This is a genomic window from Mesorhizobium sp. M0140, from assembly GCF_040322475.1.
GTDB lineage: Bacteria > Pseudomonadota > Alphaproteobacteria > Rhizobiales > Rhizobiaceae > Mesorhizobium.
In genome coordinates this window covers 1-43212 of the sequence record NZ_JAMYTM010000045.1, presented here as the reverse complement: position 1 = coordinate 43212, position 43212 = coordinate 1, and the positions used below count along the sequence as shown (strand labels likewise).

The following is a 43212-nucleotide window of genomic DNA, read 5'->3' as shown; positions in this document are numbered from 1 at the left end:
TGATGGTGTGATGACGGACGGTCGAACCGGGATCGGAAAACCCGCTCAGTGGGTGCCGCTCAAAAAGCGCGTTGACCTGTCTGGGTCCGATCCGCGGACTTCATCAAGCCAGCGGCATGAACAGGCCGCACTCAAAGGCCGAATACATGCCTGCACCCGACCAACCTGTCATCAATGTCAGAAAGCCCTTGCCACGCGGAGGCCGTCCATACATGCCACTGAACTGTCATCCAGCTGCGATTAGAGCCTCGACCGTTTCTGTTACGCCTCTTGGCGGGGTTGAGCAACGGCGGAGGCGCGGGGCCTTCCATTAGCACAGCGTCGGAGCCGGTTGCGGTGATGACCTCAGCATAGGCTTAGCCGTGTGAGGAATGGGGCCTTGCGGTGTTGTACAACACGACGAGAGAACGCCCACGGGACCGAGGAACGCGAGTTTCTTTATCCATGGCATCCCTGGGCGGGGCGTTGTGTTCACGTTCATGAGGTGATCGAGAAGGCTGACCGGGTGGTTTCCGCTGCAGTCTCACTGGCCACGCCTCCGATCGGTGGCTGGAGGTTCCGGTCTGGATGTTTGATCGCGCGGTCTGCGCCGCGTGGCGCATTGCCGCTGCCCCACATGTTGATCCCAGAACGCTTGGCGTCTTGGTGACACTGCTGCAGGACGCGACGGCCAATTCCCCCACCCCATCGCAATTGGAGGATTCGGGCGCAGCATCGGGTCCTCACGACGCGAATCGGGGAGAGGTCCATGCCGCGCCAGCCCACGACATATCAGTTCGATCTGTTCTCCAACCCGCACGAGGCGGAGACCGCGCAGATGCCACCATGGCAGGCGCTGCCGGAAGAGACGCGCCTGACGCTGACAAAGCTGATGGTGCGCCTGATCCTCGATCACGTCGACGGCGCGCGCGCCGTTCAACGGGAGGAAGCGCGCCATGATGCATGAGAAGATCCGGCCCCACCATCTGGACCGCAAGGCGATCCTGTATGTGCGGCAGTCCTCGGCCCATCAGGTTCTGCACAATCGAGAGAGCAGCGCCCTGGAGTATGCGATGCGCGATCGCCTGGTGGCGCTCGGCTGGTCTTGCATCGACCGTCGATGACGATCTCGGCCGCTCTGCTGCTGGCGGTGGCGCGCGAGCGGGCTTCGATCGGATGGTCGCCGCAGTCTGTCTCGGCAAGGTTGGGGCGGTTGCGGCGCGGGAGGTATCGCGCTTTGCCCGCAACAGCCGCGACTGGCAGCAGCTCATCGAGATGTGCCGCGTCGTCGATACCGTGCTGATCGACCAGGAGACGGTCTACGCACCGCGCCAGGGCAATGACCGGCTGCTGCTGGGATTGAAGGGCAGCAACGAGTATGAGCTCGATCTTCTGCGTCAGCGCTCCCTGTCGGCCCGCTATGAGAAGGCCCGGCGCGGTGAACTCGTCGTCGCTGCCCCGGTCGGCTTCGTGAAGGTCGGCGACCGGCTGGAGAAGGATCCCGATCGTCGCATGCAGGAGGCCATCACCCTTGTGTTTGACAAGGTGTCGGAACTCGGCAGTGCCCGCCAGGCCCTGCTCTGGTTCCTCGAACATGGGCTGGATTTGCCTGCCAAGCGCAACAATGGCGATGTGGTTTGGCGCAGGCCAAGCTATGCGACCATCCATCGAATGATCGAGAACCCGATCTACGGCGGCGCCTACGCCTATGGTAAGACTCGTGCTGCGTCGGGATATAATGCAACAGCCATTCGCTCGCGCAGCCGCCGTAAGGCGCGTGATGAATGGCTGGCGCTGATCCCGGGTGCACACGAAGGCTACGTCAGCTGGGAAAGGGCGGAAGCGATCCGTAAGATGGTCAGCGACAACGTGCCCACGGGCCGGCATCACGGGGCGCCCAAGCATGGCGACGCTCTGCTCGCCGGCCTTGTCCGCTGCGGCCGCAAGCTGACGGTCCGCTACACCGAACCAAGCACAACATTCCGCGCTATTCTTGCTGGCGTAGTCTGCTTGACAATGGCGAGCCGCGTTGCATCGCCTTCGGGCTACGCGTCGACGACGCCATCGAGGAAGCTCTTCTGCGGGTTGTCGAGCCGGGAGCGATAGCCGCGGCCGTCGAGGCCGAAGCGCAAGCGGCCAGTCGCCGCGATCAGGTCCGCGATGCTCTGATGCGCGATCTCGAGGCGGCACGCTACAACGCCGATCGGGCGTTCCGGCAATACGACGCCATCGATCCGCAGAACCGGCTGGTCGCGGCGGAAGTGGAGTTGCGATGGAACCGGACGCTTACGCGTGTCGGCGAGATCGAGAGCAGGATTGCCGCGCATGATGCCTCGACATCGGAGCCATCACTTCTGTCGCCAATACACGTCACCGCGCTCGCCGCCAATCTCAAGGCAGTGTGGGCGGCGCCGACGACGGATGCAAGGCTCAAGAAGCGCATCGTTCGCACCGTCATCCGGGAGGTGGTCGCCAATATCGATGACGAAGCGTCAGAGATAGTTCTCCTGATCCTTTGGGTTGGTGGCGTCCATACTGAACTGCGCCTGCCAAAGCGGCGCCGTGGACAGCGCAACAGCACGTCCGGCGACATCATCGCGGCCGTCCGCCAACTGGTGCTCATCGCCAATGATGATCTGATTGCCGGCATCCTCAACCGCAATGGACTGGTGACCGGCCACGGCAATCGATGGACCCGCGAACGGGTCACCGCGCACAGGTCGCATCATACGATCCCTGTCTTCCGGCCAGCGGCGGACGGCAAAGAGCCATGGCTTAACCTGAACAAGGCGGCGCGCCTTCTCGGCGTTGCACCGAAGACCCTCAGGCTCGCCGCCGAGGCGGGCGAGATCGAAGCGTTCATCCTCTGCCGGATGGTCCATGGATCTTCAGCCGATCAACGCTTGGCGAACCGGCGGCTCAACGCATCGTTCATCGCGCGCGGCAAACCCAAAATACCCCACGGGATCGCGTCCCGATCAGCAAAACCTGTTCACTTCAACGACATAGACAGATGGGTGTTATGAAACAGGATTTAAGTCCTCCCGCCATTCGGCAATGGCACTGCGGGCGTGGTCGAGGCCGAAGAACAGGCTCTCGTTCAACAGCTCGTCGCGCAGTCGGCCGTTGAAGCTCTCGATGAAGCCATTGTCCGGCATGATGTTCTTGGTGCCATCGTTTGTTCGGTACGTCAGATTCGTTAAGCTTGGCGCATCCGGGCCACAGGGCACCGGGAGCACGCAAGTGCGGGCAGGCCGTCGTATGCAGATGAACTGCGAGTTCGAGCACATTATCTGGTCGCCCCTACGACTCGCCCGGATGCGCTGCGAGCGCGGATCCGTATTTGTCGTGTTGCCCGCTCGCTCCCTGTTCGTGACCAACGATGGAGGGGAACCGTGCGTATTATCGGCATGGACATACAGCCGCCGAGGTCGTGTCGTTGCTTGATGGCAAGATCGTCAAGCTCGGCCGCGTTCAAATGCTGCGCATTAGGCTTGAGGAGTTCGCCAGGAGGGAACTCACCCACGATGATCATTTGGTGATCGAGGCGACCGGCAATGCCGCGGCCGTCGCTGAAGTGCTGTCGCCCTACGTCGATCGGATCGTGATCGCCAATCCCAAGCAGGTGCACATGATCGCCCACGCGAAGGTGAAGACTGACACGATCGACGCCACTGTCCTTGCGAAGCTCTACGCCTCGGGCTTTCTGCCGGAGGTCTGGGTTCCGGATCCGGGGACCCTTGCCCTCCGAAGACAGGTCACCAGGCGGACACAGCTGGTTCGCCAGCGTTCGCGGCTGAAGAACCTGATCCAGTCAATCCTCCACGCCCACCTGATCCCGCCGTGTCCGCATGGGAACCTCGTCGGGATCAGCGGGCGCAAATGGCTGACGAGACAAATATTGCCTGCGGATGAGCGCGCCGCCATCGAGCGCCACCTCGGCTTGATTAACCAGATCAACGAGGCGTTGACGGTGGTCGAGGCGGATATCGCCGTACATGCCCTCCAGGATCCGACAATCCGCCGCCTGATAACGTTGCCCGGCCTCGACGTCACCGTGGCTGCGAGCGTTGCCGCGGCAATCGGCGACTTACGGCGCTTCAGCGATCCACAGAAGCTCCTTGCCTATCTTGGCCTCAATCCGAGCGTGCGGCAGTCCGGTGAGGGGGCCAGCCTATCACGGGCGCATCACGAAGCAGGGCCGCGGGCATGCGCGGGGGATGCTGGTCGAGGCGGCATGGGCGGCTGTGCGCTCGCCCGGACCTCTGCGTGCCTTCTCCAAGCGGATCGCCTCGCGCCGCGGAAGCACATCGCGGCCATCGCCACTGCGCACAAGCTTGCAATGATCATCTGGCACATGTTGAGCAAGGATACCGACTACATCTGGGCCCGGCCGGACTTGCTCGCCCGCAAGTTCAGATCGGTCGAGCTGCGTGCCGGCCTTCCGACCAGCCACGCCAGACGCGGCACCGCCTTCGACTACAACATCCCGGCCAAGCGCGCCGAAGAACGATCTCGGGTCGAGAAGGCGGAAGCTGCCTATGCAGCAGCGACTTCCGGATGGCGAACGAGGCCGGAAAGGCAGAAGGCTGTGGAAAAAGCCGCCGAATGAGAAGAACGGGCTACTCTACAACATCCGTCTGCATCGGCTTGCCTGGCGCGATGTAGTGCCATTCGATCCCGTGATCTTCGACCATGCGAGGATGGCGTTCGAGGTGAACTCGGTGCCAGGGTCGGAGACGATCATGCGCGGCTTGCCGCGGTGAGCGATCAGTTCCGTCAGTTCACGGGCAACCCGACGGCCGGAGATTGAGGTGTCCGGGATCGCGGCCAAAGATTCGCGCGTCACGTCGTCGATGATGTTGAGCACGCGGAAGCGCCGGCCGCAGGCGAACTGGTCATGCACGAAATCCAGCGACCAGCGCGCATTCGGCTTTGCCTCGACCAGGATCGGCGCCCACGTGCCGACGGTATAACTTAGACCAACAACGTGCAACCACGTTAGGACACTTTGAAGCTCAAAGCGAATTCTTGCACGCGAAGCGAAGATTTGCAGTATTCCAGCGTTATTGCCGCAATATTGCAGTGATTCGGCGAGCTACGCGGTAGTACTGTAGCGATGCACCTGTCTTGTTCTTCTGCGTTTCAATAACTGAGCCAATATGGAGTTAAACGTTGAGCGACATCACTAATACGGGGGGCGCGGCGGGCAAGGTGGGGGGATTGCTCAGTGGCGAACTGTAAACGTAATAACGCTCTTCGCCGCGCTTCTGGGCGTTCACCCATGACTCAAAGGTGGTACGAGCTGCTTTCTAGATCATGGTAAATATGAGGCGGCCAGCGCCATCGGAATGTCGCGTCTGGAGGTCGAAAGAGAGCATGAAGTGTGGAAGCGAAAACAAGGAAGTTTTCTGAAGATGTCGACGAGCAGCAGCGTACTTGGCGTACTCCAACTGGATAGCGTCCCTCAGACACTACCCGGGTCGATGAGTAATCCGAATACCTTTCGGTTCCCCATAGTTTGCCGGCGTGTCAGAGGAGCGTCCGTTAAAACCGTTGTTTCTGGAACGAACGACGAAGAGATGCGGGCTGCTTTTGTCGCTGTAGCTAAAGATTTGGTACGCGAAGGTGCAACAGCCATCACGACCAACTGCGGTTTCACGATCAAGTATCAAGCTGAAATGGCAGAGGCACTACCTGTACCGGTGTCGCTCTCGTCGTTACTGCTTCTGCCCTATATACTTTCCACGATCAAAGGGCGGGTCGGTATCGTAACCTTTGACTCGCGGCCACTGACGCCAGATATCCTGAAGTGTTCCGGTATCGAAGATCAAGATAGGATTGCGATCCGAGGCATCGAAGACTCGCTCACCTGGAGCGCCATGTCAGAGCCCGAAAATAAAACTACCATCCAGCAGATGGCGCATGATGTTCTAACTGCCACAGCGTTGATGCGCTCTCAATATGATGACATTCAGGCTATCTTGTTCGAATGCGCTGGCTTTACATCAGTAACTTCGCACATCAGGGCTCAAACACGGCTTCCGATATTTGATGCAGTGACCAACGCGAAATTGCTGATGTCTGGACATAACCTCACATTGCCGTCGGGGTGAACGATGGGTCCTGGCACCTTGGCTGGACTATTTCAACTGCTACGTCGGCTAAGCTTGTGCATGTAATCTCAGATAGCTTGGCCATGAGACCTGATCAGGCTGCTGCATTTCCATGAGAAGCCAACTCATATGCCAATTCGCAACAACACTCGCTCGCCTTTCACTCGCCCGACCTCCAAAGGCCGCTTGCCTGTCGTCGATAATGTTTCGGTGGCAGCCATTCTAGTTTCGAGCCGACAGGTATTGTCGATCTGTGAGGTTTAGATGTGACGAAGACAACCGCATCCAACTCCCACTTCAAGCTGTGTGCGGCGGCTGCCGCCGAGGTCCTGTCGAACCCTTCTGTGCTGCATGCACATGCAACAACCAACTCCTGCGTGCACTGCGTAAATGACGCTGGACAACTTTTTTATATCTGAGGGCTGAAAAAATGAACAAAGCACACCTCACGTTCGATCTCGAAGCGCCTGGCATGAACACAGGGCAACTCGTTGTTCCCGGCGGCGCCGACTTCGAAGCTATTTCGCTTCCGGTCTTCAGCCTCAATAAAGGAGAGGGGCCGAGCCTGCTTATCACAGGGGGTTGTCACGGCGATGAATTGGAAGGGCCGATTGTTGCGCACCGCCTCATTGAGTGGCTGCCCGCAGCGCAAACTTGTGGAAGGATCATCATCCTACCGGTGCTGAATCCTTTAGCTGTGCGGGCATGGAGCCGCAACACACCAGAGGACGGGTTGAATCTTAATCGGGTCTTTCCTGGTCGCGCCGACGGGTCGGTCACAGAACGAATCGCAGATGGCGTTTCGCGCTTATTGTTGCAACCAGTCGACATAGTGTTTGATTTGCATAGCTTTGGTCCAACTTGGGATTGTGCACCGTCCAGCCTGACGCATCCAATTGCCAACGCGGACCTCATGGCCAGGACTTTTCGAATGGCAGAGGCCTTCAAATTACCAGTGACCTTGTTATGGGAAAGTCACGATACGGCCGGAATGTTCGATACATGGGCGCAAAGCCAAGGCAAGGTGTTCGTTGGCACTGAATTCGGCGGCGGCTCCGTCGGTTCCGACAATCTGGCGATCTACGAAACTGGAGTACGCAACGCCCTCATCGCACTTGGACTGGTCGATGGAAAAGCCGAGAGCCCGACTTGTCATCAACGGAAGCCCTGCCAAACACTCGAAACGCTCTCGTCCGACCTGATTAAATCGCCAGCGCGGGGCATTTTTGAGCCTCGCTGTTCGGTACTCGAGGAAGTGCAGAAAGGGGATCTCATTGGCGTTCTTCATTCAATGGATTCTATATCGGCTGATTTGATTAAGTTTCATGCTCCAAGCTCATCAATCGTCTACGGCATACGATCCGGATTGCACGTGGACGCCAACGAGGCACTAATTCGTCTTGCTCGACCACTAGCAGGCTGTTGAAGAAGTCTGACGTATTGCCTTGAGAATGGCCTCGTCGCCGTTGTGGTAGGCGAATGTGATCTCGATCGAGCCGTCGTCGAGCAATTCGGTATGGCCATCGCCTGTGACTTCGTCCATCTCGTCACCTCCGCCCCATGTGAAGTGAACTGTCGAGGGGCTGTAGCTGAGATCGAGGCCGGCTTGCAGGGCGCCAAAGGCGATCTCGCCGTTGTTGTCGGGTCCGATGGTGATGGTTGCGGGTCCACCGAGGTTCAGATAGCCGCGATCCCACAGATCTGCTTCGATGATCCGCCAGCGGCCGATCAGTTGGCAGCCCGCGGGCGCGGTCATGTCGGGACCGCCAGCAGCTTCGGCAATCGCACCAGATTGTAGGCGGCAGCCGCGAAGGTGAAGGCCCACCCGACGCGGTCGCGGCCGCGCAACTTGGTCTTCTCCTGCCCGGCGACCGTCTTGATTCAGCCGAACGCCTCCTCGATGCGCTTGCGGATGCACTGGCTGACGGCATAGCCGCCGTGCCGGGTCGTGCGGCGCGAACGGGCGAAGTTCGGCGATCGATCGTGTTCTGCGCCACGTGCGGCGCGACGCTGTATAATTGGAAGGCAAAGTATGGCGGGATGGACGTGTCCGACGCCAAGCGCCTGAAGGCCTTGGAAGATGAGAATGCCAAGCTGAAGAAGCTGCTCGCAGACCAAATGCTCGGAGCCTCGGCGCTGCGTGAGCTTCTGTCAAAAAAATGGTAGGGCCCGCCGCCAAGCGCGAAGCCGTTGCGCATCTGCAGGCCGTCATGGGCCTGTCGGAGCGTCGGGCCTGTTCCTTTGTGGGCGCTGATCGCAAGATGATCCGCTACCAGTCCCGGCGTCCGCCCGAGACGGAGCTGCGTGGTCGGCTGCGTGACCTCGCCAACGAGCGCCGACGCTTCGGCTACCGGCGGCTGTTCATCCTGCTCAGGCGCGAGGGCGAGGCATCTGGGGTCAACCGCATCTATCGGCTCTACCGCGAGGAGGGCCTGACGGGTGCGCAAGCGCCGGGCACGGCGGCGAGCGGTCGGCACGCGGGCGCCGATCCTGGTCGAGGCAAAGCCGAACGCGCGCTGGTCGCTGGATTTCGTCCATGACCAGTTCGCCTGCGGCCGGCGGTTCCGGGTGCTCAACATCGTCGACGACGTGACGCGCGAATGCCTGGCGGCGATCCCGGACACGTCGATTTCCGGCCGCCGGGTGGCGCGTGAACTGACGGAACTGATCGCCCACCGCGGCAAGCCCGGCATGATCGTATCCGACCACGGCACCGAGTTCACCTCGAACGCCATTCTCGCCTGGGCGAAGGATCATCGGGTGGAATGGCACTACATCGCGCCGGGCAAGCCGATGCAGAACGGCTATGTCGAGTCATTCAATGGACGGATGCGCAAGATGGCACGAGCTGTATGGGCCATGCTCACGAAGAAGGAGAATTATTGGAATCCGGTGGTGGCAGCCTGATCGCCAATCGTCCATCGGTGTTGCGAGGAGGTCGCGAACGGTAAGGGCAAATGATCGACCAGATCGGGATCAGGAAAGCCAGTGTGATTCACGGAGCCACGAGCTCGCCCACAGTGATTTGGACCCTGATCCGCGCATCTCCATACCGGCCCGCGGCCATGTCAACGAGCCGCAGTTGTGAGGCCTGACACATGACCGCACTCGATCGCATGCTCTGCGCTGTTCAAAACCAACTTGCAAAACCGAGGGCATCCAGACAAATCACCGCTGCGGTCCGGTGGCGAGTGCCTTTTTCAACAGCCTGCTAGATCCGTAAGATGTGACTTTCATGCAGCCACTCTTTTGCACATTGCTGAAGCGAGACCGCTCTCCATGTCCGGCCGATTCAGACAGTGGAATCCATCTCGCTATTAGATGACGGCAATAAGAAAACTGCATTTGACGGAAGCCGCCAGGCGATTGATGTTCGAGTGAATGCAAGCGCCCATCATGGGGAGCGTGTACCTCCTCGACAAATGGAGACCAACGGTGAATTCGAAGCGGCCGCCGATACCCTGCACTGGGATACTGTTTGAGAGATCCGAATATGAGAGTCGGCAGAAGCTCGTGCTCGAAGCCGTGGAACGAGCTGATCTCGACGCCATCGTTGTTACCGCCAGAAGCCATCTCCGCTATCTAACTGGGTACTCTGGCGGTGGAGCCTATTTCGCCCCTTTCCCATTGATCCTGGTACCAGGGCGGGCTCCAACCATTGTTGTTCGGGAGTTCGACGAGGAAAACGTAAGGGCACATAGCTGTATCGACGACATTGTTGCTTATACGCACAGCGAAGATTTCCGCACTGTTTGTAGTGAGGTGCTGAGGCAATATGGTCTGGAGAATAAACGGGTTGGGATGGAACTCGGTTGCTGGTCACTCGCGCCCAACGACGTGACCGGTATTCAGTCAAAGCTCCAGGACTTAAATATTGTTGATGCTACTAGCATTGTCTCATCAGTCGCAGCGGTCAAGAACGAAGTTGAGATCAAATGCCTTCGCGAGGCCGCTATGTTCACAGACCTCGCTATCGACATTTTCAACAAGTCGATACGCGAAGGCATTACCGAAGCTGAAGTTGCAGGAGAGATCCGATCTGGTCTGGAGTCCGCCGAAGGCTCCATAACGGGACTTAATATTTGTTTTGGAGAGCGGCTGCGGTTGCCACACGCCGATCCAGAGAACCATCGAATCCGGATGAATGATGCGGCATTCGTTGAACTTAGTGGTGTTGTAAAAGACTATTGCTCTCCATTGTGCAGGTCGGCCGTCCTGGGACGCCACCCTGCGCTCGAAAGACTGCACAAGGTGGCGGAAGAAGCTATCGAAGCGGCTGTGGAAGTAATTCGGCCGGGGGTGACCACCGGGGCAGTGAGCGGGGCCATACGGAGTGTGATTAAGCGAGCCGCTCACTCAAAAGCTTTGCGTAGCAGAACCGGCTATCAGATCGGTACCTATTGGACCGAGCGCGGCGATCTAAGCATAGAACCGGGTGCAGAGGATGTGATGGAAGCGAATATGAGCTTCCATATGCCGATCATTCTGTTTGACGAGGATGGTTATCAGATCGGATGCAGTGAGAGCGTGCTGGTGACCGAACGTGGTGCCGAAATTCTGAGTAAAACGCCGCATGCAATGCATCGAGCCTCGTAGCTGAGGGGGGGAGGAAGATTGCAATCAACTAACCGGGGTAAGGAGTCGGTCTGTCTGGACCTGAGGTCGGAGATGGAATGCGCCGTCCTCGACACGCTCATCGCCAGTGCTGACGTCTTTATCCAGAATCTGAAGCCCGGGCAGTATCGAAAACTGGCTTTCGCATCTGCTATCTCCGCCGACGTTTTCGCGGCTGATCACCTGCGACATCTCTGGTTTCGGAGAGAAAGGGCCGTATTCCCATTTGAAGGCTTACGATTTCATCGTCCAGGCTGAAACAGGTCTATGCGCGATCACCGGCACCGGGCCCGCGCGTGTAGGGGTCTCGGTTTGCGACATCTCGGCGGGCATGACAGCGCATAGCGCCATTCACCGCGAGGTCACCGGCGAAGGGACAAGCATCCAGGTGTCACTGTTCGATGCCGTCGCCGACTGGATGAATGTTCCGGTTCTTCAACACGACTATAGTAGCTATCACACCGTACGCGCGGGGCGTGAAACACTCGTCGCTGGCGTGTATGGCGCATATCGTTGCCTGACGGCCTTTTGGGCGTCGACCACTCTCATGGCCCATTCGGATACCAACCGCTACCTACTTTCGCCACGCAGGATCGTCTCGGCGGCATCGGCCAGCACCTGACAGCCGAGCACCAGGTCGGCATCGTCTGTGTTTTCGGTCCAATGATGGCTGATACCGCCGATGCTTGGCACGAAAAGCATAGCGGCCCTCAGTTTGCGAGCCACGACCTGTGCGTCGTGACTGGCGCCACTTGGCATTCTGACATAGGCACCAGGCGCATGGCGCGCGGCCGCATTCTCTATCGCTGCCTGGAAGGCCGGATCCATCTGCCACGGTTTGCCGGTCTCGGTCCGTTCAATGTCGGCGCGGCAGCCGGTTTTGGTCGCCGTCTCTTCAACCAGCTCCCTTAGCCCCGCATCGAGGCGCTCAAGCACCGGTGTCTCTGAGTCGCGGAACTGGAACAGCATCTCTGCCTTCCCAGGAATTATGTTGGAGCCGCCCGGCTCCAGCGTGATGCGGCCTGTGGTCCAGACGGAATGCGGGCCGGCCACTTTCGGAAAGCGCTCGGCAACGGCCATGGCCAGCATAGCTGCAGCGACGCCAGCATCCTTTCGGATAGCCATGCGCGTCGTACCGGCGTGGTTCTGAATGCCGTGGAAGACGATAGAGTACTGCCAGATCCCTACGACACTCGTAACAACACCGATCCGCTTGCGCGAGGTTTCCAGCGCGTCGCCCTGTTCTATGTGTGCTTCCAGATAGCCGACGTAGCGTCCAGGTTCCACCAGGGATCGGGAAACGCCGGCTAGGCCAGCCCCAAAGAGCGCTTCCCTCAGTGGCAGCCCGTGATCTACGTTCACCGCGCGGTCGATCTCCGCCTCTTCGATGTCACCGACGAATGAACGACTTCCGAGCAATGAGACGTAGTGGCCCTCTTCATCCGCCCACCCGACCGGTGCGATGGGAAGGCCGGCACAGTCCGGCGCTTCCGCAAAGGTCCTGGCAATTTCGAGGCCGTAGATCACACCAAGCGCCCCGTCAAGCCATCCGGCGTATTTCTGGGACTCTGCGTGCGACCCGATCAACAGCGACCGCCGCTCCGAGCGCGGCATGCCGAACACATTGCCGACCCCGTCAATATGCGCCTGAAGCCCCACGGCTTCGTATTGCTGCGCAAGCCAGCGGCGACTGTCCATGTCCTCTTTCGAATAGGTCGGGCGATGGACACCCGTCCTGTAGGCGCCAAATTGCGCGACACGTCTGAGATCTGCAAGCATTCGCTTTTCGTTAATCTTTGGCATCTGCTGAACTCCCTCCTGGGAGCAGGCACGGACGCAGCCTCGTGCTGCAGCCCGTGATGATGAGTATGTCGACCTCTCGGCCGACCAGATAACTTTCGAAGAGTGCGCCCCAAAAGGCTGAAGCCCTGGGTTTCAGCAGCAGCGGCCCTCGAGCTGCCTGCCCAAACTCGGGTCCAGCTCGACTTTTATCGATCCTGCGTCCGGCGTCGCATTTGGTGAGGTGGAGCATCTTCTGGCGCCCGGACTATCGATCTGTCCCAGCACATAGACGGACGGGGCAATCCGGATTAGGCACGCGCTTCACCGCGCTCAGGAAGTTGCAACAAGCCAAGCTCGTACAATAGCGCAGCACCTGTGCGAATCCCGCTGTAGAAGCAGTTGAGTGTTAGATTCTCATTCGGCGCGTGGTTTGCCTCGTCATGGTTCGCGTAAGGCGTGACGAAGGCAGGAATGCCAAGGATCTTGGTGAAGACATAGCCTGGCAGACTGCCAAAGCCAGCCGGGACCAGCAAAGGCTGCTCCCCCTGCGCGGCGAGGAAAGCACGGCGCAGCGGCGCGGTGAAAACGGAATCAATTGGCGTTTTCGAGGGGTACATGCCTCCTAGCGCAACGAGCTCCACATCGGACGCGTGTTTTTCCACATGGGCAGCTATCTTGCGAAAGATGTCCTTAGGGTCCTGCGTTTCCACGAGCCCTATGTCGCATTTCACGAAAGCTTGGCTGGGCAGGACGGTCTTGCCGCCGGGGCCGCCATAACCGCCATGGAAGCCATTAATGGTCAGTGTCGGGCGGAAGCAGAGACGCTCGTAGAAAGGTCTCTCCTCCGGCGCGTCAAGTCGCGCAAGATCGAGACTCTGCATTAGTGTCTCGATATCGAGTGGCAAGCGCTCGACCGCTGCCAATTCTTCCGGTGAAGGTGACTCGATATCATCGTGGAAGCCATCAATAGTGATTACTCCGTCGGCATTCTTCATTGTGCCGAGCAGGTGCACCAGCGTCCAGATCGGATTGGGCACGACGCCACCGAAGTTGCCGGAATGCACATCGCGGTTAGCGTGGCGACAACGTAGCTCGAAAGACACCTCGCCACGCGAACCGAATTTGATCACAGGCACACCGCTTGCATGACGCGGGCCATCGGCAGTGACGGCAAGATCAGCTTTTAGGGTATCCTTGTTGGCATGCACGAAATCGGCAATGTGCGGGCTGCCAATCTCCTCTTCGCCTTCCAACAGCAAGATGACATTGCACGGCAACGCGCCATGCGTCTTCAAGTGCGACTCAATAGCCATGATCTGTGCGAAATGCTGGCCCTTGTTATCGCCGGCACCACGGGCAAAGAGCCGACCATCGCGTAGTGTGGGTTCAAACGGTGGTGATAGCCATTTGTCGATCGGGTCAGCCGGCTGCACGTCGTAATGACCGTAGAGTAATACTGTGGCCTTGCCCGGGGCCTTTTGCCATCGCGCCACAACTATGGGATGCCCCGCCGTCGGTACCAGGGTGGTTTCAAGCCCCATATCCGTCAGCATGTCAGCCAGAAGGGCACCCACTTCACCAATGCCGATGTTCTCGGCACTAATGCTTCTGAGATAACCCATCAGACGTTCAAGAAAACCGGTTCGGTTCCTTTCGATATGCTCGAAAACTGCGTGCAACGGATCAGAAGGAAGCATATTTTTTCCTGATATAACGCGGAAAACCAAAGATACTTGGCACCATTGGTTTACGAGTCTGCTGTTGCAAACGCGCCGTTCTTAAGAATGCTTTGAAAGTCCTCCTCACCGTTATTGCTTAGCTCCTTTTATGCTTCGGATTGACTGCCGGGACGCCTATCATTCGTTGGTCAGATCGCTTATCTCCATGCGTCAGCCTATTCGAAGCTTCGATTCCGGAACATCGCTCGAATTTCAGAATTGGAACACGTGAGGTGATCATCAGCTGTTCCCTGCTCGAACATTTGGTCGCCGGTCGCCCCAAGGTCTGGCCTCTTCCAGATCGCGTGCGACACGGATCAGCGTGGCCTCGTCGCCAAAGCGGCCGACGATTTGAAGACCGATCGGCAGCCCGCTGGCGCTTTGTGCCAAGGGCAACGACACCGAAGGTTGTCCGGTGACGTTGAATACGCCGGTGTACTGACAAATCCCAGTATCCGCTTCCACGTATTCCTCTGCGGAGACAGCCGGGTTTGTCGCCGAATAGATGCCCCCATGCGGCACGGCCACGATTGGCATTGTAGGGGTCAGCAGAATGTCGAAAGCATGGATCGCCTCTCCCACGCAAAAACGCATTCTCCGGAGCACCTCTTGTAAGTCCACTGCTCGGGAAAGAGGCAAATCGCGGCTAAATTCATACCGTTTGAGACTGACGGGCTCCAAGGTGTCCGCAGTGATGGTGCGCCCCATGGCAAGCGCCGCTTCTTCGAGTGAACTCGCGGTCGTAGGGGCGAGATACAATCTGCTGTACTCGGCGGGCTCATATGGCGGGTCGATGTCTGTTATCGTGTGCCCCATCTCCTGCAGGAGCGTTGCCGCCGCCTCGACAGCGTGCAGCACTTCCGGATCGAGGTTCACCGCGCCCCAACTCGTTCTCGCGACCCCAACCCGCAGACGACCGGTGGGCCGTGAGAGCTCCTCCACATAAGGACGGTTCGGCTGGACAATGATAAAGGGATCGCCCGGATGGGGACCGGAAAAGATATCAAGCGCGGCGGCCATATCACGCACCGTCCGACATAATACAAACTCTCGAACGAGGCCGAACCCTGCGTCCTGACGGTCCGGACCGCCGGAAATGCGTCCGCGGGACGGGTTCAGCCCGACAAGGCCGCACCAGGAAGCCGGGATGCGAGTTGACCCGCCGCCGTCGCTGCCATGGGCAATAGGAGTGATGCCTGCCGCCACCGCCGCTGCCGCTCCTCCGGAGGAGCCTCCCGCCGAGCGTTCCAAATCCCATGGATTGCCGGTAATGCCATTGAGAATGGATTCCGTCATTATTGTAGATCCAAGCTCGGGCGTTGTTGTTCTCCCGAGGCACCTGAGCCCTCCGGCCCTGGCGCGACGAAAAAAATAGCTGTCGGTCTGTGGACGAAAGCCCTTGAACAGACGGCTTCCTTTTTCCTGGAGGCGGCCAGCTTCGGTGGCCCCGATATCCTTGCGAAGGAAAGGCACGCCATGGAAGAGCCCTCCTTCCGCGCTGGCAACGGTTTCAGCATCTTCGTAGAATTCAATCACAGCATTGATGCGCCGATTGACCTCCTCGTGTGCCTCGCGGGCTAGCTGGGTTAATTCCAAGGGCCTCACTTCGCCCGCGCGTACGAGAGAGGCCAACGTGGTGGCATCGTACTCCACGTATTCACTCAACCTCATTGCAGCTATCCTTTCACTCTTTGCTAGTCAGCGACAGAGGGTATGGGCACGCACAGCTCGATCTTGAATTGTCAACCAGAGCTCGATCCACAGCGGTCGTTTTGCGAACGGCAGTGCAGTCCAAATCTAGTCTAGACGACACGAACAATCAGTCCCGACGACGCCGGTGGTCAAATATTGTTTTGATTATCTGAAATTCAGAAGACTACATCTGAGAACGCTAGACAGTTGCGGAAGATTGAGCCTTCGGTCTCGACCGCCACCAGAAGACATAGAGAGCCCCGAGCCAAAGAACGGGCAAAAGTATTAACAGCGACGATACGGCGGCGATCGTCGGGTCAATCTCATGGCGCATGTTCTCCCACATTTTTAGTGGCAAAGTACGGATCGAAAACCCGCTCACAATCAACGAGATGACGACCTCATCGAAGGAGCTGATGAACGCGAACAGGGCGCCTCCGATGATGCCCGGCCGGATCAGTGGAAGTGTAACTCGCTTGAATGTCTGCAGAGGTCCAGCCCGCATGCTCATTGCAGCCTGTTCGAGCCGCCGGTCGAAAGTCGCCAGAGTGGCCGAGACAATTACAACAACATAGCAGATGGCTCCAATGCTGTGTGCCAGGACAATGCCCGTCTTTGTGCCAATCAACCCGAGTTTGAGTAACCCCAGATAGGCAGCAATGGCGACGACAATACTTGGCAAGGTGATCGGCGCCAAGAGAATTATGGTCAGAGAGCTACGCAGTTTCGAAGAGGTGCGGCTGAGGCCGTAAGCGGCGAGCGTCCCGACGATCGTCGCCAGGATGGTAACTATGGCGCCGATCTGAACGCTGGTCCATGCGGCACCGGTCCAGGAGGGATCTTGGAAGAAGGCGCGGTACCACCTCAGCGAAGGGGCCGACGGCGGCATCTCCAGATAAGTGCCAGCACTGAACGACATAATGATGACTACGACGCCAGGAAACAGCAAATACGTCATGACGAGGACAATGTACAACGTTTCTACGATCGACCAGCGGGCTTGGGCACCGGGTTGATAGAGTTTCGTCGTCCAGCGCTTAGCTCTATAACGATCAGCACGCTCATCAAAGTAGCGTCTCAGCGGGCCGAATGAGGGTAGCCGACTCTGTCGCGCGCCCCGGGCACGTTGCGCGGTCCGACCTTGCGTTTGTGAAAGATCGAGACCGAAGATAGAGAGCACGACACCTGCGACTGCCAATAAAATAAAGGCTGAGGCCGCCAGGCGCGCGATGTTAAAGGAGGTCCGGACCTGAGACGCTATGAAAGTCGACAGCATAGCGTCTCCTAACCCTCCCAGTGCGGCAGGAGTGATGTAGAATCCGAGGCAGATCACAAATACCAACATAGAGCCGCTGCGCACGCCAGGCATACTTAGAGGGAAGAAAACGCGCGCGAAGGCGGCAAAAGGCCGTGCGCCCATGCTGCGGGCAGCCGCCATCAGCGACCTGTCGATGCCCATCATGACGCTGACCAGAGGCAAGATCATCATGGGCAGCATAATGTGAACCATGCTGATATAGACGGCCATGCGGTTATAGATGAGCGGCAGCGGACTATGTACAAGTCCAAGGCCGATCAACAGATTGTTGATCAAGCCGCGATCGCCAAGAATTACTACCCATGCATAAGTACGCGCTAAGAAACTGGTCAGATAGGGGATGATGACAAGCACAAGGAGCATAATTTGCAGGCGCTTGGGGGCGGTCGAGATCAGATAGGCTGTTGGGTAACCGATGATAAGGCATAGGGCCGTGGCCACTGCGCTCACCTCTACGGTCTGAATGAGTACACGGACATTCGCCGGCTGGCTAAAAAACGCCTGATAGTTGGCGAACGAGAAGTCTGGCGCGTTCACGCTTGCCAGGAACATCCGAACCATCGGTATGCCCATTACGATGAGCAGGATGGCGAACGCTGGTAAAGTAAGTCCGACAGATACCCGGCCGAGTTTTTGAAGCATCTTCATCCGCGTTGTCATCCTAGCCGTTCAGCCCGCGACGAAGCGAACGTCGGACCGCAACCAGTCAAGCCTCACCTCATCGCCTCGTTGGAAGGTATGCTGTCCCGAGGTCACATGCTCGCGCACGATGAGAACGCAGTTCTTCACGCGTACATTATATTTGCGCACCGGGCCGGCATAGATCATATCGTCTACGATGCCAGTGACAAACTGGCGCCGGTCAGCATCGGACCTTTGCGGCGCTGTCGCAGCGGCAATACGAAGACGCTCCGGCCGGATCATTGGGACGGTGCCGGAAGGTTGCGGAGGATCAGATTCGATCTCGACAGATGGGGTTTCCAAGAAATTGGCTTCGCCCAGAAAACTTGCCACGAAGCGCGTGGCCGGTCGGTCATACAAGGCCTCCGGTGTGTTAGTCTGCTCTATCCGCCCAGCGCGCATGACGATGATGCGATCGGACAATGTGAGCGCCTCCTCTTGATCGTGCGTCACGCAGATAGTTGTGATGCCGAACTCCTCGTGGAGCTTTTTTATCTCGCCCTGCATCTGCTCGCGCAGACTGCGGTCCAGGGCGCTGAGCGGCTCGTCGAGCAGGAGGACCGGCGGATCTGCGATCAGGGCGCGGGCAAGCGCCACGCGCTGCTGCTGGCCGCCACTGAGTTGCGCTGGCATCCTGCCACCCAGCTCACTGAGGTGCACGCGCTCAAGTATACGATCGACCCGCGCTAACCTCTCGCCAGCCTTTATGCCTCGCATTTCGAGAGGAAACTCCAGGTTCTTGCGCACAGAAAGATGCGGGAACAGAGCATAGCTTTGGAAAACGATGCCCTGATCGCGCTGATAAGAAGGTACTAAATTAACGGACTTTCCCGCGACTAGTATATCGCCCGCGGTGGGAGCTTCGAACCCGGCAAGCAGCATCAGGGTCGTGGTCTTACCCGAACCGCTCGGACCGAGAACCGTAAGGAACTCGCCGCGGCCGACACTCAGCGCCAAGTCCCTAACGGCGACGACGGACCCGTACATCTTGCTGACATTGCGAAATTCAATCTGCGCGGGAACGACGTTGTTTTCCAAGGTTTTATTCCCACCATACTGGATGCGGCTTCGGACATGAACGTCCACTATGATTACTCCACAACTAAACGAATGTGACCACCAGATGTCGTGCGTCTGATTCAACGGGGCCGGCAGGCTCTACCGAAATGTCAAGCCCGTGCGCTGGCTGGACCGATTTGATCACTTCGGTATGCCGGCCCCCGAGATTTTAGCTTTAGAGAAGGATCCACGCGTTCCAGCGATCGACGAGCCGCTGGGTGTTGGATAGGCCGTCCGAGCCAATCTCGGTATACCACTTATTGTTAAGGAAAATGCCGCTGCCCAAGTTGTCGGGGTGGGTAGAGAGTCGACGCCCCCTCTCCTCCGGAATCAGCTTATATGCATTCAGATTGGGCGGGCCGTAGGCGATGCGCTTAGCGAAATCCGCCTGGCGCTCGGCCCGGGTGGCGAATTCAATGAATTTCTGCGCACCCGCAATATTTGGGCCGCCCTTGACGACTCCCCAGTAATCACATGCCAATTTGGCCTGATTGCGACTGATCTCAAGGGGAACACCTTCGTCGATCAACACACCCGCCCGGCCGTCATAGCAATGTCCGATATCTACCGCCTTTTCGCGCATCATTTGTTGGATTTCCGAGCCACTCTCCCACCACTTGCGGATATGCGGCTTGATTTTGTCTAAGCTGGCGAAAATGCGATCAATGTCCATTGGGTAGAGGGCGTCGGCGGGCACGCCATCGGCCAGGAGGGCTTCCTCCCAGGGACCTTCAGATCCATACGCACCTGTCTCAAGAGTACGAACGCCGGGAAACTTCTCAACATCCCAGAATTCGGCCCATGAAGTTGGCCGCGGCTTATCGGCGGGAAAATGATCCGTGTTATAAAACATAACCCAAGAATAAACTTGTCCAGAGACGCCGTAGGGCTGTTTACAAAAATCTATTATAGCGTCTAGCTCTTCCTTTCGATAGATAGAATAGTCTATCTTCTCCAGGTACCCTTTCTGTCCCGCTAAGATACTTGTAGCCGGGCTCAAAGCAACAACATCGAGCGTGACATTATTCTGAGTCACCATTAGTTCAAGTGTAACCATGTCGGCGTCTGCGGTAATCGGGATGACTTTAATCCCGGTCTCGGCTTCGAAGGGTTTCGCAATTGCTTCGATGTTCGCCTTTCCGACATCCCCGCCATAGAGTTGGACTCGCAACTCGCCCGGAGACTGCGCCCAACCTTGGCGGCTGACGTATGGCGCCGCAATTGCGATAGTAGAAAACGTCGTCAAGAGTTGTCTGCGATTCATGTTCCGCCTCCTTTTTATTGAGTCATGCACCGTGTGAAGACTATACCACTTTTGGGCTGAGTTTCTTCAAAATGCCGTCTGGAATGCCGGACTTCTGCGCCAACTCCAGGTTTGGGGGCATTTCCCTGCAATGCTCGACGGCAGCGCCAGTTTCGCAGCTATCGGCCAAGCTGACGAAGTAGGCATGCGCCTCAAGCTAAGCACCGTCCCAATGGTGCACTGCTGGTGCATCGAGCGAACCGGTCTGCTTACAAAGTTAACGAAATTGTTCCAAAATCCAAGGAAAGCGTGGACTTTGCGCCTTACTTCGACCGATCGTGGTCGAGTAGCTTAAGCAGTTCGGCTTTCGCCCTCACAGATCCGGGCGGGGCGGATTTCCCGCACCCAGCTTTTTCCCACGATAACCGCGTCATATCCGTGCTTGCGCCCAAGGTTGAGTGATGCACGAATGTCAGGGGCTTCTCCACGAGCGCGCAGGTTCATCATGTCGTCGGCCTCGATTGTTCTTTCGAAAAGGTCGGTGTCAGCATCCGACCTTACCGGCGAACTCTCGCTGACGACCGCAAAGCCGCTCGCGCGCTACGGCGCTGTTGAGCGCGCGCTCTCAAGCGGCTTTGCTACCGCCGAACTACACCTCCTGTGGGAGGCGACCGCTTCGACACTCGGCAAAAGAAAGGCGCCCTGCGGGAGACTAAGCTCTCTGCCGGGCAGGTCCGTATTGGGACGGGCGCAAATCGGCATCCTTGCGGGTTCCAGGTGAGCGCTCTCGTTCCAACCCCAGCTTTTCGGCCAGTGCAGCGTGATGAGGCTCGAAGGCGTCAAAAGCCTTCACATCATGTTCATCCGGGCACTGCCCTTCGAGAGCAGGAGCGGCGTGTACGCACGTCGGGTATGTCGACAGCCGGTTCACTCGATCCCTTGCATTTTGGCTTGAATCGCAAGTGTGTTCGAGGTAGTGCTATGATGTCGTCGCCCCGACTTCTGAAGGGCGCTTTCCCTCAATAAAACCATGTATTTTGTGGCGAACAGGGCTGATCGCTGGGGCTGTTATGCAATATGATCGAATTGATGCTCGTATTCTGGAAATAATGCAAAAAAACAACCGGCTGACATCCGAAGTTGTCGGAGAAATGGCCGGGTTGTCTGCTACTGCCTGTCAACGGCGCTTGAAGAGGTTGCGGGCTGAAGGCATAATTGAGGCTGACGTCTCCATCGTGTCGCCAAAGGCAGTTGGCAGACTAATTCAAATGCTCGTTTTAGTCAGCCTTGAGAGAGAGCGCGCTGATATTATTGACAGATTCAAGAAGGTTATCAAATCGTCAGTCGAAGTCGTCAGTGGCTTCTACGTCACCGGAGACGCCGATTTTGTGCTCTATGTGACCGCGCGCAGTATGGAAGATTACGAGCAGTTCACCCGCCGGTTTTTCTATGAAAACCCCGATATAAAGGGGGTAAAGACGATGGTAATTATGGATCGTGTCAAAGCCGGATTTGCTGTGCCTGTCGAAGAAGGGTCCGATGAAACGGAGGCACATGTCAGAGCACCTAAAAAATAACGCTGCGAAGCTGTCGTTCGCAGACCTTTGTAGATTCCTTCAGTCTTTTGACGAGTCAGTCGATTTGGGCCTAAGCATTTTTCATCGACGACCTCACCCGAGAATACAAGGAGGGCTGATGGCCGTGACTGCCGGGCTCAAAGCGCCTTCTGCAACTCCGGCAGGATGACAAAGAGATCACCGACGAGGCCGTAGTCGGCAACCTGGAAAATCGGCGCCTCCTCGTCCTTGTTGATGGCGACGATGACCTTCGAATCCTTCATGCCGGCGAGATGCTGGATGGCGCCGGAGATGCCGACCGCGATGTAAAGATCGGGGGCAACCACCTTGCCGGTCTGGCCGACCTGCCAGTCGTTCGGCGCATAGCCGGCATCGACCGCGGCGCGGGAGGCGCCGACGGCTGCACCGAGCTTGTCGGTGACCGGCAGGATGACCTCCTGGAACTTCTCCGCCGAACCCAGCGCACGACCACCCGAGATGATGATCTTGGCCGAGGTCAGCTCCGGACGGTCGGTCTCGGAAAGCTTGTTCTCGACGAAGGTGGACAGGCCGGGATTGGCCGCGGCCTTAACGGTCTCGACCGCCGCCGAGCCGCCCTCGGGGGCTGCCTGGAACGAGGCCGTGCGCACCGTGATCACCTTCTTGGCGTCGCTCGACTGCACCGTCTGGATGGCGTTGCCGGCATAGATCGGCCGCTTGAAGGTGTCGGGAGATACGACTTCGATGATCTCGGACACCTGCGCGACATCGAGGAGCGCAGCCACGCGCGGCGCGATATTCTTGCCCGACGATGTCGCCGGCGCGATGATGGTGTCGTAGGCGCCCGCCAGCGACACAATGAGCGCTGCCGTCGGTTCGGCCAAGCGCTCGGCAAGCTCGTCGGCTTCGGCCAGCAGCACCTTGCTCACGCCCTTCAGCTTGGCGGCAGCGTCGGCTGCCGGCTTGGCGCCCTTGCCGGCAACCAGCACATGCACGTCCGAGCCGATCTGCAGCGCCGCCGACAGCGCCTTGGCGGTCTGGTCGGAAAGCGTTGCGTTGTCGTGTTCTGCAATCAGAAGAATAGCCATCGATGATATTCCTGACTTTCGTTTTCGAGACTCCCTGAAATCCGGTCAGGCCGAGTCGAAAACGGTTGGTTTCGAGAACCGGAGCGGAGCGTACTTCAGTACGTCGCCTCGGCAAGCGGAGAAGCCAGCCGTTTGCAGGCCGGCCTCATCGGATTTCCTAGAGCACGCCGGCTTCGTTCTTGAGCTTGTCGACCAGCTCAGCGACGCTCTTGACCTTGACGCCTGCCTTGCGGCCACTCGGCTCCTCGGTCTTGATGACCTTCAGCCGCGGCTTGACGTCGGCGCCGTAGTCGGCCGGGGTCTTCTCGTCGAGCTGCTTCTTCTTGGCCTTCATGATGTTGGGCAGCGAGGCATAGCGCGGCTGGTTGAGGCGAAGGTCCGCAGTCACGATCACCGGCATCTTCAGTTCCACGGTCTGCAGGCCGCCGTCGACCTCGCGCGTCACCTTGGCCTTGTCGCCGTCGAGCACGATCTTGGAAGCGAAGGTGCCCTGCGCCCAGCCCAGCAGTGCCGCCAGCATCTGGCCGGTCTGGTTCGAGTCGTCGTCGATCGCCTGCTTGCCGAGAATGACGAGGCCGGGCTGCTCGGCGTCGACGACGCCCTTCAGCACCTTGGCGACGCCGAGCGGCTCGGTCTGTTCATCGGTCTTGACCAGGATGGCGCGGTCGGCGCCCATGGCGAGTGCGGTACGCAGGGTTTCCTGCGCCTGCTGCGGGCCGATCGAGACGACGATGATTTCTTCCGCCTTGCCGGCTTCCTTCAGCCGGATTGCTTCTTCCACCGCGATTTCGTCGAACGGGTTCATCGCCATCTTGACGTTGGCGAGCTCCACCGCCGAACCGTCAGCCTTCACGCGAACTTTGACGTTCGCATCCACAACCCGCTTCACGGGCACAAGGATCTTCATATCACACCTCCAATAGCAAGCATTGTACTGGCAGCTCTTCAACCCCGGCGCCATTGCATGCAGAGCACCGATGAGCAGCAGACCCCACCAAATCTTTCAGCCCGGGAAGACGACAGTTTTGGTGCCGTTCACAAGTACTCGATCCTCCAAATGGCATCGTACTGCGGAGGCCAGTACACGCCGTTCTATGTCGCGACCTTTGCGCACGAGCGCCTCGGGCGAGTCGGAGTGACTGATCTGTTCGACGTTCTGTGCGATGATTGGGCCCTCATCGAGATCTGCGGTCACATAATGTGCAGTCGCACCGATCATTTTGACTCCGCGCGCATACGCTTGGTGGTACGGCTTCGCGCCCTTGAAGCCTGGCAGGAAACTATGATGAATGTTGATGCAGCGCCCTGATAAGAAGGACGAGAAATCGTCCGACAAGATCTGCATGTAGCGCGCGAGCACAACGAGGTCCGCGCCCGTGTGATCGACAATTCCCTTAATCCTTGCCTCCTGATCGGACTTCGTGTTCCTAGTAATTGGGAGATAATGAAAGGGCGCATCTCCGAGATCGCCAAAGATTTCGCGTGGATGGTTCGAGACAATGCCGACCACGTCCATACTCAGTTCACCTATGCGCGTGCGATAGAGCAGATCGACGAGGCAGTGATCCAACTTAGATGCAAGCAAAAGCACTTTACGTCGTTGATTGCGCGGGCGGATCGCCCAGCTCATCTCGTAGTGACGTGCGACCGCGCCAAAGGTCTCAATCAGGGTTTCAATCTCAGTGCCCAATGGCATCGTAAACACCACTCGCATGAAGAAGCGACCTGTTTCGCTGTCCTCAAACTGCGCCGCCTCCACAATGTTCGCGCGGTAGTTGAAAAGCTCCGCTGTCAGACGAGCCACGATACCGGGTTGATCCGAACACATGAGAGTTAGTACGAAGGCGGAGGTCATCAGCTGGTCTTGCTCCATGACGAGGCCACAGCCCTTCGGCTGACAGACCTAGTGGTGTCGGGTGATTAGCCGTGTAAGACCAACTGGCGTTCAACCGAACTCGCGGTCATTTGCGGTTTGGCTAGCGGGTCTCACCGAGCAGCGTTTTGGCGAGCCACGGCTTTAGCTGCACAGTTGCTGGATATCGGTCGCCGGCAACTTCCAGTTCCCAGCTTCCCTCTTTCAACCATGGTGCGGTCACGCCATCTGTGTTGTGCACGTAGCCCATACCGATAGCGCTTCCAACCGTATGTCCAAATGCTCCAGACTTCAGAAAACCGACCCGCTTGCCGCTGCGCCAGAGAGGCTCCGTGCCGTGCAGGAAGACGTCCGGGGCGTCAGCCCGCACTTGGCACAAGCGCTTTGACAGTGGGCCGCCCCGCTGCCGTTCCAGGGCCGAACGGCCCAAAAAGTCCGTTGGCTTGTCCCATGCAATTGCGAATCCCAAGCCCGCTTCCAAGGGCGTATCCTCGTCTGTGATCTCCAGGCCCCAATCGCGATAGCCGCATTCCATCCTGAGAGAGTCCAAAGCGTGGTAGCCCGCAAGGCGGAGACCGAACGATCCTCCATTCGCCGCCAGCGCCTCGTAGACGGATGCTGCCATGTCCGAATCTACGTGTAGCTCCCAGCCGAGTTCCCCGACGAAGGACATTCGGATCGCAATAGCTATGCCGTCTCCTATTTCGATGGTACGAGCCGATCCGACGGGGAAGCCGTCGTCACTGAAATCGTCTGGGCTCACAGTCTGGAGCAACGGGCGCGATTTGGGACCCATGACGCTAATCGTCGATTGACCAGGCGACACATCCACAACTGAAACGGCGCTAAAGTCTTTGCCGTGCCTTCGCAACCACGCCAGGTCGCGCGTTTTCTGAGCGGCTGTTGTGACGGCCAAAAATGATCGTTCCCCCAGCCGCGTCAGGGTAAGATCAGACTCAAAGCCGCCGGTCTCGTTGAGCCAACCAGTGTACACGGTTCTTCCGACCTGGACGTCAATGTTCGCAGCTGAAACGCGCTGGAGAAGACGAAGCGCATCGCGTCCTTCTATGCGGACATGCTGAAAAGAACTTTGATCGAACAAAGCCACGCTTTCACGCGTCGCCAGGCACTCGGCTCGTTGCGCTGCAAACCACCCTGGCCGTCCAAAAGAATACTCAGCCGTGCTTCCCTCCTGAGCGAACCATTGTGGGCGCTCGAACCCGGCAGCCTGCCCAAAATGTGCCCTCGCCGCGGTCAATTGCGAGTGGAGGGGAGACCTGCGAACCCCACGTGCGCTCTCTGGCTCCAGCAGGGGCCAGTGCACACCGTAGAGCATGCCCATGGCTTCACTGGTTCGCTTCTCAAGGTACCGTCGGTTGCGTTGGAACGGCATTGCCCGGCGAACATCAATATCCCAGAAATCTGCGCCTGGAGCTCCATCGACTATCCAATCGGCCAGCAACTTTCCCGCGCCTCCAGAGGATTCGATGCCACAGGAATTGAACCCAGCAGCAATAAACAGCCCATCTAGTTCTGCCGTTGGACCGAGAAGGAATCGGTTGTCGGGCGTGAAACTCTCTGGCCCATTGAAGAACAGCTGAATGCCAGCCTGACCTAGCACCGGCATCCGATGCATCGCATTTTCAAAATAGGGCATAAAGTGATCGAGGTCGTCCGGTAGCTGGTCAAAGCAGAAGTCAGCCGGTATACCGCCTGCTCCCCAAGGCTTGCCAACGGCCTCGAAGGACCCCACTAGAAGTCTACCGGCGTCTTCCTTAATATAGACGCGCCCATCGAGATCGCGAATAGTTGGCATGTCATGCGAAATTCCAGATATAGCCTCCGTCACGACGTAAAAGTGCTCGGCCGCATGGAGAGGCACCGAGACTCCTACCGAGGCAGCAAGCTCGCGGGTCCACATGCCACAACACAGAACGATATGATCGCAGATCATATTCCCGTGGTCGGTCCGGACCCCCGTCACGCGATCGCCAATGCGGTCGATCCCAGTGACCGTCACCCCCTCCAGGATACGCGCACCGCGCTGGCGCGCACCGGCTGCAAAGGCGCGAGCAGTGTCGATCGGATTTGTTTTACCATCGTTGGCAATCCAAGCAGCGCCGACCATATCCGCTAGGTTGAGTTGCGGAACAATTTTTAAGGCTTCCGCCGGGCTGATAATGTCGACTTCCAGTCCGAAGTTGCTGGCCATCGAAGCCGCATGCTTGAGCTCCTGAAGGCGCTCACGACTCGCAGCCACCGTGAGCGAGCCACACCGCCGAAATCCGGTTTCTTGACCGGTTTCGGCAGCGAGATTGCTAAACAGATCGGCAGTATAGGCGGCGAGCCTTGACGAATTCTCCGTCGAGCGGAGTTGAGTTACGAGGCCTGCCGCGTGCCAAGTGGTCCCGCAGGTAAGTTCTTTTCGTTCCAGTAGAACGACGTCACGCTCGCCTCTTTTCGCAAGATGGTAAGCAACGCTAAGGCCAATGATACCGCCACCTACGACAACAATACGAGCGTGCGAAGGGATATTAGTGTGTAGTATCGTATTCAATGTCGTGCCTGCTGAGTCTAGAGGATTACTGTCGTCATTGAAGGTCAGTTCACACCTGACCGCCGTTTGTGATATCGCCGGTAATTTTCGTTCCTGATTCAGAGATGATGAGGAGTTTCTTTTCGCTCATCGCACTAATTGCGTGCGCAACGCCCTCGCGCCCCAGACCAGCCGCGCCGACCCCCCCGAAAGGCATTGCGTCAATACGGAAATCAGTACTGTCGTTGATTATCACCGCAGCGGCGTTAGCCTTTTCAAATGCAGCCGTAGCCAGCGATATTGATTGCGTAAATATCGCGACGTGAATGGCATCTGGCCCGTCTTGGATTCGGCCAAGCAAATCTGAGTCGTCCTGGGCCGTCTCGATTGTCGCGACGGGACCAAAAAGCTCGTTCCCGAGCAGCGTGTGGCGCGCCGGGAGTCCTGCGACCCATGTCGGTCGCATGCGGGTGCCATCGATCTCACCGCCGCAAAGCACGGTGCCGCCAGCTCGCTTCATGCTTTGTACGCTGCGGCCCAGAGAGCTTCCTAGGCCCGTATCGACCAACGGTCCAATGTCCGTTGTTTCGTCAATCTTACTACCCGATCGGAGGTCAGCAGCTCGTGCGACAAGTCGTTCTGTCAACTCTGCAACCACTTTGTCATCCGCAATGATTCTCTGCGCGCGGACGCAATTCTGCCCAGCCGCCCAAAACGCACCGCTATTGATCGATTGAGCTGCAGCTTCGATGTTAGCGTCGGCCGCGACGGCAACGATCCCCACGCCGCCGAGTTCCAGCAGGAGCTGCTTGACCCCCGACTGATGAGCAATACGCTCTCCAGCTTCTCGTCCGCCCGTGAAAGAAATGATGCGAGGACGTCGGTCCGCTACGAGCATGCCCCCCACCTCGGCAGCGCCAATCACTATCTGGATTCGGTTCTCAATTGCGCCGCTTGCAAGAAAATGTTCGACTAGGCGAATGGCGCTGAAGGGCGTTTGGGGGTGGGGCTTGAGAATGACGGGACATCCCGCCGCAAAAGCAGGACCGAGCTTATGAGCGACTAGGTTCAGCGGGTCGTTGTAGGGTGTAATAGCTACGACTAGCCCTGCGGGTCGATTTGCCCACCAACCGAGCCGGCCTTCGCCGGCGGGAACCTGATCGAACGGAATAACCGACCCAACATTTTGCTTCGCCTGCTCGGCCGAGAGGCGAAGTGTTTCAATGGCACGCTTGACCTCCGCGCGAGCCTCACGAATGGTTTTGATGCCTTCGCGCGCTATGAGATGAGCGTGACTTTCGGCTTCCGCCGCCACCCTGTCGGCAACTTCTTGCAGAATTCGCACTCGCTCATGAATGGCGGGCGGTCGTTCGCGACTAGCTCGATAGCCGAGATCTAGAATGCGGTTCACGTCACTGACCGATGTCAAGGGTGTTTCGCCGACAACATTTCCGTCGTCCGGGTCGCACACCACCAAGCGGCCCTGGTTCGTGTTTTTGACGCTCGCCATTGTTAGCGCGCGCTTTCGCGAGAAAGATAGTCAGCAACGAAGCCCGGAAGGTCTCCATCGGACAACTTGCGCGGGATAAGTCCGCGCTCAATGCCCACGTCAAGCAGACGTTCTGGGTTAGCCGTCTCATGCTTAAAAAGCCGAAGAACTGCTGCACGGCCCACGGCGATGGCGATTTCTCTATTCATGGCTAGCCTTATCAGATACCTAGGTGGATCTGGGCCGCACTGAGCGACCTCCAGTATCTATATCCGTTATGGTTCGCCTAAATTCTACAAACCTTCGCTCGCCGAGGATGAAAAACTGCGTTCAGGCCGGCTATTCAAGAAGTTTCGATACCGCAGGGACGGTATCGCTCTTCTGTGCTGCTGAACCAATTGTGCTGCTGAACCAATTTCTCACATACGGCATTCAGGCGGGCGATGCCGAGTTTTCGCGGGGCAAAATCACTTCCCGTTTTCAGACGGAACAAACTGCGTATTTCTCCAAATTGCGGGGCTTGCCGCAGTAAGGCCGCACTTTTCACGCTAAAAACGCGTTATTTCCGCGCGCCACTATCTGTATGCTCCAACACGAGCACGCGATAGAGCGTCCTGGTCGGCCGGACGGTTGTTCTATCACGTCCTTCCATCGAGCCGGGGCAGCACCAAGCAAACGCATGTCGCTTGTCAAGGACAGGCGTGGTGATAGCCGGTTGAAGCAGGGGAACCGAATTGGAAAAAATTCTTTATTTCGAGCGGACGGAATTTGATACACGCGTCGCAAGCGTCAAGGCTGAGATGTCAAGACGCGGTCTCGACTTCCTGCTCGTCTCCGAGCCGCCTAACCTCAACTACCTCACCGGCTATGATGCGTATTCGTTCTACACACCCCAAATGGGGATTGTAGCTCTCGATCGCGACGAGCCGATCTTCGTCACTCGTGGCATGGATACGACGTCCGCGAAGATTACGACCTATTTGTCGGACAACAGTATCCGCGGATTCCCTGATAACTATGTCAATTCCTCAGAATTGTCCCCTTATGATTACGTCGCGGACGTGGTCAAAGAAATTGGAGGGGAAAAGGCGACGATTGGCGTCGAGATGGGCGGTTACTACTACTCTGCGCGGGCTCATGCGGACCTTGTCAAAGCGTTGCCCCAGGCGAGCTTTGCAGACGCCGACCTGCTGATCAACTGGATTCGGCTGGTCAAGAGCCCCGCCGAACTGGTGTTCATGCGTGAGGCTGGGCTGATCGGTGATGCCGTGCTCAAACGGGTTGCTGCCACGGCAGAGCCGGGTGTGCGGGAGTGTGACCTCGCGGCAGCCGCATATCACCAGGAGATCTCAGGTACGCCCGAGCTCGGCGGGAGCTATAATTCTTCGGTCGTGCACCTCGGCGTTGGCGAAAGGGCGCTCGCCCCACACTCATCATGGACGGATAAACCACTGTCGAACTCGACAGTAATCAACATAGAGGTTCACGGTACCCGCCGTCGCTATCAGATTAATGTGAGCCGGACGATTTGCCTGGGCAAACCTTCCGCTGGGTACGAACGGCTCGCAGACGTGGCCGTTGAGGCATTGAACGCCGGCCTAGATAGCGTCCGTCCGGGACGGGCCTGCTCGGAGGTGTACGGAGCTTTCCACAAGGCGCTGGCTCGCCACGGGTTCGAGAAGGATCAACGGATCGGTTATCCCATCGGAATCGGTTATCCACCATCCGTTGCGGAGCGCACTGCGAGTTTACGCAAGGAAGAGAAGACAGTTCTCCAACCAGGGATGTGTTTTCATATGATGACTGGTTTGTGGCTTGGGGATCAGGCGGTCACAATAACCCAACCCTTTGCGGTTACAGAAGCCGGCTACGAGCCGCTGACTTTCACGCCACGGACGCTAGTCGTCAAATAGTTGCCCTCGTTCGAAGATTAGACGATGTCTCACGCGATGCGAATCGCCAAACAGAGTTGAAGAAAAGACGTTACGATTGCCCTCACATAACGCTATGATTGGCTCGCTTGTATGGAGCCTCTGCTGCTGTAGTCTGCGATATACCTGACGCAAATCAGGCAGCCGATAGCTTCGAATTTTTGTTCAGGGTCGGAGCCGGATTGAAGGCGAACGACTTTGCCTCTATCGCGTCATCTGAATCATTTTCGCTGCCCGCCAGCGTGGAGGCCGGCCAGCCAAGGCGTTGATCCGGCTATCTGGTGCGGGCCATTCCGCCGCTATCCACAGGCACCATCCGCCAACGATCCCTTGCCTATGGCACCGCCGTGAAGGCATTGCGGGTCGTCGTCAACGCTCCCTGCAGCATGGGAGCGGCTGGATACGGCACCATCTGGCTCGCGCCTTCACGATTGGCACGGGCTATTTCGGCTCATCCTCGGTCGGCGAGAAAGTCGGTCCCCAGCACCTCATCAACTGGACCCGGATCGACTACAATGACGATCCGGCCGAGGCGTTCGGCGACTTTTCCGGTCTCGACGCCCCGTCCGGCGGGCCTGCTTTGGCCCTCGGCCGCGAAGCGCCGATTTCACTCGGACGCCTGCAGGAAGGCGCACCGCAGATCGGCGTCCCGACACGCTCGAACGCGGCGGGCGGCGACGACGAGTTCGCGCTTATGCGCTAGGAAATCCGCAAAATGGTGCTTGAAGAGCTGCGTGGGGCGTTGACCACCGGGAAGAATACCTGATCCAGGGCCGAGCTTCGCTCCTTCGTATTCATCGACCAGTCCCAACCGCAGACGCTGTGCTATATGGCGAGCGGCATGCGCGGCCGCCTGCCGCGGACCAACATGGCGGCACAGATCATAGAGGGGGCGCCGGGCCTCGATATCGAGGCGCTGACCCGTGGCACTCAAGCATGCCGATGTCGGGGGCGGCATGCTCGTCATGGAGCGGCAGTTCGGCTACCTCGAATTCCATGCGCGATCGACCTCTTCGGTGAAATCTGCGGCGGAGGCTGTGCTCGAGGCGTTGGACGCCCGCACCGATCAGGCCATCCACCGAAGATACTGGCGTCGAAGATCGTCAAGCGCATCGACAATGGCCACGCCTTTCTGATCAACCGCAACAAGTGGGATCTATGATCCGACCGGGGGGAGTCGCTCTTCGTGCTTGAGATGCAACCGGCGTCCACGCTATCCTCGCCACCAACGAGGCGGAGAAGAACGCTGACATCAAGGTCATTGACTACCGCATGTTCGGCGCCACGCGACGGGTCTACCTCTCCGGCGAGGAGTCGGAACGTTCGCATGGGCGCCGAGCCCGCACTCGCGGCGCTGAAGGACGGTGCACATGGTTGACAAGGACAGGATCCGCACCCTGATCCGCAACGTCATCGTGGAGGAGATCCGAAACCTGAAGGGCGGTCACGCGGCAGCCTCTGCGCTCTCCGCCGTGACCATCGCTAGCGACGGAGACTAGGCCGCCTTCGCTAGGCAGGTCCTCGCCCTGGCGGAAGTTCCCGGCGTGCGTGCCGCCATTATGGGCGGGCGCCATCCTTTCTCGCTGGCGCGGCAAGGCTTCACCGCGCCGACTGCCTTTGGTCCCGCCACGGCGGACCATCGCATTGAAAAAAGGCGTGGTAACCGAAACCGTGGTCGCCAAGCTGCCGAGGGGCGTCACGCGCCTGGTGTCAGCATCACCCCCTGCCCGGGACAAGGCCAGGTCACGCAACATCAGCATTGAAACAATGACGTCGAGGTCGCGTGGGCCGCTACTGGGCCACAAAACATATCGAACACATTCCTTCCGGGGCTTTTTTGGAGGTGGAGAGCGCCGGCGGAGCCCGCATGATCGCCTTCGCTGTGCTCGGCTGCGGCGACGGTGAGGAAGTTCTCGTCGTCACGTTCCACCGCCGCCTCATAGCTCGGCGGCGGCAAGATTCCCATCGATGCCCTGATCATCGGATCGCTCGACGAGACAGCCAAACAGAAATCCAAATAGCCAATCTGCAAAGAGGGAGAGAAACCATGTCGAATGCAATCGGAATGATCGAAACCAAGGGCTTCATCGCAGCACTGGCCGCGGCGGACGCAATGGTCAAGGCGGCCAATGTAGTCGTCGTGGGTCGTGAGCAGGTGGGTGACGGCCTTGTCGCCGTCGTCGTCAATGGCGATGTCGGTGCCGTAAAGGCCGCGACCGAAGCGGGTGCGGAAGCTGCGTCCAGCGTCCGCACGCTGGTCTCGGTGCATGTCATCCCCCGTCCGCATCCGAACCTTGGCCAGCATTTCTCCACCGACCGAAAAGTGAGGCCTCCCAGGGCGACACGGTCGTGTCGCCTCCTTGGAATGGTGCCGGGCATGTGCGCGGCTGAGGCCGGGGCGCGGCCACCAGTTCTTGGGACCTCCTTCCGGACCGGAGGGAGGAGACCGCGTGCGACGGAAGAGAACATGACAGAACTACGGGTCATCTGCTGGTGAAGGATCTCGACCGACAGTTCGCGGCCTACAAATGACCACGGCGTTACTCGACCGTCGCACTCGCCACTGCGAGATTATGGAGGCCCGGCAACGAATCCTGGCGTATCAAGAACCGCGCCTGATCATCCGATCAAGCCGCCAAACCGATCCGCGCTCGCCGCGCTGCGCAACCTTCACCAGCTCCGCCCAGCGAGCGCTGGATATCATGCCTCGCACAAGGGGCTCTGCACGACTGATGACGACGGCCCCTGATCATCTGAGCAAAGCCGACATTGTCATGATCGCCACCATCGAGGCGGGAGTGCCTCTGCTGGTGGAAGCGCGCAACCTAATCGCCGATTTCCATTCCATGATCCGCAACGAGCTTGCCGATGATCTCGTGCCGTGGACCGCCGACGCCGGCAAAAGCCTCATTGCATCTTTCGCCAAGGGCATCATTCGCGACCGTGCTGCTGTCCGCGATCGCCGAACCATGGTTCAACGATCCACCAGAGGGACAGATCACCAAGCTCAAACTTGTGAAACGGCAGTGTATGGACGCGGAAAGCTCGACCTGCTGCAGGCCAGGCTGATCGGTGCAGTATGCCCCAAACGTCATCGAGAGTGCGTCAGAGCCACAATTCAATGAAACTCATAAAAGCCAGCCGGGCGAGGGGTCTGATGAGGAGCAAGGTTCAGTTCGCTGCAATCCTTCCACGCCGAACGGCAACGGAAATACCCCCGCTGGCGCAGCTTTTTAGCCACAGCGCCTCCCAATCCGCAGCAATTCAGCATCGAGCGTCTGCTACGCTCAGTCTGCGGCAGTTCTGACCTTATCGTCCAACAGGCCCAGGAGGATTCAGACGATGAAGAGACGAGCATTCCTGAAATTTGCAACCATGGCTTCCGCGAGTGCTCTCGCAGCGCCCTACGTGCACGCACAGTCAAAAAAGTTCTCCGGCATAACGCTACGCATGAATGGCTTCGGTGGCCTATGGGACGAAACGATCATCAAAACCGTGGTCGGACCGCTTGAAGAGCGCACCGGGATGAAGATTCAATTCACTCCCGGGTCTCAGTCGACGGAACTCGTAAAACTCATTGCGAGTAGGGAAAACCCTCCGTACGATATTTTTCAGGCCGATAGCGCCTACATGGTCGAACTCCTCAAGAACGACCTAATTGAGGAGTTCTCGGAGAGAGATATACCAAGTGTAAAGCGGATCCTTCCTGGATTTCAGGAATATGGCAATTTCGGAATCCCGTTCGCTGTATCGAGTGTAGTTCCGGTATATAATTCGGAGTCCGTTAAGCAGCCGCTCACGTCGTATTCCGACATCGCGCGGCCCGACTTGGTTGGACAGGTGGTACTGCCAGCGCCTACTTTCGACACTACCAGCTTGTATCTTCTCGGCATAGCCGAAGAGAATGGCGGCTCAATCTCGAATATGGAACCAGCTTACAACGTGCTTGCTGACGCAAAGCCGAATATCGTCGCGCTCGCCCAAGCCACCGTTGCGCAACTCCAGATGTTCCAGAACCAAGAAGCCTCTGCCGGTATCTTCTGGGACGGGCGTGCCTACGAATTACGGTCCAAGGGCGTACCTATGGTGACTGTGGTCCCGCCTCAGGGTATCTACTCGATCAACAACTATGTAACAATCGTCAAGGGCACGAAGCACCCGGAAGCCATACATGAGTTTGCTGAGCAATTCCTATCCGATAAAAGTATGCTCGGATTGCCAGCGGCGTTTCGTTATGCCGCGACGACTGACGTGAAGTTGCCCGACGAGTATCGCCAGGATCTCCTATACAACTCTCCGGAGCGCCTTTCTCTGAGAAAGAATATCGACTGGAACAAGTGGATCGCCGATCGCAACGAACGGATCGAGCGCGTAAACAAGGTACTCCGTAGCTAGCTCGACCGCTCGAACGTCTCCAATCAGTGCTGCGCGAAATCTGCGCAGCACTCTCGCCTTTGGGGAGGAGTTGTAAACGGATGGAAAGGTCATTTTGACGAAAGCGCAACCCAGTTCCCGTGTTCTCACCGTGGGGCTTTTGGCACCAATAGCCGTGGTGCTCATTGGCTTCCTCGTCATACCGGTAAGTTCACTGCTTCGATCCAGTTTCTTGCCAGGTAGCTATCTAATGGGTGGAAGCGGCTTCAGCCTCACGCATTATGTCAAATTCTTTTCCGATCCCTTCTATCGATCCGTTCTGTTGGAAACGGTCGTAGACGGGCTGATCGTCAGCTTGATCTGTTTGGTGTTAGGCTTCCCTACTGGGTACTCTATTGCCCGATTGCCGCCTCTGGCGCGGCGTTGGCGGATGATCGTGGTGATCATGCCGCTAACTCTCAGTCTTGTAGTTATCGTATTCGGCTGGATGATCATCTTGGGTCGCAACGGATTTGTAAACTCGTTGCTCATCAATCTCGGCATTCTTTCTTCCCCACAACAGTTACTTTTTAACAGAACTGCAGTAATTTTGGTCCTTGTGCAGCAATTTCTCCCCTTCATGATCCTTTCTGTGATGAGTGTCATGACACAGATAGACCCTGTACTCGAACAAGCTGCCGCAAACCTTCGTGCCAATCGACTCGTTACATTCAAACGGGTTATCATCCCGCTCGCGCTTCCCGGCATTTTGGCTGGATTTAGTCTGGTGTTCGTCCTGACGATCTCTGCCTTCATTACGCCTCGTCTGATTGGTGGAAACCGCGTAGCGATGCTGGGAAGTCTGATCTATGAACGTATAATGACGGAGCTGAACTGGCCGTCCGGCGCAGCCATGGCCTTCATCCTGTTTGTAAGCGGACTGGGTTTTACCGCTGCCATCAACACTTTGGCTGTTTCTCGCTTTATGGGTGGAAGACGACATTATGCGCACTGATCTACTGGAGGTGGTCATGCGAACGGCTGGTGCAATCATACGCGCGTTTGTGTATATGGTGCTAGCTTTGCCAGCGGTTCTGGTGGTTATCTCCTCATTCACCAGTAGCGACTCTATGAATTTCCCACCGACAGGCTTTTCGTTGCGTTGGTACCAGAGAGTGTGGGAAAGCGAACCCTTCATGACAGCACTCTGGACGAGCACCTATATTGCACTGCTCGTAGCCGGGATTGCACTGGCCATTGGCTTTGCGGCCGCATTTGCAATCGACCGGTTTTCGTTCCGGGGCAAAGTGCTTTTGCAGGGCCTTATCTTTTCGCCACTGATTGTGCCCGCCGTAGTGCTGGGTATCGGGTTGCTGCAATTGTTTGTGGCGCTGAACCTCACGCAGACCGTCTATCCGCTGCTGATGGGCCATCTAGTTCTCGCAATACCTTACGTGGTACGAACAATCCTGGCGAGCCTTTCGCTACAAGACCGAGTGCTTGAGGAGGCAGCGAAGAATCTTCGGGCCACCCCTCTTGAAGTTATCCGGCGTATTACCCTCCCGCTTATTCTGCCTTGCCTATTATCTTCTGCCATCTTCGCCTTTGTGACTTCATTCGGCAACGTGACTGTCTCTGCATTCCTGACTTATGGTGGAAAATCGACGCTACCGGTTCAGATATTCGCTTATGTCGATACGAGTTACGATCCCCTTGTTGCGGCGGTATCTAGTATCATGATCATGGTGACGTTGGTCGTCATCCTGACTATCGAGCGTCTTATCAGTGCTGATAAGTTAGTTTAGTTGAGGAACGTAATGCTGGCTATGACCGGAAAACATGCGACTGCCTTGCAGGAAACCAGTGATGCTGTAGTCGAACTGCGATCGATCTCGAAAACCTATCGTGACTTGGCTGCGGTCGACAACGTGTCGATTAGTGTGGGTCGGGGTGAATTGCTGTGCTTGCTTGGCCCATCTGGCTGCGGCAAAACAACGACGCTGCGGATAGTTGCCGGATTTGTTGAGCCGACATCTGGCACCGTTAGCATCAACAACATGGATATGACGTTTCAACCGCCCCATCGGCGAGATACTGGAATGGTCTTCCAAAGCTATGCACTATTTCCCCACATGACAGTGGCCGCAAACATCGCTTTCGGCATGGAAAACTTGAAGTGGGCTCGCGCCGAGAGAGACGAGCGCGTCAGGGAGATGCTTAGGTTAGTCGAACTTCCTCACCTCGCGGACCGATTGCCGAGTCAGCTTTCGGGCGGACAGCAGCAACGCATCGCACTAGCTCGAGCCTTGGCAATACGCCCTGCCGTGCTCCTCCTTGACGAGCCGTTTTCAAACCTAGACGCCCAGTTGAGGGTGCGAATGCGCGAAGAACTCCGCGAGGTCATCCGCGGCGTCGAAGTAACGACGCTTTTTGTCACTCATGATCAAGAAGAGGCGCTGACGATGTCAGATCGCATTGTTGTCATGAACGCCGGGAAGATCGAGCAAATCGGAACGCCTGGCGACATATATGAAAAGCCCGAGACTTCTTTCGTCGCCAAGTTCATTGGCCAGTGTACCGTGTTGGAGGGCATTGTTGGAGCGGATGGCGCCTTTACAGCGAAGGCGGGCCTCCGGCTGCCAGGCAATTGGAAGCCCGGACCCGGATGCGCGGTGATCCGCCCGGAACAAATCAAGATGCCATCTGATCGTCCTGCGGGCGTCACCTACAAAGCTCGCGTAGTTCAATCCCACTATTACGGGGAAGCGACGCGGGTCGTGATCGACGTCAATGGCGAACAGCTTATGATGCAGGAGCGGTTTCCGTTCGGACTCAATCCTAAGTCTGGGGACGTCCTCAATGTTACCTTGGACACAAGCGAGATCCGTATCATACGGAAAAATCCACAGAGCTGACCCCCGCCTGACGAGAAGGGCCATTCATTGCGCGGGGCGGCGGCGATCTCCCCGATTTGTGCTCGAGATCGACTGTACCAAGCTCAATGAACGGGAAGAAACTGGACGCGTGTGGCGGCCTTCCGAGCGCGGATTGTCATCGCCGCCGGTATTCTCAGCCGCCGCATCAATCCGGCGGAGCGCGCCAGCGCCGTGCTGTTTGCCGATGCCGCAGGCGCGGTGGTGATTGGTCCGTGCGACGAGCCGGATGGAGGCATCCTCGGCGCATCGGTGGATTCCGACGGCTCGCGCTGCGGGCTGATCCTGATTCCGGCAGGCGGCAACAACAGGCCGTTCCATGGCGACCTCGACATTGAGCGTCCAGCAAACCCGAATGACGATCACGATAGGCGCGAAATGTTCAGCAAGCAGTGGAGATGACCACCGACTACTCGAAATGCGCCTGCCGCTGCCCGGAGTGCGGCCACAAGACCTCGGCCGCTTCGTGCCGCACCAAGAAAATGCCCGTATTTTCGATACCGTCGGACGAAACCTCGGCATAGCCGATCAAGCGAGTCATAACGATCGTCGAATACGGCGACTCTTTCGCCGCGACGATCCCACTTTCACTCTTGCTCGCTCATCGGAGGGAGCCGTTTCGGCCGGGCGATAATCCTCCTGGCGGCGGCAGGTGCGGGCCTCAGCGGCGGTGCGCTCGTGGGGAATTTAGCCGACCCGACCGCGCGCCATACTGGTCATGAATGATGGATAGGACAACCGAACCAATGCGAAAAATAGTCCTCGGCAAGTTACATGGCATCCACGTCACCGAAGCGAACCTCAACTACCATGGTTCAATAACGCTGGACCCCGACCACTGCCAAGGAGCCGGGATCCTGCCGATGGAATTCGTGGAGATATGGAACAAGAATTCCGGCGCGCGGATTTCGACCTATGTCATTTTCAGCGAGCGCGGCTCACGATGCTGCATCCTCAACGGAGCGGCGGCCCGCACCTGCCAGCCCGGCGACCAGATCATCGTCTGCAACTCCATCTACCTGGACGAAGAACAGATCACCTCATTGAAGCCGCGGATCGTCACGTTCGACCGGGACAACCACATAATCGATCGCCTGTGCTACTCGGTCGATGTCGACGCAGACGGCCGATACAGTTTCTCCATTCTTGACGAAATGAATACGGCCTTGGCCGTTCCTGCCCTGTATCTCAGCCCCTTACCTGGACACCGTTGGTGAACACATCGAATTGAACCGGCTTACAGCGCTCGGCTGCGCCAACGAGCGCGATGGACTGGCGCAGGTTCTCCAGCCCTCCAGCCAGCAGTAGCTCTCCTTGGTCTCGATCGGCACGCGCGTGGGATTGATGTGCCGCTCGAGCGCGAGCGTTCCCTTGAATTTCGTTCGTCTCCAGAACTTCACCGCCGTCAGATCGAGGATGTGCCGGTGAGGGTTACGTTCACTCCTCCATCGGCTCGAAAGCTATTTTAGGGGGCAGGCCAGGCGTCCGATTACGTGTGGTGCACGGTTAGGAGATAGAGGCCGATCCGAGTATGCACCCACAATTCTGCCTTGAATATCTCAAACTCTGAGGAGACTGGAATGTAGTAACCCATATCAAAATGGGCAGAATCGGTGAGCATCGTTTCGGTCCGTCGCTGCGACATTAGACTCCAGGTCGACCAGAGAACAAGGTTCCGGCCGCGCAAATCCGAAGAAGCTGTTCAGCACCACTGCAGCCGCAAGCCTATCGTGACCTTTACGAAAGTCGATCGGCCGCGTCGCCACGTAGACCTTCAGCCGCGCACCAGGCGTGATCATATCGCGGCCTGCGCACCGCGCGGATCGCCCGCGACAGATGCCTGTCGTCGGCATCTTGCCCGGCCCGGATCGCGATGTTGCCCAGGATGACATCAATGCCGGCGCTGGCCTGCCTCGGCGGAGACGGCTCTTCGATCAGCAGCGCCGCAAAGGCGGGAGCCGCGGCCATGCTTTCGGGCAGCGTCACAGACCCATGCCGCAGCCGCTTGCGCCAGTCATAGACCTGCCACGTCACCCCGTACTTGCGCGCCACCTCCGCCACCCCGATACCGGGCATCAGGCTCTCCGCCACAATCCGCGCCTTCTCCGCGTCTGTGCCCCGCCGCCGGCCTGTCGGACCTTCGATGTCACTTCAAGCCGACCGCCATAGCCTCCACTTGGGACGTCCAACTGGACGTCCATTTTGCCGTCTCTTGCCATGCACAAGATCACAAGACTCGTCCATGTCCGAGGCATCTTCGCATGGTCGGTCAGGCCGAGCACGTCGGAAATTGAGGGGGCCTAATGAGCGCTTACCTTTCAGCCGAGACCTCGCGCCGATCTCGATCGGGTGAGATCAACCCACTAGCAGACTGTTGAAGAAGTCTGCCATATTGCCTTGAGGATGGCCTCGTCGCCGTTGTGGTAGGCGAACGTGATCTCGATCGAGCCGTCGTCGAGCAATTCGGCATGGCCATCGCCTGTGACTTCGTCCATCTCGTCACATCCGCCCCATGTGAAGTGAACTATCGAAGGGCCGTAGCTCAGATCGAGGCCGGCTTGCAGAGCGCCAAAGGCGATCTCGCCGTTGTTGTCGGGTCCGATGGTGATGGTTGCGGGTCCACCGAGGTTCAGATAGCCGCGATCCCACAGATCGGCTCGATGATTCGCCAGCGGCCGATCAGTTGGCAGCCCGCGGGCGCGGTGATGTCGGGACCGCCAGCAGCTTCGGCAATCGCACCAGATTGTAGGCGGCAGCCGCGAAGGTGAAGGCCCACCCGACGCGGTCGCGGCCGCGCAACTTGGTCTTCTCCTGCCCGGCGACCGTCTCGATCCAGCCGAACGCCTCTTCGATGCGCTTTCTGACGCGCTGGCTGACGGCATAGCCGCCGTGCCGCGTCGTGCGCCCGTCGATAGCCGAGCGGCGGCCGCTGATATTCTGCGCTACATGCGGCGTCACCTTTATTGAGCGCAACTCGTTGAGGAAGTCCTCAGCGTCGTAGGCCTTGTCGGCGCCGATCGTGATCGCCTGCGGCCGGTCGGCGCGGGGCTCGATCATGTGCAATGCCGCCACTCGCTCGGCATGTCCGTCGGCCAGCGTCAGGCAGGCATCGACCGTAAGCGCGTAGCTCATGCCCTGGAACTACAGCTCCTGAACGGCTTCAGCTACGCGCTTACGTTGCAAACCGATGGCGAGCGCTTTTTTCAACAGCCTGCTAGGAGTGGTAGGTGCGGTGGCAAATAGAGACATGGTAAACACTGCCCACCAGCGAATAGGAGGCAGCATGAATGCAAACCATAACAATCGAGTACGAGCCAGCGAGAGCCTCACCGTGATGCCCGATCAAGGGATACACCACAGCGTTAGAAGTGCTTGCAAAGCGCCGAGTTGGCGCGCTTCTTCGGAGAAAAATTAGTCACGATCATCGATTCCCGCGGCGGCTTAGAGCAAGCGGAGATTTGTCGTATAACATCGGAAGAGTGTCCCTGATCGAGAATGTTGGCTCCGTTGTCTGTTCCTCAGAATGACATTCTGTAAGACGCTCAAGAGCTTCCGACACTCGATAGCAGAATTGTACGTTGGATCGATCAGTTACAATGCGATGAACGATTTCTTGTCACAGCTTGAATAGCTTTGCATGGCGAAAAGGCCGCAATTTTGGAGAATGCCACCATGAGTGAAATGGATTTGATCGATAGTGTCATTCCACGTACCGATGTCCTTAAATGCACAGCGCGCATCGGCGCTGAATCGGGAACATCAAGCTATCGGCCGATTTGCCGGACGAGGCTATCGCTGCGATAAACGGTCTGATGCTTGAGCACAAGGTCATCTTTTTCCGCGATCAGGGTCATCTCGACGACGCCGAGCAGGAGCGCTTTGCTCTCCGTTTCGGAAAGCCTTCACCATATCCGGAGGGAACGACGCCGATTTTCGAGATTGATTCACGCAGAGATATCCAGGCTGACATTTGGCACATCGATTGGTCCTGCATGGATGCCTATCCCAAGATTTCGGTGCTGCGAGGCGTTGTGATCCCACAAGCCGGCGGTGACACGGTGTGGTCAAACACGGCGACCGCCTATCTCGATTTGCCGCTGCCGCTTTAACGGCTTGCCGACGACCTCTGGGCTGTTCACAGCTGGCCCGGATCTCATTATAGGCGTTATGCCGAGGCCCTTACCGGAACGAGGATCGAGACCGAGCATCCCGTGGTTCGCGTCCACCCCGAGACGGGTGAGCGCACACTGGTGCTAGGCTCTTATGTAACAGGATTTGTTGGCGTCTCGAAATATGACAGCCTGAGGCTATTCGATCTATTTGAGTCTCATATTACCGCGCAGGAAAACACCGTGCGTTGGAAGTGGAAGCAGGGTGATGTCGCTATCTGGGACAACCGAGCCACGATGCATTGTGCGACCAAGGATTATGGCGACCAGCGCCGCGTCGTTCGTCGCGCGACCATCGAGGGCGAGGTGCCCGTCAGTGTCGACGGCCGGTACAGCGTTGCGCGTTTCAAGTTTGTCGGGCGAAATGAGAAGCTGCCCCCTAACGAAGCTTAGAACTGATCCCTCGGTGTCAAAAGAGGAGAGATGGACGACCGATATCTCAGCCGTCGTGTACTTCAGGCGCTTAAAATTTTGTTGGCCGGTGGACGCGGGCAGCTTCACCAAGTGCGGCGACCAGGTTGCATGTGGCGCAAAGCGCCCTCAGCCTCATGTTCGCCAAATGGAAGAGGACTTCGGAACGTCTCTTTGGCCCGCGACAGGTCTGGTGTGACGCTCCGCCTGCTGGCGTCACACTGATCCGGCCTCTGTGGCGGATATCCGACCGCAATATTGCAGTCGCCAGTAATCACACTGCAGACCTTCGCTGCGCATACTGGCGAACAAGGCGCTGCGCCTTAACAGCAACCGCGCCCCGTGGCTCTGTTAGCCAAGATAATGCTTCTCAGATTTAGGTCTCGTCGGCAACTTCGAAGGGGATTTTAATAGGGAGCCGACTCCGTTCAACCCATCGGCCTACAAGGTCTCAACCCATCTCCTTGTCGGATGCCAAGGTTATATCAAATCTGCATTTGACTGTGAGTCGGCTGACGTTTGCCCAACTACGCAGACACGCGACCCACGGGAAGTAGTTAGAGCCCTAGCTGTATCAGACGCATCGATCCCGCAATTAGATCGTAGACTTAAAAATTAAGGACACCTGATCAATGACAGCGCTTCTCCCCCGAGCTCTAGGAATTCTCAGC

34 protein-coding genes and 10 pseudogenes are annotated in these 43212 nt (G+C 57.9%); 26 read left to right on the top strand and 18 right to left on the bottom strand.

Going from position 1 to position 43212, the window contains the following annotated elements:
- Window positions 1-748 precede the first annotated feature (748 nt).
- The 4 genes from NKJ37_RS29350 to NKJ37_RS29335 all read left to right on the top strand — a co-directional run bounded on the left by NKJ37_RS29350 (window position 749) and on the right by NKJ37_RS29335 (window position 3005).
- Entirely contained in the window at window positions 749-946 is a 198-nt protein-coding gene (locus NKJ37_RS29350) for a hypothetical protein (protein ID WP_352694625.1), read from the top strand.
- Window positions 936-1103 (top strand): hypothetical protein, encoded by a 168-nt coding sequence (locus NKJ37_RS29345; RefSeq protein ID WP_352776151.1) that lies wholly within the window; start codon window positions 936-938, stop codon window positions 1101-1103. Before NKJ37_RS29350 ends, NKJ37_RS29345 begins: the two co-directional genes overlap by 11 nt.
- 52 nt (window positions 1104-1155) lie before the next feature.
- Window positions 1156-2085: a recombinase family protein gene (locus NKJ37_RS29340; RefSeq protein WP_352776149.1), complete on the top strand. Its 930-nt coding sequence runs from the start codon at window positions 1156-1158 to the stop codon at window positions 2083-2085.
- Window positions 2086-2147: 62 nt separating this feature from the next.
- Window positions 2148-3005 carry a hypothetical protein gene (locus NKJ37_RS29335; RefSeq protein WP_352776148.1) on the top strand — a complete coding sequence of 286 codons (858 nt, stop codon included), beginning with the start codon at window positions 2148-2150 and terminating at the stop codon, window positions 3003-3005.
- A gap of 6 nt (window positions 3006-3011) precedes the next feature.
- Here the strand turns inward: NKJ37_RS29335 and NKJ37_RS29330 are convergent.
- Window positions 3012-3128 (bottom strand): annotated as a pseudogene (locus tag NKJ37_RS29330) (integrase core domain-containing protein); the annotation flags it as partial.
- A gap of 290 nt (window positions 3129-3418) precedes the next feature.
- Here NKJ37_RS29330 and NKJ37_RS29325 point away from each other — a divergent pair.
- Window positions 3419-4591, top strand: a complete 1173-nt coding sequence (locus NKJ37_RS29325; RefSeq protein ID WP_502902031.1) for an IS110 family RNA-guided transposase — start codon at window positions 3419-3421, stop codon at window positions 4589-4591.
- Window positions 4592-4604: 13 nt separating this feature from the next.
- Here NKJ37_RS29325 and NKJ37_RS29320 read toward each other — a convergent pair.
- Window positions 4605-4948 (bottom strand): annotated as a pseudogene (locus tag NKJ37_RS29320) (DDE-type integrase/transposase/recombinase); the annotation flags it as partial.
- Window positions 4949-5330: 382 nt separating this feature from the next.
- Between NKJ37_RS29320 and NKJ37_RS29315 the strand changes: the two are divergent.
- Window positions 5331-6095, top strand: coding sequence for an aspartate/glutamate racemase family protein (locus NKJ37_RS29315; RefSeq protein ID WP_352776146.1), 765 nt, complete (start codon window positions 5331-5333; stop codon window positions 6093-6095).
- 430 nt (window positions 6096-6525) lie between these two features.
- Window positions 6526-7521: a succinylglutamate desuccinylase/aspartoacylase family protein gene (locus NKJ37_RS29310; protein ID WP_352776144.1), complete on the top strand. Its 996-nt coding sequence runs from the start codon at window positions 6526-6528 to the stop codon at window positions 7519-7521.
- Here the strand turns inward: NKJ37_RS29310 and NKJ37_RS29305 are convergent.
- Complete coding sequence (locus NKJ37_RS29305; RefSeq protein ID WP_352776142.1) at window positions 7507-7851, bottom strand: hypothetical protein; 345 nt, start codon at window positions 7849-7851, stop codon at window positions 7507-7509. The genes NKJ37_RS29310 and NKJ37_RS29305 overlap by 15 nt on opposite strands.
- A pseudogene (locus tag NKJ37_RS29300) lies at window positions 7848-8104 on the bottom strand (transposase); the annotation flags it as partial. The gene NKJ37_RS29305 and the pseudogene NKJ37_RS29300, both read right to left, overlap by 4 nt.
- Between NKJ37_RS29300 and NKJ37_RS29295 the strand changes: the two are divergent.
- The 4 genes and pseudogenes from NKJ37_RS29295 to NKJ37_RS29280 all read left to right on the top strand — a co-directional run.
- Window positions 8100-8930, top strand: a pseudogene (locus NKJ37_RS29295) (IS3 family transposase); the annotation flags it as partial. The pseudogenes NKJ37_RS29300 and NKJ37_RS29295 overlap by 5 nt on opposite strands.
- A gap of 464 nt (window positions 8931-9394) precedes the next feature.
- Complete coding sequence (locus NKJ37_RS29290) at window positions 9395-9577, top strand: hypothetical protein (protein WP_352776140.1); 183 nt, start codon at window positions 9395-9397, stop codon at window positions 9575-9577.
- Between the two features lie 31 nt (window positions 9578-9608).
- Window positions 9609-10691 (top strand): M24 family metallopeptidase, encoded by a 1083-nt coding sequence (locus tag NKJ37_RS29285; RefSeq protein ID WP_352776139.1) that lies wholly within the window; start codon window positions 9609-9611, stop codon window positions 10689-10691.
- Between the two features lie 30 nt (window positions 10692-10721).
- A pseudogene (locus NKJ37_RS29280) lies at window positions 10722-11226 on the top strand (CoA transferase); the annotation flags it as partial.
- A 53-nt stretch (window positions 11227-11279) separates the two neighbouring features.
- On the opposite strand, the gene NKJ37_RS29275 reads toward NKJ37_RS29280, so the two are convergent.
- From NKJ37_RS29275 to NKJ37_RS29250, 6 genes are all read right to left on the bottom strand, one after another.
- On the bottom strand, window positions 11280-12512 hold the full coding sequence (locus NKJ37_RS29275; RefSeq protein ID WP_352776138.1) for a hydantoinase/carbamoylase family amidase: 1233 nt from the start codon (window positions 12510-12512) through the stop codon (window positions 11280-11282).
- Between the two features lie 287 nt (window positions 12513-12799).
- Window positions 12800-14188: a M20/M25/M40 family metallo-hydrolase gene (locus NKJ37_RS29270; protein ID WP_352776136.1), complete on the bottom strand. Its 1389-nt coding sequence runs from the start codon at window positions 14186-14188 to the stop codon at window positions 12800-12802.
- A gap of 261 nt (window positions 14189-14449) precedes the next feature.
- Window positions 14450-15880, bottom strand: a complete 1431-nt coding sequence (locus NKJ37_RS29265) for an amidase (protein ID WP_352776134.1) — start codon at window positions 15878-15880, stop codon at window positions 14450-14452.
- 220 nt (window positions 15881-16100) lie between these two features.
- Window positions 16101-17867, bottom strand: a complete 1767-nt coding sequence (locus NKJ37_RS29260; RefSeq protein ID WP_352776133.1) for an ABC transporter permease subunit — start codon at window positions 17865-17867, stop codon at window positions 16101-16103.
- Between the two features lie 21 nt (window positions 17868-17888).
- Window positions 17889-18887, bottom strand: a complete 999-nt coding sequence (locus tag NKJ37_RS29255) for an ABC transporter ATP-binding protein (RefSeq protein WP_502902032.1) — start codon at window positions 18885-18887, stop codon at window positions 17889-17891.
- Between the two features lie 247 nt (window positions 18888-19134).
- Window positions 19135-20223: an ABC transporter substrate-binding protein gene (locus NKJ37_RS29250; RefSeq protein ID WP_352776129.1), complete on the bottom strand. Its 1089-nt coding sequence runs from the start codon at window positions 20221-20223 to the stop codon at window positions 19135-19137.
- Window positions 20224-21272: 1049 nt separating this feature from the next.
- Between NKJ37_RS29250 and NKJ37_RS29245 the strand changes: the two genes are divergently transcribed.
- The gene (locus tag NKJ37_RS29245; protein WP_352776128.1) at window positions 21273-21779 is read left to right on the top strand and encodes an Lrp/AsnC family transcriptional regulator; all 507 of its coding nucleotides are present in this window, start codon (window positions 21273-21275) and stop codon (window positions 21777-21779) included.
- 137 nt (window positions 21780-21916) lie between these two features.
- Here NKJ37_RS29245 and NKJ37_RS29240 read toward each other — a convergent pair whose 3' ends face one another.
- The 5 genes from NKJ37_RS29240 to NKJ37_RS29220 form a co-directional block, all read right to left on the bottom strand.
- Window positions 21917-22846, bottom strand: coding sequence for an electron transfer flavoprotein subunit alpha/FixB family protein (locus NKJ37_RS29240; protein WP_352776126.1), 930 nt, complete (start codon window positions 22844-22846; stop codon window positions 21917-21919).
- Window positions 22847-23003: 157 nt separating this feature from the next.
- Window positions 23004-23753, bottom strand: a complete 750-nt coding sequence (locus tag NKJ37_RS29235; protein WP_027038146.1) for an electron transfer flavoprotein subunit beta/FixA family protein — start codon at window positions 23751-23753, stop codon at window positions 23004-23006.
- A 96-nt stretch (window positions 23754-23849) separates the two neighbouring features.
- Complete coding sequence (gene purU, locus NKJ37_RS29230; protein WP_352776125.1) at window positions 23850-24701, bottom strand: formyltetrahydrofolate deformylase; 852 nt, start codon at window positions 24699-24701, stop codon at window positions 23850-23852.
- 121 nt (window positions 24702-24822) lie between these two features.
- Complete coding sequence (locus NKJ37_RS29225) at window positions 24823-27276, bottom strand: GcvT family protein (protein WP_352776123.1); 2454 nt, start codon at window positions 27274-27276, stop codon at window positions 24823-24825.
- A gap of 49 nt (window positions 27277-27325) precedes the next feature.
- Window positions 27326-28765, bottom strand: a complete 1440-nt coding sequence (locus NKJ37_RS29220) for an aldehyde dehydrogenase family protein (protein WP_352776121.1) — start codon at window positions 28763-28765, stop codon at window positions 27326-27328.
- Window positions 28766-29478: 713 nt separating this feature from the next.
- Between NKJ37_RS29220 and NKJ37_RS29215 the strand changes: the two genes are divergently transcribed.
- The 13 genes and pseudogenes from NKJ37_RS29215 (at window position 29479) to panD (ending at window position 39178) form a co-directional block, all read left to right on the top strand.
- On the top strand, window positions 29479-30657 hold the full coding sequence (locus NKJ37_RS29215) for a M24 family metallopeptidase (protein ID WP_352776119.1): 1179 nt from the start codon (window positions 29479-29481) through the stop codon (window positions 30655-30657).
- Between the two features lie 283 nt (window positions 30658-30940).
- Complete coding sequence (locus NKJ37_RS29210; RefSeq protein ID WP_352776117.1) at window positions 30941-31378, top strand: hypothetical protein; 438 nt, start codon at window positions 30941-30943, stop codon at window positions 31376-31378.
- A gap of 87 nt (window positions 31379-31465) precedes the next feature.
- A pseudogene (locus NKJ37_RS32045) lies at window positions 31466-31585 on the top strand (hypothetical protein); the annotation flags it as partial.
- 13 nt (window positions 31586-31598) lie between these two features.
- Window positions 31599-31811: a hypothetical protein gene (locus tag NKJ37_RS32040; RefSeq protein WP_502902030.1), complete on the top strand. Its 213-nt coding sequence runs from the start codon at window positions 31599-31601 to the stop codon at window positions 31809-31811.
- A gap of 234 nt (window positions 31812-32045) precedes the next feature.
- A complete protein-coding gene (locus NKJ37_RS29205) occupies window positions 32046-32174 on the top strand; it encodes a hypothetical protein (RefSeq protein ID WP_352776116.1) in 129 nt (42 codons plus the stop codon).
- 368 nt (window positions 32175-32542) lie between these two features.
- Entirely contained in the window at window positions 32543-33172 is a 630-nt protein-coding gene (locus NKJ37_RS32035) for a BMC domain-containing protein (protein ID WP_502902029.1), read from the top strand.
- A 205-nt stretch (window positions 33173-33377) separates the two neighbouring features.
- A pseudogene (locus NKJ37_RS29190) lies at window positions 33378-33800 on the top strand (transposase); the annotation flags it as partial.
- A gap of 217 nt (window positions 33801-34017) precedes the next feature.
- Entirely contained in the window at window positions 34018-35070 is a 1053-nt protein-coding gene (locus NKJ37_RS29185; protein ID WP_352776112.1) for an ABC transporter substrate-binding protein, read from the top strand.
- Between the two features lie 94 nt (window positions 35071-35164).
- Complete coding sequence (locus tag NKJ37_RS29180) at window positions 35165-36043, top strand: ABC transporter permease (RefSeq protein WP_352776110.1); 879 nt, start codon at window positions 35165-35167, stop codon at window positions 36041-36043.
- Between the two features lie 16 nt (window positions 36044-36059).
- On the top strand, window positions 36060-36833 hold the full coding sequence (locus tag NKJ37_RS29175; protein ID WP_352776109.1) for an ABC transporter permease: 774 nt from the start codon (window positions 36060-36062) through the stop codon (window positions 36831-36833).
- A gap of 12 nt (window positions 36834-36845) precedes the next feature.
- Entirely contained in the window at window positions 36846-37943 is a 1098-nt protein-coding gene (locus tag NKJ37_RS29170) for an ABC transporter ATP-binding protein (protein WP_352776108.1), read from the top strand.
- 123 nt (window positions 37944-38066) lie between these two features.
- Window positions 38067-38687 (top strand): annotated as a pseudogene (locus tag NKJ37_RS32030) (3-oxoacyl-[acyl-carrier-protein] synthase III C-terminal domain-containing protein); the annotation flags it as partial.
- 20 nt (window positions 38688-38707) lie between these two features.
- Window positions 38708-39178, top strand: coding sequence for an aspartate 1-decarboxylase (panD, locus tag NKJ37_RS29160; protein WP_352776104.1), 471 nt, complete (start codon window positions 38708-38710; stop codon window positions 39176-39178).
- A gap of 520 nt (window positions 39179-39698) precedes the next feature.
- Here the strand turns inward: panD and NKJ37_RS29155 are convergent.
- The 3 genes and pseudogenes from NKJ37_RS29155 to NKJ37_RS29145 all read right to left on the bottom strand — a co-directional run.
- Window positions 39699-40037 carry a hypothetical protein gene (locus NKJ37_RS29155; RefSeq protein ID WP_352776102.1) on the bottom strand — a complete coding sequence of 113 codons (339 nt, stop codon included), beginning with the start codon at window positions 40035-40037 and terminating at the stop codon, window positions 39699-39701.
- 287 nt (window positions 40038-40324) lie between these two features.
- Window positions 40325-40456, bottom strand: coding sequence for a hypothetical protein (locus tag NKJ37_RS29150; RefSeq protein ID WP_352776100.1), 132 nt, complete (start codon window positions 40454-40456; stop codon window positions 40325-40327).
- 184 nt (window positions 40457-40640) lie between these two features.
- Window positions 40641-41084: pseudogene (locus tag NKJ37_RS29145) on the bottom strand (transposase); the annotation flags it as partial.
- A 549-nt stretch (window positions 41085-41633) separates the two neighbouring features.
- Between NKJ37_RS29145 and NKJ37_RS29140 the strand changes: the two are divergent.
- Window positions 41634-42523 (top strand): annotated as a pseudogene (locus tag NKJ37_RS29140) (TauD/TfdA dioxygenase family protein).
- The last annotated feature ends 689 nt before the right edge of the window (window positions 42524-43212 follow it).

Coding starts and splice junctions, on each gene's coding strand:
- NKJ37_RS29155 (WP_352776102.1), bottom strand. CDS start 40,037: ATGCCCGGTATCGGGGTGGCGGAGGTGGCGCGCAAGTACGGGGTGACG.
- NKJ37_RS29270 (WP_352776136.1), bottom strand. CDS start 14,188: ATGCTTCCTTCTGATCCGTTGCACGCAGTTTTCGAGCATATCGAAAGG.
- NKJ37_RS29345 (WP_352776151.1), top strand. CDS start 936: ATGATGCATGAGAAGATCCGGCCCCACCATCTGGACCGCAAGGCGATC.
- NKJ37_RS29185 (WP_352776112.1), top strand. CDS start 34,018: ATGAAGAGACGAGCATTCCTGAAATTTGCAACCATGGCTTCCGCGAGT.
- NKJ37_RS29260 (WP_352776133.1), bottom strand. CDS start 17,867: ATGAAGATGCTTCAAAAACTCGGCCGGGTATCTGTCGGACTTACTTTA.
- NKJ37_RS29240 (WP_352776126.1), bottom strand. CDS start 22,846: ATGGCTATTCTTCTGATTGCAGAACACGACAACGCAACGCTTTCCGAC.
- purU (WP_352776125.1), bottom strand. CDS start 24,701: ATGACCTCCGCCTTCGTACTAACTCTCATGTGTTCGGATCAACCCGGT.
- NKJ37_RS29245 (WP_352776128.1), top strand. CDS start 21,273: ATGCAATATGATCGAATTGATGCTCGTATTCTGGAAATAATGCAAAAA.
- NKJ37_RS29255 (WP_502902032.1), bottom strand. CDS start 18,887: ATGTACGGGTCCGTCGTCGCCGTTAGGGACTTGGCGCTGAGTGTCGGC.
- panD (WP_352776104.1), top strand. CDS start 38,708: ATGCGAAAAATAGTCCTCGGCAAGTTACATGGCATCCACGTCACCGAA.
- NKJ37_RS29350 (WP_352694625.1), top strand. CDS start 749: ATGCCGCGCCAGCCCACGACATATCAGTTCGATCTGTTCTCCAACCCG.
- NKJ37_RS29335 (WP_352776148.1), top strand. CDS start 2,148: ATGCGCGATCTCGAGGCGGCACGCTACAACGCCGATCGGGCGTTCCGG.
- NKJ37_RS29340 (WP_352776149.1), top strand. CDS start 1,156: ATGGTCGCCGCAGTCTGTCTCGGCAAGGTTGGGGCGGTTGCGGCGCGG.
- NKJ37_RS29305 (WP_352776142.1), bottom strand. CDS start 7,851: ATGACCGCGCCCGCGGGCTGCCAACTGATCGGCCGCTGGCGGATCATC.
- NKJ37_RS29170 (WP_352776108.1), top strand. CDS start 36,846: ATGCTGGCTATGACCGGAAAACATGCGACTGCCTTGCAGGAAACCAGT.
- NKJ37_RS29265 (WP_352776134.1), bottom strand. CDS start 15,880: ATGAGGTTGAGTGAATACGTGGAGTACGATGCCACCACGTTGGCCTCT.
- NKJ37_RS29150 (WP_352776100.1), bottom strand. CDS start 40,456: ATGGACGAAGTCACAGGCGATGGCCATGCCGAATTGCTCGACGACGGC.
- NKJ37_RS29315 (WP_352776146.1), top strand. CDS start 5,331: ATGTCGCGTCTGGAGGTCGAAAGAGAGCATGAAGTGTGGAAGCGAAAA.
- NKJ37_RS29250 (WP_352776129.1), bottom strand. CDS start 20,223: ATGAATCGCAGACAACTCTTGACGACGTTTTCTACTATCGCAATTGCG.
- NKJ37_RS32035 (WP_502902029.1), top strand. CDS start 32,543: ATGATCGCCTTCGCTGTGCTCGGCTGCGGCGACGGTGAGGAAGTTCTC.
- NKJ37_RS29205 (WP_352776116.1), top strand. CDS start 32,046: ATGGTTGACAAGGACAGGATCCGCACCCTGATCCGCAACGTCATCGTG.
- NKJ37_RS29275 (WP_352776138.1), bottom strand. CDS start 12,512: ATGCCAAAGATTAACGAAAAGCGAATGCTTGCAGATCTCAGACGTGTC.
- NKJ37_RS29220 (WP_352776121.1), bottom strand. CDS start 28,765: ATGGCGAGCGTCAAAAACACGAACCAGGGCCGCTTGGTGGTGTGCGAC.
- NKJ37_RS29175 (WP_352776109.1), top strand. CDS start 36,060: ATGCGAACGGCTGGTGCAATCATACGCGCGTTTGTGTATATGGTGCTA.
- NKJ37_RS29235 (WP_027038146.1), bottom strand. CDS start 23,753: ATGAAGATCCTTGTGCCCGTGAAGCGGGTTGTGGATGCGAACGTCAAA.
- NKJ37_RS29310 (WP_352776144.1), top strand. CDS start 6,526: ATGAACAAAGCACACCTCACGTTCGATCTCGAAGCGCCTGGCATGAAC.